Origin of the sequence: Hymenobacter edaphi, assembly GCF_003258365.1 — a bacterium.
GTDB lineage: Bacteria > Bacteroidota > Bacteroidia > Cytophagales > Hymenobacteraceae > Solirubrum > Solirubrum edaphi.
In genome coordinates, this window is record NZ_QHKM01000002.1 from 627,733 (window position 1) to 685,403 (window position 57,671).

At 65.5% G+C, this 57,671-nt stretch carries 45 protein-coding genes and 1 riboswitch (2 of these 46 only partly in view); of the genes, 17 read left to right on the forward strand and 28 right to left on the reverse strand.

What is annotated here, in order from left to right; translation table 11 throughout:
• The 4 genes from DLM85_RS10100 to DLM85_RS10115 all read right to left on the reverse strand — a co-directional run.
• A protein-coding gene (locus DLM85_RS10100) for a LysM peptidoglycan-binding domain-containing protein (protein ID WP_111477976.1) crosses the window boundary here: on the reverse strand, positions 1–1,886 show its 5' portion. It extends 205 nt beyond the left edge of the window; 1,886 of the gene's 2,091 nt are visible here — the first part of the coding sequence; its start codon is at positions 1,884–1,886; its stop codon lies off the left edge, out of view.
• Positions 1,887–1,901: 15 nt separating this feature from the next.
• The gene (gene gatA, locus DLM85_RS10105) at positions 1,902–3,350 is read right to left on the reverse strand and encodes an Asp-tRNA(Asn)/Glu-tRNA(Gln) amidotransferase subunit GatA (protein ID WP_111477977.1); all 1,449 of its coding nucleotides are present in this window, start codon (positions 3,348–3,350) and stop codon (positions 1,902–1,904) included.
• Positions 3,351–3,455: 105 nt separating this feature from the next.
• Positions 3,456–3,857, reverse strand: coding sequence for a twin-arginine translocase TatA/TatE family subunit (locus tag DLM85_RS26290; protein WP_111477978.1), 402 nt, complete (start codon positions 3,855–3,857; stop codon positions 3,456–3,458).
• A gap of 12 nt (positions 3,858–3,869) precedes the next feature.
• On the reverse strand, positions 3,870–4,088 hold the full coding sequence (locus tag DLM85_RS10115; RefSeq protein WP_111477979.1) for a Sec-independent protein translocase subunit TatA/TatB: 219 nt from the start codon (positions 4,086–4,088) through the stop codon (positions 3,870–3,872).
• A 290-nt stretch (positions 4,089–4,378) separates the two neighbouring features.
• On the opposite strand from DLM85_RS10115, the gene DLM85_RS10120 reads away from it, so the two are divergent.
• Positions 4,379–5,311 (forward strand): LytTR family transcriptional regulator DNA-binding domain-containing protein, encoded by a 933-nt coding sequence (locus DLM85_RS10120; RefSeq protein ID WP_111477980.1) that lies wholly within the window; start codon positions 4,379–4,381, stop codon positions 5,309–5,311.
• 276 nt (positions 5,312–5,587) lie between these two features.
• Here the strand turns inward: DLM85_RS10120 and DLM85_RS26200 are convergent, their stop codons facing one another.
• The 7 genes from DLM85_RS26200 to DLM85_RS10155 all read right to left on the reverse strand — a co-directional run bounded on the left by DLM85_RS26200 (position 5,588) and on the right by DLM85_RS10155 (position 13,898).
• Positions 5,588–6,973: a murein hydrolase activator EnvC family protein gene (locus DLM85_RS26200; RefSeq protein ID WP_279387745.1), complete on the reverse strand. Its 1,386-nt coding sequence runs from the start codon at positions 6,971–6,973 to the stop codon at positions 5,588–5,590.
• A 49-nt stretch (positions 6,974–7,022) separates the two neighbouring features.
• On the reverse strand, positions 7,023–7,793 hold the full coding sequence (lolB1, locus tag DLM85_RS10130; protein ID WP_165822091.1) for a lipoprotein insertase outer membrane protein LolB1: 771 nt from the start codon (positions 7,791–7,793) through the stop codon (positions 7,023–7,025).
• Positions 7,786–9,603 carry a tetratricopeptide repeat protein gene (locus tag DLM85_RS10135; RefSeq protein WP_243635916.1) on the reverse strand — a complete coding sequence of 606 codons (1,818 nt, stop codon included), beginning with the start codon at positions 9,601–9,603 and terminating at the stop codon, positions 7,786–7,788. Before DLM85_RS10135 ends, lolB1 begins: the two co-directional genes overlap by 8 nt.
• A 93-nt stretch (positions 9,604–9,696) precedes the next feature.
• Positions 9,697–10,707, reverse strand: coding sequence for a sugar phosphate nucleotidyltransferase (locus DLM85_RS10140; protein ID WP_111477984.1), 1,011 nt, complete (start codon positions 10,705–10,707; stop codon positions 9,697–9,699).
• A 230-nt stretch (positions 10,708–10,937) separates the two neighbouring features.
• Positions 10,938–11,372, reverse strand: coding sequence for a dUTP diphosphatase (gene dut / locus DLM85_RS10145; RefSeq protein ID WP_111477985.1), 435 nt, complete (start codon positions 11,370–11,372; stop codon positions 10,938–10,940).
• 25 nt (positions 11,373–11,397) lie between these two features.
• On the reverse strand, positions 11,398–12,915 hold the full coding sequence (locus DLM85_RS10150; RefSeq protein ID WP_111477986.1) for a lipopolysaccharide biosynthesis protein: 1,518 nt from the start codon (positions 12,913–12,915) through the stop codon (positions 11,398–11,400).
• Between the two features lie 194 nt (positions 12,916–13,109).
• A complete protein-coding gene (locus DLM85_RS10155) occupies positions 13,110–13,898 on the reverse strand; it encodes an enoyl-CoA hydratase/isomerase family protein (protein ID WP_111477987.1) in 789 nt (262 codons plus the stop codon).
• Between the two features lie 269 nt (positions 13,899–14,167).
• Between DLM85_RS10155 and mscL the strand changes: the two genes are divergently transcribed.
• Together mscL and DLM85_RS10165 are read left to right on the forward strand one after the other, a co-directional pair.
• Entirely contained in the window at positions 14,168–14,593 is a 426-nt protein-coding gene (gene mscL, locus DLM85_RS10160; protein ID WP_111477988.1) for a large conductance mechanosensitive channel protein MscL, read from the forward strand.
• A 287-nt stretch (positions 14,594–14,880) separates the two neighbouring features.
• A complete protein-coding gene (locus DLM85_RS10165) occupies positions 14,881–15,336 on the forward strand; it encodes a hypothetical protein (RefSeq protein WP_111477989.1) in 456 nt (151 codons plus the stop codon).
• A 248-nt stretch (positions 15,337–15,584) separates the two neighbouring features.
• On the opposite strand, the gene DLM85_RS10170 is transcribed toward DLM85_RS10165, so the two are convergent.
• The 10 genes from DLM85_RS10170 to DLM85_RS10220 form a co-directional block, all read right to left on the reverse strand.
• Positions 15,585–16,112 (reverse strand): OmpA family protein, encoded by a 528-nt coding sequence (locus tag DLM85_RS10170; RefSeq protein ID WP_111477990.1) that lies wholly within the window; start codon positions 16,110–16,112, stop codon positions 15,585–15,587.
• A gap of 30 nt (positions 16,113–16,142) precedes the next feature.
• Entirely contained in the window at positions 16,143–16,733 is a 591-nt protein-coding gene (locus tag DLM85_RS10175) for a hypothetical protein (RefSeq protein ID WP_111477991.1), read from the reverse strand.
• Positions 16,734–16,780: 47 nt separating this feature from the next.
• The gene (locus DLM85_RS25450) at positions 16,781–17,545 is read right to left on the reverse strand and encodes a hypothetical protein (protein ID WP_165822092.1); all 765 of its coding nucleotides are present in this window, start codon (positions 17,543–17,545) and stop codon (positions 16,781–16,783) included.
• A 257-nt stretch (positions 17,546–17,802) separates the two neighbouring features.
• Positions 17,803–18,210: a hypothetical protein gene (locus DLM85_RS10190; protein WP_133257002.1), complete on the reverse strand. Its 408-nt coding sequence runs from the start codon at positions 18,208–18,210 to the stop codon at positions 17,803–17,805.
• A 341-nt stretch (positions 18,211–18,551) separates the two neighbouring features.
• Positions 18,552–21,566 carry a 7TM diverse intracellular signaling domain-containing protein gene (locus DLM85_RS10195; protein ID WP_165822093.1) on the reverse strand — a complete coding sequence of 1,005 codons (3,015 nt, stop codon included), beginning with the start codon at positions 21,564–21,566 and terminating at the stop codon, positions 18,552–18,554.
• 148 nt (positions 21,567–21,714) lie between these two features.
• Positions 21,715–24,900: a translation initiation factor IF-2 gene (infB, locus tag DLM85_RS10200; RefSeq protein ID WP_111477995.1), complete on the reverse strand. Its 3,186-nt coding sequence runs from the start codon at positions 24,898–24,900 to the stop codon at positions 21,715–21,717.
• A gap of 147 nt (positions 24,901–25,047) precedes the next feature.
• Positions 25,048–26,352 (reverse strand): transcription termination factor NusA, encoded by a 1,305-nt coding sequence (gene nusA, locus DLM85_RS10205; RefSeq protein WP_111477996.1) that lies wholly within the window; start codon positions 26,350–26,352, stop codon positions 25,048–25,050.
• A gap of 113 nt (positions 26,353–26,465) precedes the next feature.
• Complete coding sequence (locus tag DLM85_RS10210; RefSeq protein WP_243635917.1) at positions 26,466–26,939, reverse strand: ribosome maturation factor RimP; 474 nt, start codon at positions 26,937–26,939, stop codon at positions 26,466–26,468.
• Positions 26,940–27,051: 112 nt separating this feature from the next.
• Complete coding sequence (locus tag DLM85_RS10215; RefSeq protein ID WP_133257003.1) at positions 27,052–30,537, reverse strand: DUF7948 domain-containing protein; 3,486 nt, start codon at positions 30,535–30,537, stop codon at positions 27,052–27,054.
• A gap of 70 nt (positions 30,538–30,607) precedes the next feature.
• Positions 30,608–34,129 carry a DUF7948 domain-containing protein gene (locus DLM85_RS10220; RefSeq protein WP_165822094.1) on the reverse strand — a complete coding sequence of 1,174 codons (3,522 nt, stop codon included), beginning with the start codon at positions 34,127–34,129 and terminating at the stop codon, positions 30,608–30,610.
• A 128-nt stretch (positions 34,130–34,257) separates the two neighbouring features.
• Here DLM85_RS10220 and DLM85_RS10225 point away from each other — a divergent pair, with 128 nt between their 5' ends.
• The 5 genes from DLM85_RS10225 to DLM85_RS10245 all read left to right on the forward strand — a co-directional run bounded on the left by DLM85_RS10225 (position 34,258) and on the right by DLM85_RS10245 (position 41,193).
• A complete protein-coding gene (locus DLM85_RS10225) occupies positions 34,258–35,355 on the forward strand; it encodes an endonuclease/exonuclease/phosphatase family protein (protein ID WP_133257005.1) in 1,098 nt (365 codons plus the stop codon).
• Between the two features lie 115 nt (positions 35,356–35,470).
• Positions 35,471–36,973 carry a cysteine--tRNA ligase gene (gene cysS, locus DLM85_RS10230; protein WP_111478000.1) on the forward strand — a complete coding sequence of 501 codons (1,503 nt, stop codon included), beginning with the start codon at positions 35,471–35,473 and terminating at the stop codon, positions 36,971–36,973.
• 119 nt (positions 36,974–37,092) lie between these two features.
• Entirely contained in the window at positions 37,093–38,136 is a 1,044-nt protein-coding gene (locus DLM85_RS10235; RefSeq protein ID WP_165822095.1) for a M28 family peptidase, read from the forward strand.
• 95 nt (positions 38,137–38,231) lie between these two features.
• Positions 38,232–39,602 carry an alpha/beta fold hydrolase gene (locus DLM85_RS10240; protein WP_111478001.1) on the forward strand — a complete coding sequence of 457 codons (1,371 nt, stop codon included), beginning with the start codon at positions 38,232–38,234 and terminating at the stop codon, positions 39,600–39,602.
• Positions 39,603–39,690: 88 nt separating this feature from the next.
• Positions 39,691–41,193 carry an alpha/beta hydrolase fold domain-containing protein gene (locus DLM85_RS10245; RefSeq protein WP_111478002.1) on the forward strand — a complete coding sequence of 501 codons (1,503 nt, stop codon included), beginning with the start codon at positions 39,691–39,693 and terminating at the stop codon, positions 41,191–41,193.
• A gap of 35 nt (positions 41,194–41,228) precedes the next feature.
• Here DLM85_RS10245 and DLM85_RS10250 read toward each other — a convergent pair whose 3' ends face one another.
• Positions 41,229–42,131, reverse strand: coding sequence for a S66 peptidase family protein (locus DLM85_RS10250; RefSeq protein ID WP_111478003.1), 903 nt, complete (start codon positions 42,129–42,131; stop codon positions 41,229–41,231).
• 104 nt (positions 42,132–42,235) lie between these two features.
• Between DLM85_RS10250 and DLM85_RS10255 the strand changes: the two genes are divergently transcribed.
• Together DLM85_RS10255 and DLM85_RS10260 are read left to right on the forward strand one after the other, a co-directional pair.
• The gene (locus tag DLM85_RS10255) at positions 42,236–42,913 is read left to right on the forward strand and encodes a hypothetical protein (protein ID WP_111478004.1); all 678 of its coding nucleotides are present in this window, start codon (positions 42,236–42,238) and stop codon (positions 42,911–42,913) included.
• A 298-nt stretch (positions 42,914–43,211) separates the two neighbouring features.
• Entirely contained in the window at positions 43,212–44,438 is a 1,227-nt protein-coding gene (locus tag DLM85_RS10260; RefSeq protein WP_111478005.1) for an alpha/beta hydrolase fold domain-containing protein, read from the forward strand.
• 38 nt (positions 44,439–44,476) lie between these two features.
• Here DLM85_RS10260 and DLM85_RS10265 read toward each other — a convergent pair whose 3' ends face one another.
• From DLM85_RS10265 to DLM85_RS10280, 4 genes are all read right to left on the reverse strand, one after another.
• Positions 44,477–45,748, reverse strand: coding sequence for a homoserine dehydrogenase (locus tag DLM85_RS10265; RefSeq protein WP_111478006.1), 1,272 nt, complete (start codon positions 45,746–45,748; stop codon positions 44,477–44,479).
• On the reverse strand, positions 45,726–46,760 hold the full coding sequence (locus DLM85_RS10270) for a homoserine O-acetyltransferase family protein (protein WP_111478007.1): 1,035 nt from the start codon (positions 46,758–46,760) through the stop codon (positions 45,726–45,728). Before DLM85_RS10270 ends, DLM85_RS10265 begins: the two co-directional genes overlap by 23 nt.
• A 181-nt stretch (positions 46,761–46,941) precedes the next feature.
• Entirely contained in the window at positions 46,942–48,330 is a 1,389-nt protein-coding gene (locus DLM85_RS10275) for an O-acetylhomoserine aminocarboxypropyltransferase/cysteine synthase family protein (protein WP_111478008.1), read from the reverse strand.
• A gap of 375 nt (positions 48,331–48,705) precedes the next feature.
• A riboswitch (SAM riboswitch) is annotated at positions 48,706–48,827 on the reverse strand.
• Positions 48,828–49,200: 373 nt separating this feature from the next.
• Positions 49,201–49,512, reverse strand: coding sequence for a LysM peptidoglycan-binding domain-containing protein (locus DLM85_RS10280; RefSeq protein WP_111478009.1), 312 nt, complete (start codon positions 49,510–49,512; stop codon positions 49,201–49,203).
• 204 nt (positions 49,513–49,716) lie between these two features.
• Here DLM85_RS10280 and DLM85_RS10285 point away from each other — a divergent pair, with 204 nt between their 5' ends.
• Positions 49,717–50,136 carry a lipocalin family protein gene (locus DLM85_RS10285; protein WP_111478010.1) on the forward strand — a complete coding sequence of 140 codons (420 nt, stop codon included), beginning with the start codon at positions 49,717–49,719 and terminating at the stop codon, positions 50,134–50,136.
• A gap of 163 nt (positions 50,137–50,299) precedes the next feature.
• Here the strand turns inward: DLM85_RS10285 and DLM85_RS10290 are convergent, their stop codons facing one another.
• Positions 50,300–51,376: a lysylphosphatidylglycerol synthase transmembrane domain-containing protein gene (locus tag DLM85_RS10290; protein ID WP_111478011.1), complete on the reverse strand. Its 1,077-nt coding sequence runs from the start codon at positions 51,374–51,376 to the stop codon at positions 50,300–50,302.
• A gap of 285 nt (positions 51,377–51,661) precedes the next feature.
• Here DLM85_RS10290 and dxs point away from each other — a divergent pair, with 285 nt between their 5' ends.
• On the forward strand, positions 51,662–53,605 hold the full coding sequence (gene dxs, locus DLM85_RS10295) for a 1-deoxy-D-xylulose-5-phosphate synthase (RefSeq protein ID WP_111478012.1): 1,944 nt from the start codon (positions 51,662–51,664) through the stop codon (positions 53,603–53,605).
• Between the two features lie 276 nt (positions 53,606–53,881).
• Positions 53,882–54,595 carry an SGNH/GDSL hydrolase family protein gene (locus DLM85_RS10300; RefSeq protein WP_111478013.1) on the forward strand — a complete coding sequence of 238 codons (714 nt, stop codon included), beginning with the start codon at positions 53,882–53,884 and terminating at the stop codon, positions 54,593–54,595.
• 15 nt (positions 54,596–54,610) lie between these two features.
• Here DLM85_RS10300 and DLM85_RS10305 read toward each other — a convergent pair whose 3' ends face one another.
• Entirely contained in the window at positions 54,611–54,979 is a 369-nt protein-coding gene (locus tag DLM85_RS10305; protein ID WP_111478014.1) for a winged helix-turn-helix transcriptional regulator, read from the reverse strand.
• A gap of 175 nt (positions 54,980–55,154) precedes the next feature.
• Here DLM85_RS10305 and DLM85_RS10310 point away from each other — a divergent pair, with 175 nt between their 5' ends.
• From DLM85_RS10310 to DLM85_RS10325, 4 genes are all read left to right on the forward strand, one after another.
• A complete protein-coding gene (locus DLM85_RS10310) occupies positions 55,155–55,703 on the forward strand; it encodes a YceI family protein (protein WP_111478015.1) in 549 nt (182 codons plus the stop codon).
• Positions 55,704–55,909: 206 nt separating this feature from the next.
• Entirely contained in the window at positions 55,910–56,857 is a 948-nt protein-coding gene (locus DLM85_RS10315; protein ID WP_165822096.1) for a GNAT family N-acetyltransferase, read from the forward strand.
• Entirely contained in the window at positions 56,833–57,510 is a 678-nt protein-coding gene (gene upp, locus DLM85_RS10320; protein WP_111478016.1) for a uracil phosphoribosyltransferase, read from the forward strand. Before DLM85_RS10315 ends, upp begins: the two co-directional genes overlap by 25 nt.
• A gap of 81 nt (positions 57,511–57,591) precedes the next feature.
• Positions 57,592–57,671, forward strand: partial view of a hypothetical protein gene (locus tag DLM85_RS10325; protein ID WP_243635918.1) — the 5' portion only. It continues 397 nt past the right edge of the window; the window shows 80 of its 477 coding nt (coding positions 1–80); the start codon lies at positions 57,592–57,594; the stop codon falls past the right edge of the window.

The following is a 57,671-nucleotide window of genomic DNA, read 5'->3' on the forward strand; positions in this document are numbered from 1 at the left end:
GTCACGGCGGCCGGTTTCTCGGCTTCGTTGTCGGCCGCCTCCGCGCCGGTGGGCGGCGCCAGGCGCAGCTTCTGCCCCGGCGTCACCACCTGCGACTTCAGGTTGTTCCAGGCCACCAGCTGCTCCACCGACAGGCCCCGCTCCCGCGCGAGCTTGGTGAGGTAGTCGCCCTTGCGAATCACGTATTCCGTGGCCGCGTCCTGCTGGGCCGGCACGGCGGCCAGGGGTGCCGCTGGCTCGGGCGTAGCGGCGGTTTCAGCCTCGGCGCTGCTTTCCTTCGCGGGCGCCGCGGCCACCGGGCGCGGCGGGCGAACCTGTTTGCGCGGTTCGGCGGCCGGACGCTCCACAGGCGTCGCCGCAGCCACGGCCGTTTCTTCCGGTTCCGGCGCTTCCGCTTTGGGAGCGGGCTTAACCGGGAGCTTGCTCACTTTCACGCCCATTTCGGCGGGGGTGCGCGGGGCAGCGGCCACGGCCGGCGCGGCTGCCGGGCGGGCGGCTACATTCTGCACTGATGACGCGCTGCCACTCTTCGCCGGCAAAAACACCACGAGCTGCTGCTTGGGCTTCAGCGCCCGGCCCTTCGTCAGGTTGTTCCAGCGCCGCAGCTGCGTCTGCGACACGCCGTACCACTCGGCCAGCTCGGCCAGTGTCTGCCCGCGCTTCACGGTATGCACCTTGCGCTGGGTACGCGGGGTTTCGGGGGCCGGGGCTTCGGCTACTTCGGCGGCGGGCTTGCGGCGGCTGCCAGCGGCCAGCTGCCGGGCCGAGGGAAACGGCTCGACGCCATTCAGCCGGGGCGGCAGCGGCTCCATCGGCACGGGCAGGGCGGCCTGCGGGCGGCAGTAGCCAAACAGCACCGAGCGGTCCACTTCCTGCAACATCGGACGGCGGTCGGCCGGAAACCGCACGGTGTAAGTGCGGTAGCCGTCGGGCAGGTAGGGGCGGCGCAGCTCGGGGTTGAAGCGCAGAATGGCCGTCGAATCCAGCCCCACGGCTTGGCTCAGGCGCATCATGTCGAAGGCCTGCCCGTTGAGCTGCAGCGTGTCCATGGGCTGCGCGTACTGGTACTTCAGCTCGGCCGAGTGCAGGTGGTGCTGCTCGGCGTACTTCATGGCGTACATGATGGCCGTGAAGCTGGGCACGTAGTTGCGCGTTTCCTTGGGCATGTAAGGGTACATTTCCCAGAAGTTGCGCTTGCCCGATTTGCGCATCACCCGTTGAATGTTGCCCGCGCCCCAGTTGTAGGCGGCCAGCACCAGCTCCCAGTCGTGAAACACGCCGTAGAGGTAGCGCAGGTGCTTGCAGGCGGCTTCGGTGGCCTTTTCCGGGTCCATTCGCTCGTCCACCCACTCGTCGCGGCGCAGGCGCAGGTCGTTGGCCGTGGGGCCCATAAACTGCCACAGGCCCGTAGCGCCTACCCGCGACTTGGCCGTCGGAATCAGCGCGGACTCTACCACCGCCAGGTACTTCAGGTCGGGCGGCAGGTTGTACTTGGTCAGGTACTTCTCAAACAGCGGGAAGTACAGGTTTTCGCGCTCCAGCACCCGCTGCATGTAGTTGCGGTTGCGCAGCGTGAAGAAGTTGATGTGCGCCAGTACCGTCGAGTTGAAGGCGTGCGGCACGTCGGTATCAAAGCACGCTACCCGGTCGCAGATCAGGTCGCGCACTTCGGGCGGGGCCTGCAGCCAGGCCAAACGCACCGAATCGAGCGGTACGGGCTCGGCCACCAGCGAATCGGGCTGCAGCTCCAGCCGCACCCGCGTGGTGTCGTCGCTCGCGCCGGCCTCCGGCATCGTTACGGGTGGAAGCTGCGTTTGGGCCGCCACGGGGCGGACGAAAGCGGCGGCCAGCAGAAACAAGGCGGAGGCTCGGAGCGACTTTTTCATCGGTTCAACTGCACGTTAGGGAGCTACTACGGAGGCCCCCACGGTTTCGGTCAGGTGCTTGGCAAAGGCCAGCATGTCGGCTTCGCGGAACGCGCCGCTGAGCACCTGCAAGCCGATGGGCAAGCCCTGGCCGTCGTGGCCGACGGGCACCGAAATGGCCGGTACGCCCGCCAACGAGGCCTGAACGGTAAAGATATCAGCAAGATACATGGCCAGCGGATCTTTCATGTTCTCGCCGATGCGGAATGCCGTAGTCGGCGCCGTAGGCAGGATCAGGAAGTCGTACTGGCGCAGCAGCTCGTCGGTCTGCTCCTTGATGAGGCGCCGCACGCGCTGGGCCTTGGTGTAGTAGGCGTCGTAGTAGTCGGCCGACAGCACGAAAGTGCCTAGGATAATGCGCCGCTGCACCTCCGGCCCGAAGCCCTGGCTGCGCGACTTTTTGTAGAGCGACTCCAGATCCGTCGCGTCGGGGGCGCGGTAGCCGTACTTCACCCCATCGTAGCGGCCCAGGTTGGAGCTGGCCTCCGCCGTGGTCAGGATGTAGTAGCTGGGCACGATGAAATCGAGGTAGGGAAACTCCACCGCGTCGACCACGTGGCCCTGCCCGCGCAGCAGCTCAATGGTCGATTCCAGGGCCTGCTTGATGTCGGGCGCGAGGCCGGGGTGCTCCACCGTGTCGCGGATGTAGCCCACGCGGTAGTGCGCCTTGGGCTCCAGCAGCTGCGAGTAGGCGGGCACCGGCTCCTGGCTCACCGTCGAGTCAAACTCGTCGGGGCCGGCCATAACTTCCAGCAGCAGCGCGGCATCTTCCACCGAGCGGGTAATCGGCCCCACCTGGTCGAACGACGAAGCGTAAGCAATCAGTCCGTAGCGCGACACCCGCGAGTAAGTCGGCTTCAGCCCGACAACGCCGCAGAAGGCCGCCGGCTGGCGCACCGAGCCGCCCGTATCGGAACCAATCGAAGCCAGGCACATATCGGCTTGCACGGCCACCGCCGAGCCGCCCGAGGAACCACCGGGCACGCGGTCCGGGTCGATTTCGTTGCGGGCCGGGCCGAAATAGGACGTCTCGTTCGAGGCGCCCATGGCAAACTCGTCGCAGTTCTGCCGCCCGATCAGGATGGCGTCCTCGTCGAGCAGGCGCTGCACGGCCGTACCGGTAAACAGCGACTTGAACCCGTCGAGAATGTGCGAGCTGGACTGCAGCGCGTGGTCCTTGTAGGCCAGCACGTCCTTCAACCCGATGACCATACCGGCCAGCTTGCCAGCCGTGCCCGCCGCCAGTTTCGCGTCGACGGCCTCGGCCTGCTGCCGGGCCTCGTCGGGCCACACCTCCAGGAAGGCGTTGAGCTGGCCGTTCTTTTTCTCGATGTTATCCAGGTAATACTCAACGAGCTGACGGCAGGTAAGGGTACCGGCGGTCAGCTCGTGGCGAACTTCCGTGAGGGAGTTGAAGCGTTTCATGCGAAGGGGCCAAACGGTCCGCGGGGGCGGCAGGATTGGGGTGAAAAGGCTAGGCCGCCGCGGGGTGCGCGGCGGCCGTCAAAAGCAGGTTGCGAAAGTTCGGAATTAAATCGACTTCGCCGAAGTATTCGATTCGTGGGGCAGGCCGGCGGGCGTCACCGTGGGTTGCTCCGGCGCCGAAACCGGCGCCTGATAGTCAGCCGTGGGCTGATCGAGGCCGGTGGGCTGATAGGCTATCGGGGCCGGGGGCACTTGCTGGTAGGGCTGCTGCGGCGCGGCGGGCTGCTGGTAGCCGTTGTTGCTGGGCTGAAAGCCCGGCTGGCCGGCATTTTCAATCTCGCTGCGAATCTCGCGGGAGGCATCCTTGAACTCGCGGATGCCTTTGCCGAGGCCACGGGCCAGCTCTGGAATCTTGTTGGCGCCGAAAAACACCAGGATGAAGAGCACGATAACGGCCAACTCGCCGCTACCAATGCCTTCCAGGAAAAGCAGAAAAGGCGTGTGCATGACGGGCGAAGCTTAGCGGGTGGGCGGCTGCGGGTCGCGGTAGTTCGGGTTCTGGTCGCGGTATTCGGGCTTGTCTTCTTTCGACGCGTCCTTGAACTCGCGCATGCCCTGGCCCAGACCCTTAAATAGCTCCGGAATGCGCTTGGCACCAAACAGCAGAATGACGATGAAGACGATCAGCAGAATTTCGGTCGTACCAAAATTGCCGAACAGGAAAAGCGAGTTGAGCATGAGAGTCCGCGGTGGGTGTTAATCTACAGCAGGAGATACGGGCCCGCCCGCCGTAGGGATGGTAAAGGTACCCGATAATTTTCAAACAGAACCGGGCGGCAGAGGTTCCCGCGGGCCCCGATTCATTATTCGGCGACGATTCAGCCGCGTTGGTCGGGTTCTGCGTAGTGTTGACCGGCCCGAACTTATTCGATAAGTTTTAGCCTCCGTACTTTGGAGCACGGCTCGGTATACCGGTACCGGCGCGCATTATTTAGCTCCAATTGTTTTTTGAGACCAACCCTGCGGCAATGACTCTACGTGCGATGTACCCCCCGCCCCAGCCTGCGGCGGCAACGCCGGCCAAGGCTGAAGAAGAGCGGCTGGAACACCTGCGGGCGTATCAGATCCTGGATACGCCCACGGAGGAAGCCTTCGACGGCCTGGCGCGCCTGGGCGCCTTTATCTGCAACACCCCGATTTCCATGGTCAACCTGATCGATGCCGAGCGGGTGTTTACCAAGGCGCAGGTGGGCGTGCCGGGCGTGCAGAACCTGCCGCGCGAGGATGTGTTCTGCCACCACGCGCTGTTCAACCGGGACATTCTGGAAGTAGAGGACGCAACGCTGGACCCGCTGTTCAGCCACACGCCGCTGGTGGCCAACGCCCCCAACATCCGCTACTACGTGGGCGCCCCGCTGATGTCGCCTGAGGGCTACCCGCTGGGCACCATGTGCGCCCTCGACACCAAGCCCCACCGCCTCAACGAAGCCCAGCGCGATGCGCTGCGCACCCTGGCCCGCGAAGTGGTGTCGCACCTGGAGCTGCGCCGCGCCCGCCTGCAGCTGGAGCAGGAGAAGGCCAAGCTGGAAGGCCTGCTGCGCATGGCCAACAGCGCCGCCGACTCGCTGTACTCGGCCGGGCGCAGTGAAATCTTCGTCAAGCAGGACCACAAGCTGATCCGCCTCGACACGGCCGAAATTTCCTACCTCGAAGCCCTCGGCGACTACGTCAACATTCACACGGCCGGTGAGCGGTACACGGTGTACACCACCATGAAGGACATGCTCACCCGCCTGCCCGCCCGCGACTTCGTGCGCGTGCACCGCAAGTACATCGTGCGCATCAGCAGCATCGTGGCCATTGATGGCGACTCGCTGATCGTGGACGGCGGCCGGGCTTCCTCGGTGCCCATCGGCAATTCCTACAAGGCCGACCTGATGAGCCGGCTGAATCTGGTGTAGTTCGCCCACCACCGGGCTGCGCTCAGATAGCAAATGGCGGCTTTGGTCGACAAAATCCCGGATTTGGACGAAAACCGTACGACCAAAAACCAATTGACTTCGTATCTTTCGCTTGTTATCGGGGGATTAATCCATTGGCGCCCGGGCTTAGGCCCTGCCAAGGAGGGATTAACTGATAGCTAAGTTTGTTTTCATAGCTCAGAAAGGCACCGTACGCTGTACGGTGTTTTTTTATTTCCGAGCAGACCGAAATTGGCAGTTCCCGTGTAGCAACAGCTATTTGCGGCCCAGCCACTGCTCCGGGTTGAGGTTGGTGCTGTTGCGCCACACCTGAAACTGCAGCTCCGTGGTGCCCTCCGGGTTGGTATACACCGTGCCGATGGGCTGGCGCATCTTCACCGTCTGTCCCTCGCTCACGCTCACGGTGCGCAGCTTGGCGTACACCGTGAAATACTCGCCGTGCTGCACCATCACCACGTTGTTCATGCCGGCAATGTTGGCCACGGTGAGCACCTTGCCGTCGAAAATGGCGCGGGCCGGCTCCCCGGCCGTAGTCTGAATGTCGACGCCGCGGTTGTCCACCGTCACGTGCTTGAGCACGGGGTGGGGATGGCGGCCGAAGCGCTGGCTGACGAAGCCCCGGGCTACCGGCCACAGCAGCCGCCCGCGGTTTTCGGCGAAGGACGACGACAGCTCCGCCGTTTCGGGCGTCAGCGCCACCCGGTCGACGTGGGTGCTGGCTTCTTCGGCCGCTACGGCTACTTCCGCTGCTTCGGCCGTTTCGGTGGCTTCGCGTTTGGCAGTGGCCTGTTCGGCGGCCGTGGCGTTGTTGCGCTCGGCGCGCTCAGCCCGTTCGGCGGCGGCTTTGGCAGCGGCTTTGGCGGCGGCAGCTTTGGCAGCGGCTTTGGCGGCGGCCACCCGGGCGGCGCGGGCAATTTCCTCGCGCACGCGCTGGGCAATCAGGTTGTCGAGCTGACGCACGGCCTGCTGGCGTTCGGCCAGCTCCTTCTGCAATTGCTGCTCCTGCTGGCTGAGCTGCTGCACCACCTGGTCCTGCTGGGTGCGCATGGTCACCAGGTTGCGGCTCTCGCTGACCTGGGTGGTGAGCAGGCTGCTTTTCTCCTGCTTCTGCTCCGTGAGCGTGCTAAGCTGCTGGTGCAGCTGCTCCTGGGTACGCAAAATGCTGCTGACCTGCTGACGGCGCACTTCGGAGTACTGCCGCACGTAGCGCAGGCGCAGCATAAACTCGTTGAACGACTCGGCCGCGAAAAGGAACATCACCCGGTTGTAGGCGTTGGTCGACTTCGAGGCGGCGTAAATCAGGCGGGCGTACTCGGCCTTCAGGCGCGCCAGCTCGGCCTGGGTGAGCTGCACGTCGGTGGCGGTTTTCTTAACGCCGGTTTCGATGTAGCGCAGCTGCGAGGAGGTCGACTTGATGACCTGCTGCTGCACCGTAATCTTTTCCTTCAGGGCGTTGAGCTGGCCCAGGGAGCTTTGCTTTTTCTGCTGGGTCTGCTCCAGGATTTTGCTGGCTTCCTTGATGCGGCGCAGGTTGTTGCGCCGCTCCCGCTCCAGCTGAGCTTTGGTTTTGGGCGTTTCCTTGGCCGGCTTGGCGCTGCTGCGCCGCCGCTGCTGGGCGGGCGCAGAGGTCAGGGCCAGCAACAGCGCGGCTGCCAGCAGCCAAGTCGGCCAGGAAGGGGGTGTGGTGAATCTACTTGCGTTTGTTACGCCCATACTCGGCCGGCACGGAGAAGGGGAACGAGAGCTGTTCCTTGTCCAAATCTACGTTGCGGTAATTGATAGTCACCGTAGCGGGCTGCCGGCCCGGCTGCTGCGCCTGCACCAGGATGCCGTGGGCAAACTGCTGCTCGCCCGGCTGAATGGGCTGAAAGTCGGCGTAAGTCACCGTCAGCGTGCTTTGCGACGCGGGGTCCGATACGTTGAGCTTCTGCAGGCGGGCCCGGCTCAATTCGATGAGCTGCTCTACCAGAATGCCCGTCTGCCGGTACTGCACGCGCTGCATGGGGCCGTCGGCCGTCACCGTCAGGGCCGTATCGGCCATGGCCGGCACGTAGTCGCCGATGAGCATGGATTGCAGCTGCACGAAGGAAACCGGCACGTTGAACTGCCGCCGTAGGTAGTCGAAGTTGCCGGCGTAGTAGGTTTTTTCCAGCATGTTGACCACCTGCACCGAATCGGGCGTGATGCGGGCGCGCACCCCCAGCCCCAGCACCGAAGCCTGCAGCCAGATGATGCTGTCCTTGCGCATGCGCACGTTCAGGTTGACCGAGTACTTCTCCCCGTTGGCGTCGATCTGGGCCTTGCCTTTGGCCGCGAGGTAGCGGAAATCAAGGTTGCGGGCGCGCACTTCCGGCGCCGGCGGGCGCGTCGGTGTGGTCGTTTTCGTCGGAACAGCTCGGCGGGTACAGGCGCCCAGGCTCAGGCTGCCGATCAACACCAGCAGCGGCCAGCGTCTATTCATAGAGTTTTCGGTCTTTGATTTTGCGGTCGATAAGCGCGGAGGTGCCGCCGGCCTTTTTGGCCTGCTGCCAGTGCTCCACGGCCGCGGCCGCATCGCCCAATTGGTACAATACGTCGCCGTAGTGCTCCAGCACGGTGCCATCCCGAGAGGTACGTACGGCTTTTTCGAGGTATTGGCGGGCGTTGGCGTAATCTTTTAGTTGGTAGAGCACCCAGCCGTAGGTATCGAGGTAGGTGCCGTTTTCCGGAAACAGCTTGATGAGCTTGGCGGCCATGTCCCGGGCCTTGGGCAGATTCTTGCCGCGTAACGACAGGTAGTAGCTGTAATTGTTCAGCGCCTGCGCATTATTCGCGTCGAAGGTCAGGGCCGCGTCGTAGGCCGCATCCGACTTGTCGTACTCCTTCAGCTCGTTGTAGGCGTCGCCCAGTTGAGTGTCGAACTGCGCGGCCAGCTCGGGGTTGTCGGTGGCCAGCTTCTTGCCCTGCTCGAAGGCGCGCACGGCCTTGGCCGGCTGCTTGGCGAAGGTGTGGCCCACGCCGTTGTAGAACCAGAATACGGCCTGATTCGGGAACAGCTCCAAAGCCTGGTTGGTGTGCTTCAGCAGCGAGTCCGATTGGGCCAGCTCCGCGTCGATGAGCACCACCTGCTGCCAGATCTTGTAGTGCGAGTTGTCGAGGCGCAGGGCCTGCAGGTAGCTCGTGCGGGCCTTGGGCTTCTGCTCGGCCAAGAGCTGCACGTCGCCGGCCACCGAAAAGGCCTTGGCCTCGCGCGGGTGTACTTTGGTGGTAATGTCGGCCAGCTCCAGCGCGGTTTGCTGAATGGCGGGGTTGGGCAGCTGCTTGAGGTAGTCCACCAAAATGCGCACCTTCTGATCGATGCTCAGCTCGGGGCTCTCGAAGGCCTGCTTGATCTGCTTTTCCGACTCCGTGGCGTTGCCCTGCTGCCGGTAGGCGTCGGCCAGGATCATGTGGGCCTGCGGGTTTTCGGGCTCCTTGCGCAGGGCCTGCTGCGCCACGCGGATGGCGTCGGGCAGGCGGTTGTTGGCCGCGTACATTTCGGCCTGGGCCAGCACGTAGCGCACCTCATCGGGGTTGGCCGTAATCAAGGCTTCACCTTCCTGCAGGGCCTTGTCGAGGTTGTTCTGCTTGAGGTAAATCTGCTGCTTCTTGAACGACACCTCGTCCATAGGGCCGAACTCCTTTTCGGCCTGCTCAAAGGCGGTCAGCGCGTCGGTGAGCTTGCCCTGGGCCAGGTACAGCTCGGCCAGGTTGAAGAGGTAGGACTTGGAATCCGGGACGTCCTGAATCAGCTTGGTATACACCTGCGCGGCCTCGGTAAACTGCTTCTGCGAAGCGTAAATCTGGGCCAGAATCAGGTAGTAGTAGGCGTTTTTGCCGTCGAGGCGCACGGCGGCCTGGGCGAAGTTGCCCGCGTCCTTGAGGTTGCCGATGAGCAGGTTGGCCTCAGCAATCTTGTAGTTGATGGCCGCGTTGTTCGGGTCGAGCTGGTAGGCCTTGAGCAGCCGCTCCAGGGCTTTGGGGTAGTCCTCCAGCAGCATGAACTTCACGCCGTCGACGAAGTAGGCGGCACTCAGCTCCCGGTCTTTCTCGGTTATCTGGCTTTGCTGCTGAGCCTTGGCGGCTTCCAGGGCGGCCTGGCGCTGCATTTCCTTTCGCTCCTTGCGCGTCAGCTTGCGCGGCTTGTCAGCCGCGGCGGGTTTGCCGGGCGCGGCGGGCTGTTGCTGGGCACACACGGGCCCGGCCACCAGCAGGCCCAACGCGAGCAAGAGGGTAGAAGCGGAACGAATCATACGGACAGGACGCAGCAGCAAAGCAAAGGGTGGCATCAGGGCGCCGCATCGTGAGAAAAGATACGGCATAACCCTGAAACCACCCCTTGCGCCTTACAGTTTCAGGGCGTTGTAATCACCCACGCTCAGGTCGGAGGGCGTGCCGGTGAAGCTGGCGTGGCTGCCGATCATGGAGTTGGTGACGTTGGCGTTGGTTACCGTGGCCGATTTCTGGATGATGGAGTTGGCCACCACCGAGTGCTTCACCACCGAGCCGTCGCCCACCGACACGTGCGGGCCGACGATGCTGTTTTCGAGCACCACGTTTTCGCCGATGTACACCGGCGGCACGATGATGCTGTTGGTCAGCTTGGCCGATTTCGACACGGTATCCTCGCCGGCTTCCTGCAGGTATTCCAGGTAGCGCTGGTTGGTGTACACGGTGGCGTCCTTGTTGCCGCAGTCCAGCCACTCGGTCACGCGGCCGGGAATGAACTTGGCGCCCTGGTTTTTCATGTTCTCCAGGGCGTTGGTGAGCTGGTACTCGCCCTTGTCCTTCACGTCGTTGTCGAGCAGGTACTGCAGCTCGCGCTTCAGGTAATCCCCGTCGCGGAAGTAATAGATGCCGATGATGGCCAGGTCCGACACGAACTCCTGGGGCTTTTCGATCAGCTCGGTAATCTGGCCCTCGTCGCCCAGCTTCACCACGCCGAAGGGGCGCGGGTCGTCGACGCGCTGCACCCAGATGGTGCCGTCGGCGGAGGTGTCGAGGGTGAAATCGGCTTTGAAGAGGGTATCGGCGAAGGCTACGACTACCGGGCCGGTCAGCGCGCTTTGGGCGCAGAGGATGGCGTGGGCGGTGCCCAGCGGCTCGTCCTGGTAATGAATGGTGCCCTGGGCCCCGACGGATTCGGCAATCTTGATCAGGTTCTGCTCGACTTCCGAGCCGAAACGGCCAACGATAAAGGCGACTTCCGATACCGGCTCGCCGACGACCTTGGCAATGTCTTCGACCAGGCGCTGCACGATGGGCTTGCCGGCAATCGGAATCAGCGGCTTGGGAACGGTGAGCGTGTGCGGGCGCATGCGCTTGCCCATGCCGGCCATCGGGACGATGATTTTCATAGAAGGGTGAATTGGGAAAGGAGTTTCAGGGGGCGTTTACGTAAGCTCAGCTACTAGGGCCGCGCAAAGTTGAAGCGCAGAGTTAACCGTTTTTACTGATTTCACAGATTTTTTTGCACGAGAGCCGGAAGGCGGGAAAGATGCGGTTGGGTTCTGCCCGGACAGAGTTACGATGAAACCCGGTGGTCAACTTCCTGCACTCACCTGCTCAGCGGGCTCATGTGCTGGCCCTACCGCGTGCCGGTGCTGCCGTAGCCACCGGCGCCGCGGGTGGTTTCGCCCAGTTCGGCCACTTCCTGCCACTGAATCGTTTCATGCCGGGCAAAGACGAGCTGGGCAATCCGCTCCCCGTCCTGCACCACGAAGGGCTCGTTGGAGAGGTTCACCAGCAGCACTTTCACCTCGCCGCGGTAGTCGGCGTCGATGGTGCCGGGGCTGTTGACCAGGCCGATGCCGTGCTTGTAGGCCAGGCCGCTGCGGGGGCGCACTTGGGCCTCGTAGCCGGCCGGAATTTCCAGAAACAGGCCCGTCGGAATCAGAGCGCGCTCCAGCGGGCTGAGGGTGACGGGCTCTGCCAGGTTGGCGCGCACATCGAGGCCGGCGGCGTGCTCGGTCTGGTAGGCGGGCAGCGGGTGGTGGGAGCGGTTGATGACGGCGACTTGCATGGTCGAAGAAACGAAGGGAAACAGCTTAGGCCGCTTTGGGCTGGCGGCGGAAGGCCCGCTCGGGGCGCTCCACCAGCCACACCGCCGCCACGAAAGCCAGGGTGATAAGAATGTGTACCGCGTGGGCCACCCAGCCGCCCAGCGGGGGCAGGGCCCAACTGCCAGCTACCACGGCTGCGGCCGCGGCTATCCAGAGCAGCAAGCGGCCCACGGGGTAGGGCACCGGGAAGTGGTGGTTGCCCAGGGCCCAGCACACGGCGGCCATGGTGGCGTAGCAGGCCAAGGTGGCAATGGCCGAGCCCATGTAGCCCAGCAGCGGAATCAGCAGGAAGTTCAGCGCCACCGTCAGTATTGCGCCGCCGAAGCTGATGTAGGTGCCGAAGTAGGTTTTGTCGGTGAGCTTAAACCACACCGAGAGGTTGTAGTAGACGCCCAGAAACAGGTTGGCCAGCAGGAGCACCGGCACCACCGGCAGGCCCTCCAGGTACTCGGGCTTGCGCAAAAACAGCGGCGCTATCAAATCCACGTTCACGCTTACAGCCACGAAGAGCAGGGCGCAGCAAATGGTAAACCACTTCAGCACCAGGGCAAAGGTGCGGGGCGAGTTTTTGTCCTCGCTCTGGGCGAAGAAAAACGGCTCGGCCGCGTAGCGGAAGGCCTGAATGACCAGGCTCATCAGGATGCTGAGCTTGTAGCAGGCCCCGTAAATGCCCACCGCCGCCAGACTGTCGCGGCCGGGGTAGAAGCCCTCGGGCAGCCAGCGCGGCAGCAGAATGCGGTCCAAAGTCTCGTTGACCATGCCGGCCAGGCCCATCAGCATGATCGGGTAGGCGTAGCGCCACAACGGACTGAGGTAGCTGGCATCGAGGCGCGGGCGGAAGTCCAGCAGCTCGCGGCCCAGCAGCAACAGCGTAAAGGCGCTGGCCGCCAGGTTGGAGAGGAATACGTAGCCCACGCCGATGCTCGGGTCGTACACCCGCTCCACCAGCGGCTGCAGGCCCGTGAGGTACTTGCCAGCCAGCACGTCGGAGCAGAAGACGATGAAAAACAGGTTTAGCCCGACGGTCAGCAAGATGTTGGCCATGCGGATGGCGGCAAACTTCACCGCCTTGTTTTCCAGCCGCAGCCGCGCAAACGGAATGGCCGCCACGGCGTCGAGGCCTAGAATCAGGGCAATCCAGACCGCGTACCGCTCGTGGCCGGGCGGAATGCTGAGCAGGCTCATGAGCGTGGGCGCCAGCAGGGCCAGCAGGGCCGTCAGCCCCACGCTGCTGATGATGAGCAACGTGAGCACGCGGTTGTAGAGGGCCTGCCGGTCGGTGCCGGGCCGGTTGGCAAAGCGCAGGTAGGCCGTTTCCATGCCGTAGGTAAACAGCACGTTCAGAAACGACACGTAGGCGTACAGCCCGGTGATGATGCCGAAGGCGGCGGCCTCGAAGCGCCCAGTATAGAGCGGCGTCAGTAGGAAATTGAGCACCCGCCCCACGATGCTGCTCACGCCGTACACGACGGTCTGGGAAGCCAGACGTTTGGCAATGCTCATTCGATCAAGTCAGGTGGAAAAGGAGCGTAAGGTAGGCCGTCATGTCGAGCGAAGTCGAGACATCTTGCGTACCGATGTCCGATAGCAATTCAATCGTTCAACGAGAGAATTACTTGCAGCAGTCAGCACGCGAGATTGGCTACGCCTTCCTTCGGTTCCTCGACTTCGCTCGGAATGACGTTCTAGATCGAAAATTACTTGCCCGTAAACGCGGCCGGGCGCTTCTCCAGGAAGGCCTGCGTGCCCTCGCGGAAGTCGTCGGAGGCGAAGCAGCGGGCAAAGGCGTTGGCCTCGGTCTGGTAGCCGTGGCGCTCCTTGTCGAAGTAGGCATTGACGCTGTCAATAACCAGGCCCACGGCCAGCGGCGCCTTGGTCAGGATGCGGCCCAGCAGCTGCTGGCAGAAGCCGAGCAGCTCGGCCTGCGGCACCACGTGGTTGACGAGGCCCAGGCGCAATGCTTCGTCGGCTTTGATGATGTCGGCGGTCATCATCAGCTCCAGGGCCTTGCCCTTGCCGATGAGCTGGGTCAGGCGTTGGGTGCCGCCGTAGCCCGGAATCAGGCCCAGGTTCACCTCGGGCTGGCCGAAGCGGGCGTTGTCGGAGGCCACGCGGAAGTGGCAGGCCATGGCCAGCTCGCAGCCACCGCCCAGGGCAAAGCCGTTGACGGCCGCAATAACCGGCTTGGTGCTTTCCTCGATCATGCAGAACACCTCCTGCCCGCGCTCGGCGGCGCGGCGGGCCTGCAGCTCATCGAGGGCGGCCAGCTCGGCAATGTCGGCACCGGCCACGAAGGCTTTGTCGCCCGCGCCGGTCAGAATCAGGCCCCGCACCTGCGGGTTGTCCAGCGCCGTCTGCACGGCCCGGCCGATTTCGTCGATGGTGGCCGCGTTCAGGGCGTTGAGCTTGCTGGGGCGGTTCAGGGTGATGACCAGAATGCCGTTGTCGGTCAGGTCGAGGGCCAGATTTTCCAGTACGGGAAGCATGGGCAGGGTTAGCTCGGAGGTTGCGGAGGGGGCAAAGATAGCCACAATGCGCTGCCGAGGTTTGGGGCCTTTTGGCGAGGCAGCGGGCCATTCCGCCGGGCGCGGAGCCGCGTTGGGCGAAGTCCGATGGCCGTGAATATAGCGTACGGCATATTTGTATCCGTCAAGGCCAGGTAGGCCGCTGGAAGTCTGGATGCTTGCTTCTGATGTAAGACTTCCTATATTCCACCCGAAACCTCCTTTTTTCACCTCCAACCACACCGTCTACTATGGGCTTTGTTTCCGAATTCAAGGAGTTCATCTCCAAAGGCAATGTGCTCGACCTGGCCGTCGGCGTTATCATCGGTGCCTCGTTCGGCAAAATCGTCGCTTCGCTGACGGATGATATCATCATGCCGATTCTGAGTTTGTTCACCCGCGGCATCGACTTCAAGGAAAAGTTCTTTGCCCTGGATGGCAACCGCTACGAGACGCTTAAAGCGGCGCAGGATGCGAAGGCGGCCACGCTGAACTACGGCAACTTCATCAATGCCATCATTTACTTCCTGGTTATTGCCTTCGTGATTTTCTGGGTGGTGAAGCTGGCCAACCGCTTCAAGAAACCCGCGCCGGTAGCCGTCGTGTCCGAGCCGACTCCGTCCAAGGAGCAGATGCTGCTGATGGAAATCCGCGACGCGCTGCGCAGCCGCGCCTAACTGCCGGCGCCGCATTTTCGACGTCACCGACTGCAACAACGACTGCGGCCGGTCCGGTTTGCCTCTCGGGGCAGCGCCGGGCCGGTCGTAATGTTGGGGTAACACTTTAATATGATGTCGAGAAGTTATTGTAGGTCTGTGCATTGTAGAAATAAATTATTTTCAGTAACCTTGGGACGAGCCGCGCAGTAAACGGCGGCAGCTTGAACTAACTTTTCCCTCCATCCGTTGCGTCGGCGTAGCTACCACCCAACCTGGCTGCCGACGTTTCCCTTATTTCCATGCGCATGAAGAACTACGTTGCCGCCGCGGCCCTGTTGGTCGGCGGGCTGCTGACGACTGCTGCGGCTCAGGCTCAGACCCAAACGGGCCCCGCAACACCCTTCACCGGTGGCGAAAAGCCGCGCCGCGAAGCCACGACCAAGAAACGCAAGCAGCCCTCGGCCGAAGAGCTGGCCCGGATGCAGCAACGCATGAGCATGAACCCCGACGAGGTGAAGCGCGACCAGCAGATGGAAGTGCTCGACGCCCGCGCCGGCCTGAGCACCAGCCTCGGCAGCAGCGGCGGCACGGCCCGGCAGTACGACCGCTCGTCGGGCGGCTTCACGGTGCGCAAGTTCCGCGGCGACGCCCGCAACACGGCTATGCAGAAGCGCGGCGAATCGCGCCCCGCGCCCGGCATCGACCCGCCCGGCAAACCCCTGAAGCACAAGAAGCCCAAGCGGCACTTCCTGGGCCTGTAAAGCTCAGCCAATCAGACAAAGAAAAAGCCCCGACGCAAAGCTTCGGGGCTTTTTGCTTCTTCAGATGTCGGGTCAGAGCCACCGTTCGCCTCTGAGCACTGAAGAAAGACCGGGGAGAGAAATCAGGCGCAACTGTTTCGGAGGGGCGGGCGGGTTCAGCCGAGGCTGAGTGCCCAGCCCAGCAGCGCCGCCAGCAACAGGCCGGCGCCGCGCCGCAGGAACAGGTAAGGCATAGCAGCGCGGGCTGCTTAGAGCTTGACGAACTCCAGGCGCTGGTTGAGCGGTGCGTACTCGTCGTCGGGCTCGGAGTAAAGCGGCTGGGTGCTGCCCAGGCCCTTGGCCGAGAGCCGGGTGCCGTCGATGCCGAGGCCGATGAGGGCGGCGCGCACCGCGTCGGCGCGGCGCTGCGAAAGGCGCTGGTTGGCCGGCGCTTCGCCGGCCAGCAACGTATGGGCCTCAATGCGCAGGCGTACGTCGGGGTTGCGGCGCAGCATGTCGGCCATGCCCTTTACGAAGGGCTGCGAATCGGCCAGCAGCGTGGCAGAGCCTTCCTCGAAGGCAATGCTGTGCGACACCACGCGGCCGTTGTCCATGAGCTGGGCGTAGTACTCACCGGTTTTCTCGGTGAGCTTGCGCTCCACGGCTTTGTTGACTTCGCGCTCGGCGGCGCGGCTTACGGCCCGGTCGACGGCGCCGGTGAGGAGGCCAAACTGGGCCTGGGTGGTCAGCGGGAGCAGGCTCAGCAGCAGGCCACCGACGAGAAGGAGAAGTTTCATAGCCAGAACGGGGAAGGGGGATAAAAGGGCTTACAGCGCAGCCAGTTCGCGCAGATTCAGGGTGCGGGCCACGGCCTTGACCAGGCGCGTGTCTTCCTGCCCGGTCGATTCGACGGAGACGAAAAACCGGTCGCCCACGCCCAGGGCCACGGCGGCGCGGCGCTCCAGCTTCTGCACGGTTTCGTAGCCGCGCACGCCGGGCAGGCCCAGGTCGCAGCCGCGCATGAGCTGCTCGTCGCTTTCCTGCCAGATGTTGGCGCTCATCAGTGCCGTAGCGCCGGCGTAGAGGGCCTGCGCGCCGTTGTAGTCGACGAGCTGCACCTTGAGCCGCTGGCTGCCCTTGCGGTAGTGCTGCTCGCAGGTGGAATAGCTGATGCCCCCTAGCTGTACCGACTCGCCCTGCGGGCGGCCCTCGCGTACGAAACCCGCCACGTGCTCCGGTAGAAACCGCTGCAGCACCTCGTAGTGCAGCGAAATGGTATCGGGCGGCAGCTGGAGTCCCGTCGGAACGGCGCCGGCGCGGAGCACGGGTACGGGCGGCTCGCTGACGTTTTGCGTGTGGCTACAGGCTCCCAGCAGGAGCGGCAGCAGGCAGCAGGCGAGCAGGCGCGGAGCATTCATGACAGGGTGGGCGCGGGGAGGCGAGGAGAAGGGGCGTAAGCGCGGGCTTAGAACCTGGCCGTCAGACCGAGTTTGAGGTAGGACATATCGTAGCCCAGTTCCCCGAAGGCGCCCAGGTTGTCCGTCAGCATGTAACGTCCGCCGAGGAAGACGCCCGACATCAGGGCCACGCCGCCGTAGTTGTTGTTGTAGATGTCGTAGTTGGTCGAGTACGATTCGACGCGTACCCCGAGGCTCAGGCCGGCGTAGGTATCCAGCTTGGGATTTTCCAGAATGTTGTAGTGGTAGGTGCCGCGGGCCGCCACGATGAAGTTTTTCCAGGAAGCCTTGTAGCCGCCCGAGTTCCAGCTGTAGCTCTTGTAGCCCACCAGCCCACCGATGCCGATAACGCCCGGGCCCACGTTGTCGAGGATGCCGCGCTCCACCGATACGCTCAGGGCCGGCGTGGCGCGCACGCCGCTGAACAGGCCGTAGCCGTAGCCCAGGCCGAAGCCGACACCGAGGTTGGCGGCGGTGCTGCCCACGCCGAAGTCGTGGTTACCCGCCGCCGATTTGGCCACCGGTTTGGCTGCCGTGGTTTTGGCCGGAGCGGGCGCCGTTTCCTCCGCTGCCGGGGCCGGCGCCGGGGTCGGTTTCGCGGCGGGTTTGGCCGCGGTGGTGGCGGGCTTGGCGGCCGTGGTCTTGCCTGCGGCGCTGGCGGGCTTGGTTGTCGGGCGGGCTGCCGTCGAGGCCGTCGAGCGGGTTTGGGCCGAGGCCGAAACAGTCGTGAGGACCGACAGGGCGAGGAGGATTGAGAGGCGGAATGTTTTCATGGTGTTAGGGGAACGGTGTGAAAAGAACAGAGGCAGCGAGCGGCAGCAGGGCCAATCGTCTGGGACAAAGCTACCGGTTACCATCCCCTGGCGTCAATCGCATGATGATGTGACGAAATGATATATTGCTGATAGTGAAGTATTTGTCCATAAATAAGCCGCCCCGCGCCGCAGGCTGAAAGCACTGCGGCGCGGGGCGCCAGAGGAAAGCAAGAAGAGCCGGCAGGGTACGCTCTGCTGACGCGGGACGGGGCCGCTTACTGGTCGGCAAACAGGCGCTGGGCCAGACCGCCGATCAGCGGCAGCGGCTCGTAGAGGCCGCTCATGGCCGCCATTACGCCCATCATGCGCAGCAGCAGCAGCAGGCCCAGCCCGACGCCCGCCACCACCAGGCTGCTCCAACCGAGGAAGGGCAGCATCAGCAGCTGCAGCACCACCACCACGGCCGATATCACCGTTACCAGCGTCATCTGCCGCAGGTGAAAGGCCGTGAGCGGGCCGCGCTGCTCCCGGGGGCAGCGGTAAGCCGTCAGCCAGCCCGACACCGAGAGGTAGCACATGATGGCCACCTTCCGGTCGAGCTGTGCCGAGTCGGCGCCGTAGGTGTCGCGGGAAGCGGCGGGGGAGATGCCGACTTCTTCGAAGTCACCCAACCAATTGCCCAATCGGCTGCTGAATTGCCAGACGAAGTCAGTCGCTAAGATTCTGTTCAAGGCAAGCATAATTGTGCGGGGTATGAGTCTGCGTGGGGCCGGTGCCCGGGCGGGCAACTGGGGTCGACAAACCAATGTGCGGGCCGGGGCGGCGAAGGTTGGCTGGCTTTCGACTCTCCAAAGGTGACGGCCCGGCGCCCCGGTACGCTAACACGCATGTTGCAAATCCTGACACGTATGTATCATTGCTTGTAAAGTGCTGATATGCAGTGTTTTTATTTTGAATTAAGACCGTAAAAAATAGCCCGAATCAGCGTTTTGACTCGGGCTATACCGGGAATAAGTAGTACGATTTATTGCTCGACCACCGCGTTGGCAGCAAATTCGGAAGGCGTTTGCCGGTATTGTTCCCGGAAGCATTTGCTGAAATAGGAGAGGTTGCCGAAGCCAACCTGCTCGGCTATTTCGGCCACGTTGCCGGCCTGGGCCAGCAGCAGCGCCGCCGCCCGCCGCAGCCGCACGGTGCGCACAAACTCCGAGGTCGACTGGTCGGTGAGGGCTTTGAGCTTGCGGTGCAGCTGCACCCGGCTCAGGGCCATGGCGTCGGCAAACTGCTCCACGCTGAAGTCGGCATCGGCCAGGCGCTCTTCCACCACGCCCAGCGCCCGGTTGAGGAAAACTTCGTCGGCCGAGGTGATGCTGATGTCGCGGGGCTGCAGGGTGACGGCCCGGCCGAAGCGCTGGCGCAGCAGCTCGCGCTGGCGGATCAGGTTATGCATGCGCACCCGCAGCTCCTCGGGGCGGAAGGGCTTGGTCAGGTACTCGTCGGCGCCGAGGCCGAAGCTGGTCAGGCGGGCTTCGTCGCCGGCCCGGGCCGTGAGCAGGATGACGGGCACGTGGCTGGTACGCTCGTCCTCGCGCAGGCGGCGGCACAGCTCCAGCCCATCCATGCGGGGCATCATCAGGTCCGACACGATAAGGTCGGGCACCGTGGCAATGGCCTGCTCCAGCCCTTGTTCCCCGTCATCGGCCGTCAGCACCCGGAACTCGGCCGTCAGGCAGCTCTGAATGTAGGCGCGCATTTCGGGGTTGTCTTCCACCACCAGCACCAGCGGCCGGGCGTCATCGGCGTCGGCGTCGGCCGCCGCCGGGGCGGCTGGCGGCCGGTCCAGCTCGGCGGGCAGCAGGTGCGCCCCCGGGCGCGCCGCCACCACCGCATCGGCGACGGTCTGCAACTCGTCGGGCTGCAGGTGCGCCGTGCCCAGCGGCAGCTCCACCACAAACGTGGTGCCCTGCCCCGGCACGCTCGATACCCGGATGTAGCCGTGGTGCAGGGCCACCAGCTCCTTCACCAACGCCAGCCCGATGCCCGAGCCTTCGTGGCGGCGCGTGCGCGAGTCGTCAACCTGGTGAAACCGGTCGAAAATCAGCGGCAGGTGCTCGGCCGGAATACCGGGACCGGTGTCGCGCACCCGCAGCACCGCCCGCTCGGCCTGCCGCTCGACGCTGACCACCACCTGCCCGCCGGCCGGGGTGAACTTCAGCGCGTTGCCGAGCAGATTGTAGAGAATCTTGTCGAGCTGCTCGGCGTCGAAATACACCTCCAGCGCCTCGAGCGGGCTTTCGAAGCGCAGCTCCACCTCGTTGCCGACGGCCAGGGACTCAAACGACAGCACGTTGGTGCGCACCGCCCGCACCAGGTCGTCGGGCGCGGCGGCCAGACGGGTTTGCCCGGCTTCGAGGCGGGCAATGTCGAGCAGCTGGTTGATGAGGCGCAGCAGCCGCCGGGCGTTGCGCAGCATCAGGGCGTACTCGGGCGGGGCGGCTTGCTGCGGCCGTTGCCGCGCCTCGCTCAGCAGCTGCTCCAGCGGACTGATGATGAGGGTGAGCGGGGTGCGCAGCTCGTGCGAAATGTTGGTGAAGAACTTGGTTTTCAGCTCGTCCAGCTCCTGCAGCTGGTGCGAGGTGCGGATGCTGGCCTGCAGCTCCTGGTAGGCCTGCTGCAGCTCGGCCGCCCGCGCCGCCAGCTCCTGGTTGGAGCGCTGCTGCAGTTCTTCCTTCTCGCGCGACACTTCCAGGGCCCGGGTCTGGGCCACCTGCTTTTCCTGCATGGCCGCCAGGGTCTCGCGTTGGGCAGCTTGCTGGGCCTGCGCGGCCCGTAGCGCCGCTTCCTGCGCCAGCTGCCGGTCCTTCTTAGCCAGGTTGATGCGGTCGGCCAGGCCCAGGGACAGCAGAATCATTTCCAGCGCCGACGCCACGTGCACGCCGTGCGTCGACCAGAAGCCGAAGTGCGGAATCAGCTCCACCTGGCTCAGGTAGTAATTGACCACGGCCACCAGCAGCAGCGTCCAGCCCACCATGTAGTAGCGCGCCGGGCGGTAGCCGGCCCGCAATGCTAGCGTACCGGCGGTCAGCAGCACCACGCTCGTCCACAGAGCCGTGCCGGCCTGCCACCACGCGGCCGCCTGCGAATCGGGAGTGAGGAAGCTGAGCACCGGCAGCCAAGCCAGCAGCAGCGTCAGGCGCAGCAGCCGGTCGAAGCGGGGCAGCAGGCGCGGCGTTTCGAGGAAAGCCCGGGCCGTGAGGGTGCCGAAAAAGATGGTGCAGGCCAGGATGAAGTTCTGCCGCAGGTCCAGCCCCGCCCCGCTCAGGCTGCTGGGCCAGAGCTGCCGCCAGTAGCCCGTCATGTCGAGCTGCGCGGCCGCAAACGCGGCCACGTACAGCGAATAGTACAGGTAGCTTTTGTCGCGGACGGAGAAGTACAGCAGCAGATTATAGGCCAGCAGCGCCAGCAGAATCCCGAAGTACGGGCCCATTGTCAAGTCACCTTCCCGCGCCGTTTGCAGCACGTGCGCCTGCTCGACGACGGCAAGGTGTGCCCGCTGCTGCGCCGGCAACCGGGCGTACACCAGCAGCGGCTCGTCGGGCCGCAGGTCGAGCTGCAGGTTGAACTGCCGCAACTGCAGCGCGTGGGTTTGCGCGTAGGGCGCGGTCGAGGTCAGCACGTGCCGCCGGGCCGGGCCGCCGGGGCGTTGCAGGTACACTTCCAGCCCGTCGAGGTAGTCCGTCGACACCAGCAGCAACCAGCGCGTACCGGCGTTGGTGCCCGACTGCACGGCGCAGCGGATCCACTGGTCCTGAGCCGTAGCGGGCAGGTCGGCTTTAGGTAGCGGCCGAAATTGCTCCGCCCAGCGGGCTGATTGTACCTCGGCCAGCGTCAGGCTGGCGGGGGCAGGCAGCACCTGAGCGTTTTCGTACAGCCAGTTCCAGGCCGCCGTGTCGCGCACCACCGTCACCGGCCCTGGCGCGGCCACGGCCCCCACAACCAGCAGCCAGCAGCTCCCCAGTAGGAGTAACAGGTGTTTCATGCGGAACGGTGGTTGGTGAAAGAGCGCATTAGGAAGATACAACACATTGCCCATATAGAGCCCAAAACGGGGAAACCCGTTGGCCACGGCCCAAAAAAAGCCCCGGCCGTTTCCGGTCGGGGCTTGTTTCGTGCTGCGCAGCCTGGGCTTACAGCGTCCGTTTTACTTCCTTCTCGTCGAAGCCCTCGATGATGTCGCCTTCGCGCAGATCATCAAAGCCTTTCAGCGAGATACCGCATTCGTAGCCTTGGCGTACTTCCGAGACGTCGTCCTTGAAGCGTTTCAGGGCCAGGATGTTGCCGGTGTGCTGCACGATACCGTCGCGCACCAGACGCACCTTGGTGTTGCGGGTGATGGTGCCGTCCGTCACCATACAGCCGGCAATGGTGCCGACTTTGGTGATGTTGAACACCTGGCGTACCTCGATGGTAGCCACCGTAACTTCCTGCACCGTCGGGGCGAGCATGCCTTCCATGGCGTCCTTCACCTCGTTGATGGCGTTGTAGATGATCGAGTAAAGGCGGATGTCAATCTGCTCCTGCTCGGCCAGCTTCCGCGCGCTGAGCGACGGACGCACCTGGAAGCCAATGATGATGGCGTCGGAGGCCGAAGCCAGCAGCACGTCCGATTCGGAAATGGCGCCCACCCCTTTGGAAAGGATGTTCACGGCCACTTCGCCGGTCGAGAGCTTGAGCAGCGAGTCCGACAGGGCTTCCACCGAGCCGTCCACGTCGCCTTTCACGATGATGTTCAGTTCTTTGAACGAACCGATAGCCAGACGACGACCAATCTCGTCGAGCGTGATGTGCTTCTTGGTGCGCATCGACTGCTTGCGCTGCAGCTGCAGACGCTGGGTGGCAATTTCGCGGGCTTCGCGCTCCGTTTCCATAACCACGATTTTGTCGCCGGCCTGCGGGGCCCCCTGCAAACCGAGCAGCTGCACCGGGGTCGAGGGCCCGGCCGTCTTCATCTTCTTGCCGCGGTGGTCCGTCATGGCCTTTACGCGGCCGTAGTGCGGACCGGCCAGCACAATGTCGCCGACTTCCAGCGTACCCGTCTGCACCAGGATGGTCGTCACGTAGCCGCGGCCCTTGTCGAGCGAGGCTTCGATAACGGCACCCACGGCTTTGCGGTCGGGGTTGGCTTTCAGCTCCAGCAGTTCGGCTTCGAGGAGCACTTTTTCCAGCAGATCATCGATGCCGGCACCGGTTTTGGCCGATACTTCCTGCGACTGGTACTTACCGCCCCATTCTTCCACCAGGATGTTGATAGCCGACAGTTCCTCGCGGACTTTGTCGGGGTTGGCACCCGGCTTATCGATTTTGTTGAGGGCAATAACAATCGGCACACCAGCAGCTTGCGCGTGGTTGATGGCTTCCTTGGTCTGCGGCATCACCGAGTCGTCGGCCGCCACCACGATGATGGCAATGTCGGTAATCTTGGCACCGCGGGCACGCATGGCGGTAAACGCTTCGTGACCCGGGGTATCGAGGAAGGTGACTTTGCGGCCCGAAGCCGTTTTCACCTCGTAAGCCCCGATGTGCTGGGTGATACCGCCGGCTTCGCCCTTGGCTACCTGCGCGTTGCGGATGTAGTCCAGCAGCGAGGTCTTGCCGTGGTCGACGTGACCCATGATGGTCACAATCGGGGCGCGGTCCTGCAGGGCTTCCGGGTCATCTTCTTCCACCACGGCCACGTCCTGCTCGTCTTCTGCCGAGAGGAATTCCACGTCGTAGCCAAACTCGTCGGCAATGACGGTAATGGCTTCGGCGTCGAGGCGCTGGTTGATGGACACGAACATGCCCATGTTCAGGCAGACCTTGATAACCTCGTTCACCGACACGTTCATCAGCGAAGCCAAGTCGTTGGCCGAGATGAACTCGGTCAGCTTCAGGGTCTTCGAGGCCAGCTCGCTTTGCTGACGGGCCAGCTCGGTAGCCTCGGCAATACCAGCGCGCTTGTCGCGACGGTATTTGGCGCGGTTCTGCTGGTTGCCGCCGCGGCCGCCGCTCAGGCGGGCCAGCGTAGCCTTGATCTGGTCCTGGATCTGCTTATCGTTCTGCTCGGGCGAAGCGGGCTGACCGGTACCCTGGCCGGGACGCTGACCACCGCCGGGGCGGTTGCCACCGGGCCCACCGGGACGGTTGCCCTGACCGGGGCCGCCGGGACGGTTGCCACCCGGACCACCGCCGGGGCGGTTGCCCATGTAGCCAGTTCCGGTAGGACGGTTGTCGGGTTGCCCCTGGCCTTGCCCACCACCTTGCTGGCCCTGACCGGGCACGGCAATGCGGGCGCGCTTTTTCTTGTCGCCAATGCCGGCCTTGCGTACGTCCGAAGACGCCACCGGGCGGGCACCGCGGCCACCGCCACGACGCGAAGCATCCACCGGCAGCTCGATCTTGCCGAGTACCGTCAGACCCTTCAGCTGCTCGCCGCGGGCTACGATGGTGCCCTGGTCGCCTTCGCCACCGGCAGCCGGGGCTTCCGGGGCCGCAGGAGCGGCCGGGGCAGCGGGCGTAGCGGGTGCCGTAGCTACCGGAGCAGCCGGCTTGGCTTCAGCCGCGGGGGCGGCCTGCGGCGCCGGGGTCGGCGCCGGAGCGGGGGCTGCGGGCGCCGCCGGACGAGCCTCGGCTACGGGAGCCGGAGTCGGGGCGGGAGCGTGGGCCGGGGTAGGCGCCGGAGCGGGCGCGGGTTGCGCGGGCTTTTCGGCTACCGGGGCCGGAGCAGCCACCGGAGCGGGAGCTGGCGTCGGTGCAGGCGCGGGGGCCGGGGCAGCGGGCTTGGCTTCCGCGACGGGAGCTGGCGCGGGAGCCGGAGTAGCCACCGGAGCCGGCGTCGGCGCGGGGGCCGGCTGGGCCGGGCGCGGCGGCACCGGACGCCCCTTGGCGTCCAGCTCGATCTTGCCTAATACTTTCAGGCCCGGTACCGGGCGGCCGTTGTCGGCCGGCGGGGTGGGGGCTTGGGGCGCGGCCGGCTGAGCCGGGGCCTGCGCTACGGGAGCCGGGGCCGGCTGCGGGGCAGCAGGCTTGGCGGGCTCCACGGGTTTGGGAGCGGGGGCCGGGGCGGCGGCTTTCGCCGCGGCTTCTTTGGCCTGAGCGGCTTGCTCTAGCTCGGTGTGGCGTAAGGTCTGGCCGCGCCGGGCGGCTTCGGCCTTGTCCTGGGCCGACGAAGCAAACTCCTTGTTCAGCAACGCAACCTGATCGGCCGAGAGCTTCGTGGTGGGTTTATTTTCAACAGAAATTCCCTTCGCCGCGAGAAAATCCACAATTGTGTGGGTCCCGACGTTCAGGTCCGTGGCCGCTTGTTTCAGTCGTTTGCTTGCTGCTTCCGCCATTCTTGGGTTGCGCTCGATACTCGTAGTTGGGTGCAAAAGTACGATTTAATTATTGCCAAACGGCGGAAAACCCACCTATTCAGGCAGGTCTTCCGCCGGACTGTGCCCGAGCGGCTCCGGCCCTTACGTACAGGGCCGGGCCGCGGGTTACTCTTTCTCCTCGGTCGATTCGTCCGTTGCGGGCTCTGCAGCGGGCGTTTCGGCCTCGTCTTCGCCGTCGAATTCGGCCTGGATGACGCGGAAAACTTCCTCCACGTTTTCTTCTTCCAGCTCGGTGCGGCGCACGATGTCGGCTTTATTGACAGCCAAAACCGCACGGCCCGTATCGAGGCCGATTTTCTTCAGCTCGTCGATGATCCACTGCTCGATTTCGTCGCTGAATTCTTCCAGCGTGATATCCTCTTCGTAGGAATCGGCTTCGCGGAAGACGTCGATTTCCATGCCTACGAGGCGGGAGGCCAGTTTGATGTTGGCGCCGCCCCGGCCGATGGCCAGTGAAACCTGGTCCGGCTTTAAGAACACCGAAACCCGCCCGGTTTGTTCATTTATTTTCATCGTGCTGATGCGGGCCGGCGACAACGCACGCTGAATGTACAGCTCCAGGTTGTCGGTGTAGTTGATGATATCGATGTTCTCGTTCTCCAACTCGCGCACGACGGCGTGGATGCGGCTGCCCTTCATGCCCACGCAGGCACCCACCGGGTCGATACGGTCGTCGTAGCTTTCCACGGCCACTTTGGCCCGCTCGCCCGGCTCGCGCACGATGTTTTTGATGGTGATAAGGCCGTCGGCAATTTCCGGGACTTCCTGCTCCATCAGGCGCTCCAGGAAAGCCGGGGCGGCGCGGGACAGGATGATCTTGGGGGCACCGTTCAGCACGTCGACGCGGTGCACGACGGCGCGGATGGTGTCGCCCTTGCGGTAACGGTCTTTGGGAATCTGCTCGGGCTTGGGCAGGCTCAGCTCGTTTTCTTCCTGGTCGAGCACGAGGGTTTCGCGGCCCCACACCTGGTAGACTTCGCCGGCAATAATTTCGCCGACCATGTCTTTGTATTTCTGGTACAGGTTGTCGCGCTCCAGGTCCTTCACGCGCTGAATCAGCGTCTGGCGGGCCATGAGCACGGCGCGGCGGCCGAAATCCTCCAGCTTCACCTGCTCCGATACTTCCTCGCCCACCTCGAAGTCCGGCTCGATCTTCTGGGCGTCGGACAGCGGAATTTTGTCGTGGTCCCAGATATCCTCTGACTCGTCGTCCACGATTTCGCGGTTGCGCCAGATTTCCAGGTCACCGTTATCGGGGTTGATGATGACGTCGAAGTTGGAGTCGTCGTCGAACTTCTTCCGGATCATGGTGCGGAACACCTCCTCCAGGATGCTCATCATCGTGGGGCGGTCGATGTTCTTGAACTTGGCAAACTCCGAGAATGACTCGATGAGGTTGAGGGTGTTCATTGAATGAGATGGTTAAATTGCTAAACTGTTAAATTGTTGATTGTTAAATGGTTGTTCTGTGTTTTCTGGGCGAAAAGCCAGCCATTTAGCAATTTGACAATTCAACAATCACCTTATTTAAACGAAATGACCACGCGGGCTTCGCTGATGTCGGCGAAGGGGAACAGGGCGGTGGGCAAGGTTTTCTTCTTGTTTTTCTCTTTCACCACTTCCGTGAGCATAAGGCCCTCGGGCGTGGTTTCTTCCAGCGTGCCTTCCAGTTCGCGGCCGTCGGCCAGCTTCAGGGCTAGGGTGCGGCCGGCGTGGCGGGCATATTGGCGCGGGTCGGTCAGGGGCTGGTCGGCACCGGGAGTGGTGACTTCCAGGTTGTAGGCCGCTTCTTCGCCGTAAGCTTCGTCGATCTGCCGGATCAGGCGGCGGGTGGTGCTGCTCAGCTCGTCGATACCGATGCCGTCTTCGCCATCGATGGTGGCGGTGATTTTGGGCCGGGCGGCGGTGTTGCTCACCGTCAGGCTCACCACGAAGTACTCGGGGCCCGGCAGGCTGGCGTCCAGCATCTGCTGAATGCGGTTGCGGTCGAAACTCATGGGCAAGGCAGGTGGGTGGGAAAAGAAAGAGGGGACTGACGTCCCCTCTCGTGATACTGAAGTAAGTGCGGCAAAGATACAACATTGCCCGGCCCAGTGCAAGCCCCGACCTTTAGCGCACGATTTCCAGCCAGCCCTTCGCGGTGCGGCCATCGGCAAACTGCAGCCGGTAGTAGTAGACGCCGGCAGGCAGGGTGCCGCCGCCCCAGTCGTTGGCGTAGGCGGCCGATTCGTACACCGAGTTGCCCCAGCGCGAGAAGACCTGCAGGCGCGGCGGGCACCCGCGCGTGACGTCAAACACGTCGTTGAGCTGGTCGTTGTTGGGCGTGATGATGTTGGGCACGGGCCGGGGCGCCAGCACCTCTACGGACGGCACCGACTGCATGACGGCGCAGCGCCCGCCGTTGTAGCGCACCGTGACGGTGGGCTGAAACTGCCGGGCGTGGTGGTACACGTGCTCCGGCGCGAGGCCGGTGGCGGAGGTACTGTCGCCGAAGTCCCAACGAACGTCGGCGGCGGCCAGCGCGGGGCTGCTGCTCAGGCTGAAGCGTACGCGCAGCGGGGCTTCGCGGTCCTGGGGGCACTGCACGCGCGCCCAGGCAGCAGTGACGACGGGTGCCGCCGCCGGGCTCACGCGCCGCGTGGCCGAGGCGGTGCAGGCGCCCACCGTAACCGTGTAGGTCAGGGTGACGGCGGCACTGAAGCCCGGCGGGGGCGTAAACAGCCCGCCGGACGTGATGCCAGGGCCGCTCCAGGTGCCGCCGGCCGGGGTGCCCCGCAGCTGCACGGCCTGAGTGCTGCCCGCGCAGAGCAGCGTATCGGGGTCGGGGCGCACGTTGGGGGGCGTCGAGATGCTGACCTGCCGGGTGGCCAGCACGGTGCAGCCGTGCTGGCTGTAGCTGTAGGTGAGCGTGTGCGTGCCCACGCCGGCCAGGCCCACCGAAAACGTGGAATCCCGTACGCCGGGGCCGCTGAACACGCCACCCGCCGGGGTGCCGTGCAGCGCGAAAACCGGCGGGGGCGTGGCATTCAGGCAAAACGCGCTCTGGGGCAGCGCCGCCAACGTGACCGTGGGCGGGGGCGTGACGGTCATCAGCAAGTCGTCCTGGCTGGAGCACTGGCTCTGGCCGGGGGCGAGGTAGGCGTAGGTGAGCCGCTGCGCCCCCAGCAGCGCCAGGCTGGGCGTGAAGAAAAAGCCCGTGGCCACCGAGCCGCTGACGCCCGGCCCCGACCACACCCCGCCGAAGGGCGTGCCGCCGAGGCGCAGCGGCGCGGCCGTGGCGCAGAGGGTCTGGTCGAGGCCGGCCGCGGCGGTGCTGATTTCAAAGCTGAACTTCAGCGCCGCGTTGTTGCAATAGGTATTGGCTCCCAGGGTGGGGCTGTAGCTGCCCGCGCCCGGCGGGACCGGCCAGCGCCCGTTGCCGCAGGAGCACACGGCCTGGTAAATCACGCCGCGCGGGTCGAAGCGCGAGGTGCCGCCGTCGACGTGGTCACCCACGAACGGGTCGTAGGAGCCGTAGTAAGTGGCGTATTCGAGGACCTGCGCGAGGGGTGAGAGGGCCAGCAGGTAAAAGTCGCCGCCGTCGGTGGTGCGCTGCGCGGCATTGGCCGATACGGGCAGGCCGAAGGTGGTGCCGTTGGTGCCGAGCGGCGGGAAATGGTTGTTCAGCTCGCCGCCCCAGCCGCTGACGTAAATCCGGTCGCACTGGTCCACCAGAAAGGCGGTGGGCGAAATGTCGATGGTGCTGCGGCCCGAGCCGAACACGGTGGAGAAGCCGGTGGTCTGCAGGTTGGCGTCGAGCTGGTGGATGAACTGGTGGCTGCCGGGGTTGACGTAGCGGCCCGCCGTGACGGGGTAGCTGCCCAGGCTCTGGCCCAGCAGGTACACGTCGCCGTCGGTGTCGAGCTGCACGAAGTAGGCCTGGTCGTAGCTGTTGGTGCCCACGTAGCTGCCGCGCTCCAGGGCGCCGCCCGCCCCGATGCGCACCACGAAGCCATCGGCCGAGCCGCCGCGGGCGGTGGCGTGCAGGGGCGTGCCGGGCGTGGGAAAATCGAGGCTGGTGGTGCCGCCGCACACAAACAAGGCGCCGGTGGGCCCGAGCTGCAGCGAATACGCCGCATCGGCGCCCGCGCCGCCCAGAAAGCTGCTCCAGAGCAGGCTGGTCAGGCCGGGGTTGAGTTTGCACACCACCGCGTCAGAGTTGTTGCGGTAGGTGGTCTGGAAGCCGCCCGGCACCGGAAAGTTGCCCGAGGAGGTGTTGGAAGCCAGATACACGTTGTCGGCCGCGTCCACGATGATGTCGCCGCGAAACGGGTCGCCGTAGTTGTGCACCAGCGGGCTGGCCGTGCTCTGCGGGTCCAGAATGCCGTCGTTGCCGCTGCCGCCGAGGTAAGTCGAGCCCAGCAGGGCCGAGCCGCTGGCGTTGAAGCGCGTCACCACGATATCAGTGCCCGCCGGAATCAGGTAGCCCTGGCCGTAGGAATACGGGTCGACGGCGGTGCCGAGGTTGAAGCTGCGGTCGTAGGCACCCGCGGTGGTGGGGTAGTCCAGCGACGACGAGGTGCCGAGCACCAGCAGCTCGCCCTGGTTGTTGACCACCATGCTCTCGGGGTAATCGGCCCGGGAGCCGCCGAGGTAAGTGGCCCATACGCGGGCGGCCGGGCCGGTGGCGGCGGTGTTGTACTTGATGATGGCAATATCGAGTGAGTCGGCGGGGCGCACGCGGAAGGCGCCGGGCGAAGCCGGGTAGCCCACCCCGAAAATGATGCCGCCGGAGTACAGGTTGCCCTGCTGGTCGTAGGTGGCCGTGAAGCCCCAGTTGTCCTTGCGCGAGCCGGTGTAGGTGGAAAACACCACGGTCGGGTCGATGGTTAGCGGGCGCCGCTGGTCGTAGCGGCCGAGGCGGAAATGGACGTCCCGGCCCTGCAGCACGTAGCGGCAGGCCACGGCTTGGCGCTGGCCGCGGGCGTCGAGCTGCCAGGCCTGCGGAGCCAGCTCGGTGATGGTGCCCACGCCGGTCTGAATCAGCAGGGAGCCATCGGGGCGCAGGTGCAGCTGGTCGGCCCCGGCGTAGTGCAGGCCGATCAGGGCGGCGTCGGCCCCGGCGGCCAGCTCGAAGTCGTATTCCAGCTGCTCCTGGGCGTTTTCGTAAAGGCGCGCGTCGATGCCGGGCCAGAGCCGGCGGTAGCGCAGCTGGCGGTAGCCGGGTACCTGGCTGGCCCAGCGGCGCGGGTTGTTGCCGCGGAAGTAGTTGCGCACCTCGCCGGTGGGCGCGGCGGGCTCCAGTGCCGCCGGGGCCGCCCCGATAAACTGCAGCTGTACGGCGTGCCCGCGCAGCTGGGCGGGCAGCGGCGGCCGCTCGGTGGCGCCGCCAGCCGGGTGCCGGTGCGGCTCCAGGGGCTCGGTCAGCACGTACGTCAGGCCCCGGGCTTCGGCGTAGAGCTGCCCGCCGGGCACGGCGGCCGAGTAGCGCACCGCCGCGGCCCACTGCCCGCGGTTTTCGATGAATTCCAGGTGGGTGGGCGGCCCTTCGACGGCGCGCGCCGGGGCGTGAAAGACCGATAAGCCAAGCAGCAGGAGCAGTAACCGACGCAACACAAACGGTAGAAAATGACAGACCACCGAATGTAGCACATTCGGTGGTCTGTCGGGCAGGGGCGGCGCCTGGTTAGCGGCGGATTTCCAGCCAGCCCTTGGCCGTGCGGCCTTCCGCGTCGGCCAGGTGGTAATAATAGATGCCGTCGGGCAGCTTGTCGCCGCCGTTGCCCCTCACCCCGCCGGCCCAGTCGTTTTGGTAGTTCTGGGTTTCGTACACCAGGTTGCCCCAGCGCGAGAAGACCTTGATGGCGACCGGCAGGCAGCTCAGGCGCTGCTCAAACGTGTCGTTCTGTCCGTCGCCGTTCGGGGTGATGATGTTCGGAATAAACGGGCTGCCGACGTACACCGGGGCGAAGCGCGTGGTCGAGGAGCAGGAGGAGTTGTAGCGGGCCGTGAACCGGACCTGGTATTTCCCCGGCTTGGCGTACACGTGCGTCGGAAACTGCTCGGTGCTCTGCACCACGTCGTCCCGCTCCGCGTCGCCGAAATTCCACTCGTAGCTGCTGGCGTAGAGCAGGTCGTGGTTGAAGGTGTGCGTAAACGGCGCCAGGCCGGTGTAAGAGGGCAGGTCTTCGCCGGGGCGGGGCTTCAGCGGGCAGGTGGGCAGGTCGAACACCTGGTTGGTGCGGTCTTCGGGCACCAGCATCACGCGCAGCTGGGCCGCGTTCAGGCAGCCGGTGGTGGCGCGGTAGGTGTAAGTGAGCATCACCGGGCCGCTGCTGCCGGGCACCGGGGTATACTGGCCGTCGGGCGTGCAGCCGGGGCCGCTCCAGGTGCCGCCCAGGGGGGAGCCCTGCAGGCGGTAGCCGCCGCGCTGGAAGGAGCACAGGGCCGTGTCGCGGCCGGCCACCACCACGGGCAGGTTGTTGACCAGGATGCGCTGCGTGGCCGAGCCGCACTGCAGCGCGGGCAGGTCGTAGCGCACGGTATGGGTGCCCGGGCCCGCCGCCCGCGGGCTGAACTGGTCGCCGGTGACGCCCGGGCCGCTCCAGGTGCCCCCGCTCACGGTGGCCGTCAGGCGAATGGGGGCTTCGTCGAGGCAGATCTGCGGGGGCAGGGCAAACGTGACCGGCGTAATGGGCAGCACCGTCATGTTCAGGGTGCTGGTGGTGACGCAGGTGCCGGTGCTGGCGACGGTGTACGTCAGCGGGTGCACGCCCACGGCGGCCGGGCCGGGCGCGAAGGTGTAGCCCGCCGCCGCCGAGCCCGTCACGCCGGTGCCCGCCCAGGTGCCGCCCGCTGGCGAGCCGCCCAGGCGCAGCGGAGCCGCGTCCACGCAGATGCTCTGGTTGGGGCCGGCCACCGCCACGTTCATGCCGAAGTCAATCTTGAAGGCGGCGTTGTTGCAGTTCGAGGCCCCGTTGCTGGCGGAGTAGGCGCCGGCCCCGGGCGGAATCGGGAAGCTCGACGAGCCGCCGCAGCCCCCGCACACGGCCTGGTACACGAAGCCGCGGCGGTCGAAGCGCGAGGTGCCGCCGTCGACGTGCTCCTCGTTGCTGCCGCCGAAGTAAGTAGCGTATTCCAGCGAGGCGGCGTAGGGCGCCAGCTGCATCAGGTAGAAGTCGTTGCCGTCGGTGGTGCGCTGAATGGCGTTGCTGGTCACGGGCAGGCCGCGGGTGTCCTCGTTGCCGTAGCTGCCGCCGTTGATGTCGCCGCCCCAGCCGCAGATGTAAATCCGCTCGCACTGATCCACCAGGAAGGCCGTGGGCGAAATGTCGGGGTTGCTGCGGCCGGTGCCGAAGGCCGTGCTCAGCACCGCGCTGCTCAGGTCGGGCGCCAGCTTGTTGATAAACTGCCGGCCGTTGGCGTTGGCGTACACGTTGCCCACGATGGGCCACTGGCCGCGCGTCTGGCCCAGGGCGTACACCCCGCCCTGCCCGTCGAGCTGCAGAAAATACACCTCGTCGTGCTGGCCGGTGCCCAGGTAGCTCACGCGCCGGGCCTGGTAGCCGCTGCCCGCGCTGGGCGAGAGCCGGGCAATGTAGCCGTCGACGCCGCCGAACAGGCTGGCCTGGTAGGCGCCGGTGGTGGGGCCCAGGTCGGTGCTGGTGGTGCCGCCGCCGATGTAAATGTCGCGGGCCGCGTTGATCTGAATGGAGTAGGCCGCATCGGCACCCGCGCCGCCGAAGTAGCTGGAAAAGGTGAGGGCGCTGAGCGTGGGCGAGAGGCGGGCCACCACCGCGTCGTAGAGGCCGCCGCGGTGGCTGGTCTGCACCGCCCCCACCAGCGGAAAGTTGGTCGACGCGGTGCTGCTGGCAATGTACACGTTGTCGTCGCTGTCCACGGTGATGTCGCCGCGGAACTGGTCGCCGTAGTTGTGCACCAGCTGGTTAAACGAGCCGGTGGTCGTCAGCAGGCCGTCGTTGCCGGTGCCGCCCAGGAAGGTCGAGCCCACCAGGCCCGCGCCGTTGCCGCTCAGGCGCGTCACCACGATGTCGGAGCCGGCGGTGTAGCTGATGCCGCTCAGCGGCACGAAGCCCGGCCCGCCCTCGAAGTGCTGGTCGAAGCCGTTGCCCGTCACGGGGTAAGTGGGGGAGGAGGTCGTGCCCAGAATCAGCAGGTCGCCCTGGCTGTTCACCACCAGGCTGTGGGGCACATCGGCGCCGGCGCCGCCGATATAGGTGGCCCACAGGCGCGAGGCGCTGCCGCTGACGGCGGTGTTGTACTTGATGATGGCCATGTCGACCACGCCGCCAAAGGAGGTGTCGAAGGCGCCCGGGCTGGTGGGGTAGCCGGTGGCGAAGGTGATGCCGCCGGAGTACATGTTGCCTTGCTGGTCGTAGGTGGCCGTGAAGCCCCAGTTATCGGCCGTCGAGCCCGTAAACGAGGAAAAAACCACGGTCGGGTCGATGGTCAGCGGACGCAGGTGGTCGTAGCGGCCCAGCTCGAAGCGCACCTCGCGGCCCTGCAGCACGTAGCGGCAGCTCACCGGCTGCTGCCGGCCATTGGCGTCGAGCTGCCAAGCCTGCGGGGCCAGCTCCGTGACGGTGCCCACCGAGGTGCCTACCTCCAGCACGCCGTCGGGGCGCAGGCGCAGCTGGTCGGCCCCGTCGTAGCGCAGGCGGATGCGGCCGGCGTCGGCCCGGGCGGCCAGCTCAAAGTCGTATTCCAGCTGGCCCTGGCGGTTTTCGTAGAGGTGCGCGTCGATGCCGGCCCACAGGCCCTGGTAGCGCAGCTCGCGGTAGCCGCCCACGCCCGAAGTCCAGCGCTTGGCGTCGTTGCCGAGCAGGTAGTTGCGCACCTCGCCGGTGGGCAGGGTGGGCTGCAGGACGGCGCCGCTGCGGGCCCCCACGAAGCGCATGCTGTAGGCGTGGCCGTGCAGCTTGTCGGCGGCGGCGGCGCCTTCCTTGCCGTGGCGGTGGTGGGCCGCCAGCTGCTGCGGGTCGACGAAGGAATAGGTCAGGCCCGCGGCTTCCACGAACAGGCGGCCGGCGGGCAGCGGGGCGGCGTAGCGGACGCGGCTGTCCCACTGGCCTTTGTTCTCGATGAACTCCAGGCTGCGGGTGGGCGGCTCGCTGCGGGCCTGCGCCAGGGTGGGGAGGGTCAACAGGCTGAGCAGCACCGCCGCCCGGCCAAGGATAGAGAGAAACATGGGACGGTAATCGTGTATCACCCCGAAGGTACAACGAAACCAGCGCGTTCGTGCCCGGCTCACCCGATCGTGTGATTGGCGTCGAAATGCGTCGTAGGTTTGCGGCTTCACGGTTTGGTTGGTATCCGGTGCGTCGTTCATTTGCATTCAAGCTCACGCTGCTCACGCTGGCCTGGCTCGTTCTGGCCATAGGGTGCATGCAAGTGCCGACAAGGTTGCTTTGGCCCGCCGCTTTTGGGGCCCTCACGCTGCCCGCGGCCCTGGCCGCGAATGGTGGGTGGCTGATTTACTGGCTGATGCGCCGCTGGCCGGTGGCCCTGCTGCCGCTGGCCGCGCTGCTGCTCGGCTGGCCGCACCTGCAGCGCGGGCTGGCCCTGCACCTGCCCGCGGCCCCGCCGCCCGCCGATTCGGTGTCGGTGCGCGTGATTAGCGCCAACGTGCGGATTTTCAACGTGTACCCCCAGCTGCGCGACCCGGACCTGGCCTCCACCAAGACCATGATTCGCTACCTGGCCGACAGCCCGGCCGACGTGCTCTGCCTGCAGGAGTTCTACACCGAGCCCCGGCCCACGCAGGACGGCACCGTGTTCAACACGGAGCGGCAGCTCGGCAAAATGAGTGAGCGGCGGGCGTTTGTGTCGACCACGCTCACCAACCGCGTCGGCGCCAAGTTCGGGCTGGCCATCTTTTCGCGCTTTCCCATCGTGCGCCGCGGCGTCATTCAGTTCGGGCGCCTCACCCAGAACCACGCCATGTGGGCCGACCTGCGCCTGCCCCAGGGCGACACGGTGCGCGTGTTCAACGCCCACCTGCAGAGCATGAGCATGGCCGAGCAGGACATCGTGGACAGCTACAGCAGCAAGGCGGGCTTCAAGGCCAAGAGCATTGGGCTGCTGCGGCGCTTCAAGCGCGGCATGGTGCAGCGCAGCGTGCAGGTCGATACGCTGGTCGGGCGCATCGAGCGCAGCCCCTATCCGGTGCTGCTCTGCGCCGACCTGAACGATTTGCCCTACAGCTACAGCTACGACCAGCTGGCCGACCACCTGCAGAACGCCTGGGCTACGGTGGGCCTGGGCGTGGGCGCCACCTACAACGGCAAGCTGCCCCTGCTGCGCATCGACCAGCAGTTTGCCGGCCCGCAGTTCCGGGTGCTGGGCTGCCGCGTGCGCCGCGACATGCCGTATTCCGACCACTTTCCGGTGGAAGCGGAGTATCGATTGAGATGAGTAAAAGCGCACATGCGTAGAGCGTAGAGTAGAAAGGTTGCCCGCGAGCAAACATCCTGCCTATCTACCCGCTTACTGGTCTTCATCTACTCCCCCGACTCACTACCTTTGCCCCATGCAACACCCACTGTCGCTCCACAACACGCTTACGCGCAAGAAAGAACCGTTTGTCCCCGTGCACGCCCCCTTCGTGGGCGTGTACCTCTGCGGCCCGACGGTGTACAGCGAAGCGCACGTGGGCAACGCCCGCGGCCCGGTGGTGTTCGACGTGCTGACGCGCTACCTGCGCCAGTTGGGCTACTCGGTGCGCTACGTGCGCAACATCACCGATGTGGGCCACCTCGTGGGTGATGCCGACGAGGGCGAAGACAAAATCAGCAAGATGGCCCGGGCCCAGAAGCTGGAGCCCATGCAGGTGGCCCAGGACTACGCCAACCGCTACCGCCGCCACATGGAGGCCCTGGGCTGCCTGCCGCCCGACATCGAGCCGCTGGCCACCGGCCACATCATCGAGCAGATTCAGATGATCGAGGAAATCATCCAGAACGGCTTCGCCTACGAGGTCAACGGCTCGGTGTACTTCGACGTGCCCCGCTACAACGAGGCCGGCAACGGCTACGGCAAGCTCTCGGGCCGGGTGCCGGAGGAACTGCTCAGCGGCTCCCGCGACAACCTCGCCGGCCAGGACGAAAAGCGCAGCCCCCTGGACTTCGCGCTCTGGAAAAAGGCCGATGAGCGGCACCTGATGCGCTGGCCCTCGCCCTGGGGCGAAGGATTTCCCGGCTGGCACCTGGAATGCTCGGCCATGAGCCGCAAGTACCTCGGGCAGGTGTCCGACATCCACGGCGGTGGGCTGGATTTGATGTTTCCGCACCACGAGTGCGAAATAGCCCAGAGCCAGGCCAGCCACTCGCACACCGACGAGGCGCGGGTGTGGCTGCACAACAACATGATTACGGTGAACGGGCAGAAGATGAGCAAGTCGTTCGGCAACTTCATCACCATGTCGGAGCTGTTCGAAGGCCGCCACGCCTCCCTCTCGCAGGCCTACTCGCCCATGGTGGTGCGCTTTTTCCTGCTCCAGGCCCACTACCGCAGCACCGTCGACTTCAGCGACGAGGGCCTGAAGGCCGCCAGCAAGGGCTACCGCAAGCTGATGAACGGCCTGCGGCAGATCGAGCGGCTGCAGCTGCCCGAGGGCACCGAGCGCGCCGCCGATACCGCCGCGGCCGACGCGGAGCTGCGCAAGCTGGTGCAGGATTGCTACGCGGGCCTCAACGACGACCTGAACACGGCCCGCGCCGTGGCGGCGCTGTTCAACCTGCTGCGCAAGTTCAACGGCTACTACAACCAGCCCGCCACGCTGGCCCAGGCAAGCGAAGCCGCCCTGCAGGAAGCCACCGCCGCCTACCGCACGCTGGTGGTCGACATTCTGGGCCTGCGCGACGAGCCCCGGGCCAACGCCGAGGAACTGCTGGGCCTCACGCTGCAGTTCTACGCCGAAGCCAAGTCGGCCAAGGACTACGCCAAAGTGGACACCATCCGGGCCGCGCTCAAGGAGCAGGGCATCCTGGTGAAAGACACCAAGGCCGGCGTCGACTGGGCCTACGAAGAATAGTTAGTAGCGCGAACGTTCAGTTCGCGTATCGTTGCCGGCGTCCGCCTCAAACCTGCGGCCGTCGGCAACAACCATCGTTCAACGATACGCGAACTGAACATTCGCGCTACATTCCCCCAATGACCCGCAACTCCCTGCGCCTGCTGTGGCGCCCCGCCGCTTTGCTTGCCGCCACGGTGCTGCTCACGGCCTGCCCCGATAAGAAAACCACCACCGAAACCGCCGATGCCCCGGCCTCGACGGAAGATGCCCTGCGCAAGGCCCCGGCCTTCAACGCCGATTCGGCCTACCAGTTTACGGCCAAGCAGGTGAGCTTCGGGCCGCGGGTGCCCAACTCGGCCGCCCACGTGCAGTGCGGTGACTGGCTGGTGGCCCGCTTCAAGGCCCTGGGCCTGCAGGTGCAGGAGCAGCCCTTCACGGCCATGGCCTTCGACGGCAAGCAGCTGCGCGGGCGCAACATCATTGCCCGCTTTGCCCCGCAGGCGGCCCGCCGGGTGGCCCTGTTCGCGCACTGGGATACCCGCCCCTTCGCCGATAAGGACAAAGCCAAGCCCAACGCCCCGCTCGACGGGGCCAACGACGGCGCCTCGGGCGTGGCCGTGGCCCTGGAAATTGCCCGGCAGCTGGCCGCCCAGCCCGATTCGCTCACGCCCGCCGTCGGCGTCGACATCATCCTGTTCGACGCCGAAGACTACGGCTACGACTCCTCGACGCAGGCCAACCTGGAAAACAAGCTGGCCGGCGCGGGCGTGGAAAGCTGGTGCCTGGGCTCCCAGCACTGGGCCAAAAACCTGGTGCCTGCCGGCTACAAGGCCGAATACGGCATCCTGTTCGACATGGTGGGGGCCAAGGGCGCCCGGTTTTCGCGTGAGGAGCTGAGCCGGCAGCAGGCCAACGACGTGGTGGGCAAGCTCTGGTACAACGCCGGCCGCCTGGGCTACTCCGACTACTTCATTGCCCAGGATATGCCCGGCATCACCGACGACCACGTGTTCACCAACCAGGCCGGCGTGCGCACCGTCGACCTGATTGACCACGTGCCCTACGGCGACGAATTTTTCCCGGCCTACCACCACACCACCCAGGACAACATGAGCATCATCGACCGCAACACCCTGAAAGCGGTGGGCCAGACGGTGCTGCAGACCTTGTACCAGGAGTAGCACGCGACAGACCGCAAAGCCCCGGCTGCGCCCGCAGCCGGGGCTTTTTGCGTTATTGCGGCCTTATTCATGGTTCAGGTCACTCGTTGTATTCTATGTCGCTTCGTTGCCTCTGGCTGCTGCCCGCGCTAGTTCTATTCGCTACGGCCCGGCCCCTGCGGGCGCAGCCCACCAAGTTTTTGTCGCCGGTGGTGGGTGCTTCGGCCATGTTTCAGCAAAAGGTCAGCCTGCGGGCCTACGCGGGCAAGCCCTGCCGGCTGTCGGCGCGCATGCGGGTGGATACCGCGCAGGTGGACGGGGGCAATGCCCGCATCGGGCTGCTGATGTTCGATGCGAAAAAGCGCATCTTGGGCGGGCTGAACATGGGCAACAAGCCCGTGCGCAGCGCGGCCTGGCAAACCTATACCGTGCAGGGGCAGCTGGCCAAGCAGGTGGATACGGTGGCGGTGGTGGGCATCCAGTACCTCAACGGCACGTTCGAGTACGACGACTTCGTGCTGGAAGTGGAAGCGCAGCCGGGCCAGTGGCAGCGCGTGGAGCTGCGCAACGCCGGCTTCGAGCAAAGCGCCCCCGGCCCCGCTGCCGGCCTGCCCACAATCGGCTGGAAGCCGATAACGCGCATGGTGGGCTTCGGCTACGAAGTGGCGGAAACGGCGCCCGGCCAGCGAATTCTGCAGGTGACGGGCCGCGGCATCGTGCGCTACGGCCGCAATGCCCGCGCCGGCCACTACGCCACCGTCAACGGCGTGAAGCTCTACTACGAAACCTACGGGCAGGGCGAGCCGCTGCTGCTGCTGCACGGCAACGGCGAATCCATTCAGTCCTTTGCCAACCAGATCGGGGCTCTGGCCGAGCATTACCGCGTTATTGCCGTCGACACGCGCGGGCACGGGCAATCGGGCAACGAAAAGCGGGCCTACACCTACGACCTGTTTGCCGACGACATGCGCGCCCTGCTCGACACGCTCCGGCTGCCCGCGGCCCACGTGGTCGGCTGGAGCGACGGGGGCAATACCGGCCTGAGCCTGGCCACGCGCTACCCCACGCGGGTGCTGAGCCTGGTGACGATGGGCGCCAACCTGTACTGCGACAAAACCGCCGTGGAGGCCAAAACCCTGCGCGAAGTGCGGCTGATTCACGCCGCGGGCCTGGTGCTCGGCCCGTTTAAGCCCAACTTCCGGCGGGCGCGGCGGCTGAGCACCCTGCTGCTGAAGTACCCGCAGATGCGGCCGGCGCAGCTCAGCGCCGTGCAGGCGCCCGCGCTGGTGCTGGCCGGCGAAAAGGACGTCATCTTGGAGCCCCACTCGCGGCTGATTGCCAGCAACATCAAGGGCAGCCAGCTGCATATCTTCCCCGGCCTCACGCACTACGCCCCGCAGGAAGACCGCACGCGGTTCAACGAAGTGGTGCTGGCCTTTCTGCAGCAGCTGCCGCCGGCCGGTGGCAAGGCGCGCCGCGCCGAATAGCAGGAGCGGCTAGTAGGAGCGGGCGCGGCATAACCAGTACCCCGGCCAAACGCGTACCTTAAGCCCGCAACCGACCTGCTGCCTGCCAATGAAGCATCTATTCCTGCTCCTGAGCCTGCTGGCCGGGCTGATTCGCCCCACGGCGGCGCAGATCGATACCACCGGCGGGCAGTTCCACCAGCCGCTTTACCCGGTGCCCAGCGTCACCGCGGGCGTGGCCTACGGCAGCGCGCCCAACTCCGGCGGCACCACGCTGCCGCTGCTGATGGACATCTACCAGCCCGTCGGGGCCCCGGCCGCGCCGCGGCCGCTCATCATCCTGGTCCACGGCGGCGCCTTCCTGGGCGGCAGCCGCACCGATTACGACGTGCAGGAGCTGTGCCGGCGCTTCGCCCGCCTGGGCTACGTCACGGCCAGCATCGACTACCGCCTGGAGTCGTTTTTCACCTTCAGCGGCTCGCGGGCCGTGGTCAACGCCGTGCACGACCTGCGGGCGGCGGTGCGGTTTTTCCGGCAGGACGCGGCCACTGCCAACCAGTACAACATCAACCCGCTCTACATCTTCGCGGGTGGCTCGTCGGCCGGCGCCATTACGGCCGTGCACGCGGCCTACCTGGACAAAGACGCCGAGCTGGCCGCGCTGAACGCGCCGGGCGTGGCCCCGGGGCTGGAAGGCAGCAGCGGCAACCCCGGCTACAGCAGCGCCATCGGGGCGGGCATCAACCTCTGCGGCGCCATCGGCAACCTGAGCTGGCTGGAAGCCGGCGACGAGCCGCTGGTGAGCGTGCACGGCACCACCGACGGCATCGTGCCCTACGGCACCGGCCCGACGTTTACCGGCGACGTGGTCAATGGCAGCGGCGCCATCCAGCCCCGGGCCGCCGCGGTGGGCGTGCCCAACACGCTGCGCACCTTCCGCGGCGCTGGTCACGTGCCCTACAACGGTACCAGCGCCGCCCAGCTGGCCTACATGGATACCACCTTCCGGACCGTGCGCGACTTTCTGCGGCCCCTGCTGGTGGCTGCGGCGCCCTTGCCGGTGCGCCTGACCAGCTTTACCGCCGAGCGGCAGGATGCCGGGGTGCTGTTGCGCTGGCAAACGGCCCAGGAGGAAAACAGCGCCGGCTACGCGGTGGAAGTCTCAGCCGACGGCCGCAGCTTCCGCCACCTGGGTTTCGTGGCCAGCCGGGCGCCCTATTCCACCACTCCCACCAGCTACCGGTTCGTGGACCGGGAAGCGGGCGGGCCGGGGCTGCGCTACTACCGCCTGCGCCAGCTCGATCTGGACGGCAAAGAAGCCTTTTACGGTCCGCAGGTGCTGCGCTTCGGCGCCGAGGCGCCGCTGGCCGTGTATCCCAATCCCGTCAGCGGCCCGACGGCTACCGCGCTGGTGGCATCCACCGGAGGGGGCGTGCTGGAGCTGCGCGACGCGCTGGGGCGGCTCGTCAGCCGGCAGACGCTACCAGCCGCGGCCGGCCCGTCGCAGCGCGTTGCTTTGCCGGAGCTGGCCAGCCGTCCGCCGGGCGTGTATCACCTGCTGCTGCGCGATGCGGCCGGCGCGGTGCAGCAGGTGCGGCTGCTGAAGCAGTAAGCCGTGGCCGCTGACCCCGATCAAGCACGCAGGCGCTACTCGTACGCCAGCGCCGTGCCGGCCGCGTCGACCACCAGCCGGGCCCGGCGCCCGCAGATCAGGGCCAGGTTGGCCGGCTCGTGCCCGACGGGGAAGCCGTAGGCCACCGGGAACTGGTACTTGCGGGCGTACGTGTCGATGATTTCGTAGCAGCTCAGGCCGAAGGGAATGGCGTTGTCCTGCGGGTTGGTGAAGTGGCCCACGATAAGCCCGGCCAGGTCGCGCAGCTTGCCGGCGCGGTCCAGGTGCACCATCATCCGGTCGACGCTGTAGAGGTATTCCTCGATGTCTTCCAGGAACAGGATGCGGCCGGCGGTGCTCACGTCGGAGGGCGTGCCGCTGAGCGTCTGCAGCAGGCTGAGGTTGCCGCCCACCAGTTCGCCCGCGGCCGCGCCGGGGCGGTTGAGCGGGTGCGCCGGCACCGCGTAGCTGATGGCTTCGCCGAACAGAGCCCGGCGCAGGCTCTCCACCGCGTCGGCGCCGCCGGGCTGGGCAAAGATGAAGGGCATCACGCCGTGAATGCTCTCGTGGCCGAGGCGCAGCAGGTGGCAGTTCAGGGTGGTGATATCCGAGAAGCCGGCCACCCACTTCGGGTCTTGAGCGAAGCGCGAAAAGTCAACCAGATCGATGATGCGCGGGGTGCCGTAGCCGCCGCGCGCCACCAGGATGGCGCGAATGGCCGGGTCGTCGAGCTGGCGCTGCAAGTCGCGGGCCCGCAGCGCGTCGTCGCCGCCGAACTGGTGGTGCGCGGCCGCCACCGATTCGCCCAGCACCACGCGCAGGCCCCAGCTTTCCAGGATTTCAACGGCGGGCAGCAGCTCCTCGCGCGATACTTTGCGGGCGGTGCAAATGATGGCAACCTGGTCGCCGGGGCGCAGGGAAGGGGGCGTAGTGGGCATGAGCGGGCAGAATGTGGGTGCAAACCTACACCGAAGCCGGCAGTCAGCGGCGCCTTGGTCGGGCCCGCCGTGTGGAATGCGGGCGCGGCGCGCATCTTCCGGGCATGCGCTTTCCCACTCGATTCCTGCTCGGCCTGTGCGGCCTGGGCAGTTGTGCTGCTCCCCGGGCCCTGCCGCCGGGCTCTTACCTGGAAACGCGGCCCAACACCGTGCTTTTCACGAGCCGGGAGCTGGTGGTATACCCCGACGGCCGCATCCGGTATTTCCTGCACACCGACGACGTGAGCATGGGACGGGAGGGCAGCGGCACCTACCGCCTGCGCCCCCGTCGGCTGGAGCTGCGCCTAAGCGGGCCACCCGATACCACCCAGGGCCGCGCTACCAGCACGCCGCTGCCGCCCACCGACCGGCGCCTGCAGTTCTACGTGAGCACCCAACCGACCTCCGGCCAGCCCGAGCCGTTGCAGGGACTTACCGTACTGGCGCGCAACGCGGCCGGCGCCGTCGTGGCCGCCGTTCCCACCGATGCCGGGGGCTACGCGGAACTGCCGCTGGGGCCAGCCGCTGCGCCCCGGACCATCGAAATTGCGGGCCAGGGCTGGCGCCGCTGGCGGCAGCCCTGGCCCGCCGGGCCAACGCTCTTTCGCGTGCAGCTGGTGCCCCAGCCTTACCAAGCCTACGCGCCGGGCACGCGCAAAACCTTCGCGTTGCTGGCAATGTCGCCCCTACGGCTGGTGTTGCGCCAGGGCCCCGACACGCTTACGCTGGTGCGCCGGCCCTGAGCGCGCCGCGCCGCCGGCGAGAGCGTGTCGGGGAGGCGCCCAGGCCGCACGACAAGGGGGCCGGCGAAGCCCGGCAGCGGGCCTCGGAATCGGTGCGCTGCGTGGCGGTCTTTGGAAAGCAGCGCCCGGCCCGACTGCACTGCGTCCCGGCGTCACCAACGCACACAGCCCTGCGCAAGCGGCCGCCATCAGCGGAGAGCAACGCCTCCGGCGCCGTTTCCTTGGTCAGACCACGGGGTTGCGGTGACCCGCCCGCGCAAATTTGCGTAAGCCGACATGCACCCTACGCCGACTCCTGATGAAACGAAAACGTCTACTGTTCACCGTGTTTGGTTTGCTGCTGCTGTTAAGCTCGGCTTCAGCGCAGATTGATACTACCGGCGGCCGTTACCGCCGCCCAATTTTTCCGCAGGTCACCGTGACGCGGGCCGTTTCTTACGGCACCGCCACCACCGTTGCCGGCACCACCCAGAACCTGCTGCTCGACCTCTACGAGCCCGCCGGCGACACCGTGCGCCGCCGGCCCCTGGTCATCATGGCCCACGAGGGCGCCTTCGCCACCGGCAACCGCGACGACCAGTTCATGACGGCCATCTGCACCCGCCTGGCGCAGCTGGGCTACGTCACGGCCAGCATCGATTACCGGCTCGGCTTTTTTCCCTTCGACAGCGCCAACATCGGCCGGGCTTCCATCCGGGCTTCGCAGGACATGCGCGCCGCCGTGCGCTTTTTCCGCCGCGACGCGGCCACCACGCGGCAGTACCGTATTCACCCCGCCTACATCTTCGCGGGCGGCTCGTCGGCCGGCGCCTTCATGGCCCTGCAGCTCGGCTACCTCGACAAGCCCGCCGAGGTACCCGCCTACGTCGACCTGGCGCAGCTGGGCACGCTGGAGGGCAACGGCAACCCCGGCTACAGCAGCCAGATTGCGGGCGTCATCAACCTGTGCGGAGCCGTGGGCAGCCCGGCCTGGCTGGAGCCCGGCAACGTGCCCCTGTGCAGCGTGCACGGTACCGCCGATGCCGTAGTGCCCTACAACATAGGCCGGGCCTTCGGGCAGTCGTTTTCGCCCCGCATCTACGGCAGCGGCGTGCTCAAGCCCCGCGCCGACGTGGTGGGCATTGCTAACGTATTGCGGACCTTGCGTGGCGCCCCGCACGTACCCTACAACGGCACCAGTACTGCCGCCGTGGCCTACACCGACACCACTTTCCAGACCGTGCGCGACTTTCTGCGTCCGTTGCTGCGCCAGCCCGGCACGGTGCTGAGCGCCGCTGCCCGCCAGCAGACGGAGGCGCCGCAGGTATACCCGGTGCCCGCTAGCGGGGAGGTTTTCTACCTGGAAGCCGGTCACACGGCGCCATTCCGCCCGCAGCAGGCCGAGCTGCTCGACGCCACCGGCCGGGTGGTGCGGCGTTTCCGTTGGGAGCAGCCGCGCATGGCCGTGCCACGCGGCGCGCTGCCCGCCGGCAGCTACTACCTCCGCACCGCCGAGCTACCCGCCCGGCGCGTGGTACTGCAGTAAAGCAAAACGGACGGCCCCAGCGGCCGTCCGTTTTGCCGTTAGCTAGCCGCTAAAGCCGTTTCCAGCTGCGGCGCGGGCTGCGCCACCACCGGCCGCACGCGCCCGGTGCGCGCCACGAAAGTGCCGCCGGCCCGCAGCGCGTCGCGGTAGCGGTGCAGCTGGCCGAGGCGCACATAGCCCACGGCGTAGTCGTAGGTGAAGCCCGGGGCGCTGAGCTGCTCCGACACGTCCGTCAGACCCAGCGCCCGGCGCAGCTCGGCCGGGGCGGAGCGCAGGTACACTTCCAGCTCCAGGTCGGGAGCTTCGGCGGCCTGGGGTGCTTCGAGGGGCAGCTTTGCATAAGCGTAGCGGAAGCCGTGGCGCAGGGCTACCAGATCGGCCAGCACGGCCGAACCGGTAGGGTGGCCGCCCGCGCCGCGGCCCCGCCAGAAGTGCTGCCCGGCAAATTCGGCCTCCACCACCACGCCGTTGAATTCGCGCTCCACCGCGTACAGCGGCGAGTCGGCGTCGACCAGCTGGGGCGTGACGTACACCGTGGCGCCGCCCCCGGGCAGGGGCTGCAGGCTGGCTACCACCTTGAGCTTCTGGCCCCGTTCCGCGGCGTAGCGGATATCGGCCGCCGACACGTTTTCGATGCCCAGGTTGAGCACGTCATCGGGGTCGAGCAGCAGGCCGCAGGCGTGGGCGGCGAGGATGACGGCCTTGGAGCGCGGGTCGAAGGCGGCCATGTCCAGCGTAGGGTCGGTTTCAGCAAAGCCTTGCGCCTGCGCTTCGGCCAGGGCCTCGGCGTAGTCGGAGTGGTCCTCGCGCATGCGCGTCAGCACGTAGTTGGAGGAGCCGTTGAAGATGCCGCTGACCTGAACCAACGGCTCCTGGGCAAAGTACGAGTCGATGGTGCGGATAACCGGAATGCTGCCGCACACGGCCGCTTCGTAGAGCAGCACGCCGCCGAATGCGCGCTGCAGCGCAATCAACTCGGGCAGATGGCGGGCTACCATAGCTTTGTTGGCCGTCACCACCCGCCGGCCCTGGCGCAAGGCTTGGCTCACGAGTCGGAACGCCTCGTCGGCGTCGTCGATAACTTCCACCAGCAAATCCAGCGTGGGGTCGTTGAGCAGGTCGTCGGCGTGAAACTCAAACCGCTCGGCGGGCAAGGGGCGCAGCTTGGTGGGGTTTTTCACCGCAATGCGCGCCACCGTGAAGCCCGCCTCGGGGTGGCGCTGCAGAATATCGTACAGGCCCTGCCCCACGCAGCCGAAGCCAATCAGGCCGACGCGCGTCGGGGCGTTAGTGGGCGAAGGTTTGGACATAAAATCGTTCGAGGAAATGCGCTATCTGCGCGGTTTCGATCAGGAAGCCGTCGTGCCCGTAGCCCGACTCCATTTCGGCGTACATGGCGCCCGGAATGTGCCGCGCCAGGAGCTGCTGCTCGGCGGGCGGAAACAGCACGTCGGAGGTGATGCCGAGCACCAGCGTGCGGGCCTGCACCCGCCCCAGGGCCGCCGCCACGCCGCCGCGCCCGCGCCCCACGTGGTGCGCGTCCATGATGTGCGAGAGCGTGACGTAGCTGTAGGCGTTGAAGCGGGCCGTGAGCTTGTCGCCCTGGTACTGCTGGTAGCTGCTGGCCCGGTGAAAAGTGGGTAGCTCGTCGTCGGCCTCGGCCTGGCTGCGGCCGTAGGCTTCGTAACTGCGGTAGCTGAGCAGGGCAATGGCCCGGGCGGCGCGCAGGCCGAGCTGCCCGCCCTCGGGCCCGCCGCCGGCGTAGGTGCAATCGGCCTGAATGGCCAGGCGCTGGGCCTCATTGAAGGCAATGCCCCAGGGCGAGTGTTGGGCGTTGGTGGCCAGCAGCACAAGGTGCTCAAACACCGCCGGCTGCGCTATGGCCCACTCCACTGCCTGCTGCCCGCCCAAGGAGCCGCCGATGACGGTGTGAATCTTGGTCAGGCCCAGGTGCTGGCGCAGCTGCTCGTGGGCCGCCACCAAGTCGCGCACCGTCAGGCGCGGGAAGGCGGCGTAGAGCGGCTTGTGGCGCGGGGCCACCGGCGTCAGCGGGCCGGTGCTGCCGTAGCAGGAGCCGAGCACGTTGGCGCACACGATAAACCAGTCGGCCGGGTCGAAATAGTCGCCCGCGCCGAACAGGCCCGGCCACCAGCTCAGCACGTCGGCATTGGCCGTCAGCGCGTGACACGCCCAGATGACGTTGTCGCGGGCTTCGTTGAGCGTGCCGTAGGTGTGGTAGGCAATCTGCACGCCGTCGAGCTGCCCGCCGCATTCCAGCGGCAGCGGCTCGGCCAGGGGTAGCACTTGGGGGTTGCTGCTCATAGGATTTGAAAACTTATTCTTTGCTCCCGGCCCCTTCCGCCGATGGGAAGGGGCCGGAAAGCAAAGAGGCCGAAGCGTGGGACGCGGCGCTTTCTCCCGAAACACCGCGCCCGCGCCCCGCAAGCTGGATGGGAAGCCGGTTCCATGGCAGCGGGCCGGCTTCCGCAAGGTTCCCTCCCTGTTAAACTTCCAGCGTTGCGGGGTGCCCGGCTTGTTGCTCCACGAGGATGGGCGTTTCGTCCTCCGTGGTGTCGCGGTCGGCCGATTCCTGCACCGCGTCGAAGGCGCGCTGCAGGTCGGCTTTGATGTCGTCGATGTGCTCTAGGCCCACCGAAATGCGCAGCAGCGTGGGCGTCACACCGGCGGCGCGCTGCTCCTCCTCTGAGAGTTGCTGGTGCGTGGTGGCCGAGGGCTGAATGATGAGCGTCTTGGCGTCGCCCACATTGGCCAGGTGGCTGATCAGCTGCAGGTTGTCGATAAACTGCGTGGCCGTATCCTTCGAGCCCTTGATGGCGAAGGTCAGCACGCCGCCGAAGCCGCGCTTCAGGTACTTGGTGGCCAGCTGGTGGTAGGGACTGCTCTTCAGGCCGGGGTAATTCACGGCCTCCACCTGCGGGTGCGCCTCCAGCCATTCGGCAATTTTCTGGGCGTTCTGCACGGTGCGGTCCACGCGCAGGCTCAGCGTTTCCAGGCCCTGCAGCAGCAGGAAGCTGTTGAACGGGCTCTGCGAAGGGCCGAAGTCGCGCAACCCTTCCACCCGGGCGCGGATGGCAAAGGCAATGTTGCCGAACGGGCCGTTCTTGCCGAATACGTCGTTGAATACCAGCCCGTGGTAGCCCTCCGAAGGCTCGGTAAACTGCGGGTACTTGCCGTTGCCGAAGTCGTATTTGCCCCCGTCCACAATCACGCCGCCGATGCTGGTGCCGTGCCCGCCGATCCACTTGGTCGCCGAGGCCACCACGATGTGGGCGCCGTGCTCCAGGGGCCGAAACAGGTAGCCGCCCGCCCCGAAGGTGTTGTCGACCACCAACGGCAGATCGTACTTGTTGGCCAAGGCAGCAATGGCCTCGAAATCAGGGATGTTGAAGCCCGGATTGCCGATGGTTTCCAGGTACAGCGCCTTGGTATTCTCGTCGATCAGGCTTTCAAAGCTCGCCGGGTTGTCACCGTCGGCGAAGCGCACTTCAATGCCCAAGCGTTTGAACGCAACCTTGAATTGATTGTACGTACCACCGTAGAGGAACGAGGTCGACACGAAATTGTCGCCGGCCTGCAGGATGTTGTTCAGGGCAATGAACTGTGCCGCCTGCCCCGAGGCCGTAGCCAGGGCCGCCACGCCGCCTTCCAGCGCCGCAATGCGCTGCTCAAACACGTCGGTGGTCGGGTTCATCAGGCGGGTGTAGATGTTGCCGAACTCCTTCAGGGCAAACAGGTTGGCGCCGTGCTCAGCGTTCTTAAATACGTAGGAAGTCGTCTGGAAAATCGGCACGGCGCGGGCCCCGGTGGTGGGATCGGGCTGCTGGCCGGCGTGGAGTTGCAGGGTGTCGAAGTGCAGGTTCTGCGTGGACATGATGAGGCTGAGAAAGAGGGTTGTGGACGTCGAAAACGATGCAGGGAGGCCGCACGCCGGCCGAAAACGCCGCGTGCGCCGAAGGGGGCCGCGTAGCACCCGGCGCAATGCCAAACGGGTGCGGCTAAGCCACGCGCCACCCGGTGAGCGGGCAGCAAACAGGAAAACGGGGAAGGGTGGGGGCGGGCATCAGTGGCCCGCCGGGCGCACTACCAACAACAGCAACAACACATCATAGCGCCGCGCATCGGCTGCGGGCGCATTCGGGCGCTACCAGCGGCGGGGGCGGCTACGGACAAACCGGTAGCGGGCGCCGCTGCGGGAAGCGGTGACAAATGATGGTCGGACGTGAGGGGGTAGTGGCTCATGGCACGCGGTTTATTTTTCCCCTTCCTGAAGTGGTCAGTGGGGCAGGATTTGGCACCTGCCGGCTTGTGCGTTGCCGGTGGTTGCCAGAGGGTCACGGAGCCTAGTCTCTCGCCTCTTCGGAATAAATGCGTCAAAAAATCCTGCGCCGGTAGCAGCAGGTGGCACAAAGGTAGCGCCGGTTATGTAAAACGCAAATCCGGCCAAAAGTTTTTTTACGGCTGCGGAAAGTGCGTCGGAAACCGCCCTGCGGGCTGGTCGGCGCGGAAAATAATATTCCCGGGTGCGCTATTCGGGTTGTCGTCCTGGCATTTTTCACCGCTCACCCGGCGTGTCTGCAAGGGCTTTGTCACCCCCGAACGATAAGCGGAACGGCGACTCATGGTACCCTCGAGGTGGGGCGCCAGATGCAGGCGGATGCGCTTTTACCCCAGGCTCGAATACAAAAAAACGCCCCGGGGGGCGGACCCAGGGCGTTTTGGTACTCGGAGGCGAACGGGTAGCTTACAGCTTGGGCAGCTGCAGCACCTGGCCCACCTCGATGTGGTCGGGGTTGGAGCCGATGGTGGACTTGTTGGCGTCGTAAATCTGGTGCCACTTGGCGGCGTCGCCGTAGTGGCGCTTGGCAATCTTCGACAGCGAGTCGCCGCTTACTACGGTATACGACTCGCCCTGGGTGGCGGCAGGAGCGGCGGGTTGGCCGGCGGCCGGCTGGGTTTTGTTGCCGAAGAAATCGGAGGCGCTGCCGGTTTGCGGTTGCGTGGGCTGGACGGGCTTTTTTTCGCCCTTATCGCTCAGGAAATCAAAGAGTCCCATGGTCGTGTCTTGGTTGAGGTGTGGGGGAAGGAGGCAAAAACCAGCTGGTTAATGAATCAGCCCTGCTCTACGCGGATGCCCCGGCGAATGTTGCAGCTTAACCCTTTGTCCACCTGCCCGTAAGAAACGCCGCAGCGGTTGCCTGCTCAACGGTAGCCGCCAGCATACGTCCTTGTTTCATCCCCCTAATTCCAGACACGCTCCATGAAACGTCCATTCAACACCCCGCTGCATTACCTGGCCAGCCTGTTGCTGCTGCTCTCGCTCTTTACCTACGCCTGCGGCAGCAAGGAAGGCAAGGTAGAAGGCGCCAACATGCTCTACGGCACCGACAGCAAAGTATGGAAAACCCACAAAGAGGAAGACGCCACCGGCGACAAGGTCAAACAGACCTCCGAGCAGAAACAGGAGGAAATCCGCTTCTTCGCCAACGGCCAGTACGTCATGTCCTCGCCCACCGAGTCGATTAACGGCAAGTACACCTTCGACCAGGCCGGCAAGAAGATTACCATGACCCCCGACAACGGCAACATGGCCAACACCTTCGACGTGGCTACGCTCACCGATGACCGCCTGACGCTGCGCAGCCCCGAAGGCGCCGAACTGCAGCTCGAAGCCGACTAAGCAACTCGCTTATCTGCACAAAAAGCCCCGGTAGCACATCTATCGGGGCTTTTTGCTGTGCGGGGCTAGCCGTCAAATCAGCCCGCGAGATTCTACGTCGCCCTGCGGTTCGCTGCGCTTGGTCGGAATGACGGGCTGGATTGGATTGCTGCCAGCAGGCAGTTTATGAGGTCATCACCTCCTTGACGGCCTGCTTGCCGAACACCCGGCCCACCCAGCGGGGCAGGAAGATGGTGCCAAGCACGAGGTAGAGGTAGTAGGTGACGATGCGGTAAAGCAGCAGGATGAAGTTGGTGACGGTAGCCGAGCCGGCGAAAGAGCGGAAAAACATCGGGAAGGCGCCCTCGGCAAAGCCCGCGCCGCCGGGCGTAATGGCAATCAGCAGCACGACTTTGTAGACCAAGTTGCGGGCGAATATGGTGCCGAACGAGCCCCACGACACGTCGATAAAAGCCGCAATCAGGCAGCCGATGACCAGGTAGCGGGCCGTCCAGACGAAGGCGGTGCTCAGGGCGGCTTCGGCCCAGTAGCGGAAGCTATTGCCGCGCAGCTCGGCCGAGGCGTGCACCATTTCCAGCCCGTGGTGGTAGGCCCGGCGGCGCCAGCGGTGCAGCCCCTTCAGCGAGAACAGGCGCACCAGAAAGCGCTTTACCGAGTGCGGGTTGATGAACAGCGCGTAGGCCATCAGCCCGGAGTAGGCCATGGTGAACACGTAGCTGACCCAGAAAGCCACCTTCAGCGTGGTGACCAGGCTGCCCGAGCCCAGCGTTTCGTGGGGGAAAATATAGTCGCCGGCCAGCAGCCACACCAGCGGCCCGGCCACCACGAAGTAGAGGTTGTCGAGCATGGCCGTGACCATGATGTAGGCGAGGGACTTGCCCAGCGGAATGCCTTCCTTGTTGAGCAGCAGCGAGGCAATGGCCGTGCCGCCCACCGCCGAGGGCAGCAGGCAGGAGGCAAACTCCCAGATCATAATCACGTCGACGCTCTGCTTCCACGACAGCTGCTTTTCCGCAATGTGGCGGATGCGGTACATGTAGCCCACGTCGCGAACCAGCAGCACCAGCAGGGTGATGAGCAGCCACCCGGGCTTGGCGTTGCCGAGCGCGGCCAGGTCGCCGGGCTGGTAGCTGCGCCAGAACATAAACCCGACCACCCCGAGCCCAATGACCACTGGCAGCAGCATGCGCGAAGGCGAGAGTTTATCGAGCAGCTGGCGGTCCTGCTGGGTGGTGCTCATGCGGTGGGAGGCGTTGGTGACAGGCAAAAGTACGGACTTGGTTCGCCGTGGATGGTGATGAAACGGTTTTCGCGGGAAAGTAGCCGGCTCGGTTCGGGGCTCCGGTTTTCAGGGGGCAACCCGGGCGCTGAGCCAATGGAATGACAACCTTCTACTTTGAACCGTCGGCCTGAAAATATCGTACCTTTGCCCGCTAGCCTGCGCTTCATTGCTGAGCTCCCGCAACAATCTGGCTGTTAAGCCGGTTAGCCGACTACTCCCACTCGCCGTCGTAATTAAACCCCGATGATTGTCGAACCTGGACCCCTGCTGGCGGCGATAAACTCGCCCGCCGATCTGAAAGAGTTGCGCGAAGACCAGCTGGTTCAGGTCAGCCAGGAACTGCGGCAATACATTATCGATACGGTATCCATCTACGGCGGGCACTTCGGCGCCTCGCTGGGCGTGGTGGAGCTGACGGTGGCCCTGCACTACGTGTTCAACACGCCCTACGACCAGCTGGTGTGGGACGTGGGCCACCAGGCCTACGGCCACAAAATCCTGACCGGCCGCCGCGCGCAGTTTCACACCAACCGCAAGTACCAGGGCCTCTCGGGTTTCCCCAAACGCTCCGAAAGCGAGTACGATGCCTTCGGGGTGGGCCACAGCAGCACCAGCATCGGGGCGGCGCTGGGCATGGCCGTAGCTTCCGATTACAAAGGCGAGTTTGACCGGCAGCACATTGCCGTTATCGGCGACGGGGCCATGACGGCCGGCATGGCCTTTGAGGCCCTGAACCACGCCGGAGTGGAGAAATCCAACCTGCTGGTTATCCTCAACGACAACTGCATGAGCATCGACCCCAACGTGGGCGCGCTCAAGGAATACCTCACCGACATCACCACCTCCCGCACCTACAACCGGGTGCGCGACGAGCTGTGGAACGTGCTCGGCAAGCTCAGCAAGTTCGGGCCCAACCCGCAGGCCATTGCCAGCAAGGTTGAGTCGGCCATGAAGGCGACGCTGATGAAGCAGAGCAACCTGTTCGAGTCGCTGAAGTTCCGCTACTTCGGCCCCGTCGACGGGCACGACGTGCAGCACCTGGCCGCTATTCTGAAGGACCTGAAGTCGATTCCGGGGCCCAAGCTGCTGCACTGCGTCACGACCAAGGGCAAGGGCTACGCGCTGGCCGAAAAGGACCAGACGCTGTGGCACGCGCCGGGGCTGTTCGACAAAATCACCGGCGAGATTTACAAGAAAACGCCCGACAAGCCCCAGCCGCCCAAGTACCAGGACGTGTTCGGGCACACGATGGTGGAGCTGGCCGAGCAAAACCCCAAAATCATGGGTGTGACGCCGGCTATGCCCTCAGGCTGTTCGCTGAACATCATGATGGCGGCCATGCCCGACCGCGCCTTCGACGTGGGCATTGCCGAGCAGCACGCCGTCACCTTCTCCGCGGGCCTCGCCACGCAGGGGCTGGTGCCGTTCTGCAACATCTACTCGTCTTTTATGCAGCGGGCCTACGACCAGGTCATCCACGACGTGGCCCTGCAGAACCTGCACGTGGTGTTCTGCCTCGACCGCGCCGGTTTCGCCGGGGCCGACGGCGCCACCCACCACGGCGCCTACGACCTGGCCTACATGCGCTGCGTGCCCAACATGGTCGTTGCCTCGCCCATGAACGAGGAAGAGCTGCGCAACCTGATGTACACCGCCACGCTGCCCGAAAACGCCGGTCCCTTCACCATCCGCTACCCCCGCGGCGAAGGCGTGATGCCGGAGTGGCGCAAGCCCCTGCAGCGCGTGGCCGTGGGCACCGGCCGCACCGTCCGCGAAGGCCAGGGCGACGTAGCTATCCTCACGCTGGGCCACATCGGCAACTACGCCGTGCGCGCCACCCAGCAGCTGCTCACCGAAGGCCTCGACACCGGCCATTACGACCTGCGCTTCTGCAAGCCCCTCGACGAGGAGCTGCTGCACCAGGTATTCAGCCGCTACAAGGCCGTGGTGACGGTGGAAGACGGCTGCCTGCCCGGCGGCTTCGGCGCGGCGGTGCTGGAGTTTATGGCCGACCACGGCTACTCGCTGCCCGTCAAGCGCCTCGGCATCCCCGACCGCGTGGTGGAGCACGGCTCCCAGGATGAGCTGTACAAGGAATGCGGCTACGACGCCGCTGGCATTGCCCAGGCCGTGCGCGACATGCAGGCCAAGGTGACGGACGCCCGCACGAGCAAGCTGCTACGGTAGCCGCTCCAAGCTGCAACTGAAACCGCCCCGCTGGATTCGTCCGGCGGGGCGGTTTTGCGTTAGGCACGAAGCTAAAAGGACGTCAATCCGAGCGCAGCGAACCGCAGGTCGACGTAGTCAAGAACCTCGCGTGCTGGCGTCATGCGTCTGCGCCGAGTCCGGCAGGCACAAAAACCTGCCATCCGCTTATCGGGGTCCGTAATGAGAGTAGTCAGTCAATCAATCTATCCTGATTCGTTACCGCGTACGTAGATTCTCCACCTATCCGCCCCACCGATGCGCCTGCTGTTCCTGCTGCCCCTGTTGCTGTCCTCCCTGCTCAACTGCAGCTGCACCCAATCTTCGCCCGCGCCGGCCGGTGCCGATATGCCGGTTACGCCCGCGCCCAGCGGCGGCGCGGTGCGCTACCTCGCCCTCGGCGACTCCTACACCATTGGGCAGGGCGTGCCCGCGGCCGAGCGGTGGCCGGTGCAGCTGGCGGGCCTGAGTGGGGCGGCGGGCATTCAGAGCCCCGACATCATTGCCCAGACCGGCTGGACCACCAGCGAGTTGCAGCAGGCCATTGCGGCCTCCGGCAACCAGAAAACCTACGACCTGGTGTCCTTGCTGATTGGGGTAAACAACCAGTTTCGGGGGCAGCCGCTGGCCACCTACCGCACCGAGTTTCGCCAGTTGATGAACACGGCCATTCGCTTCGCCGGCGACCGGCCCGGCCGGGTGGTGGTGCTGTCGATTCCCGACTGGGGCCAGTCGCCGATGGGGCGCACGTACGACCGCGCCCGCATCAGCCAGGAAATTGACCAGTTCAACGCCGCCGCCCGGCAGGAGTGCGCGGCCGCCGGCGTGGCCTTCGTCGATATTACCGACCTGACGCGCGCCGCCAAGGACGACCCCGCGCAGTTTGCTGCCGACGGGCTGCACTACTCCGGCCCGCACATGCGCCAGTGGGCCACCCGCACGCTGCCGGTGGCGCAGGGGCTGTTGCGGTAAGGGCAGCAGTCGGCGTCAGTGTTGGTGAGCAGCCGCGGGCAGCGGCTCGGCGCGCTCCAGAATCCGCTCCCGGTGATGCACCCCCCACTCGCGGATTTCGCCAATGACGCGCTCCAGGGTGCGGCCGTAGTCGGTGAGGGCGTATTCCACCGAAATGGGCACCGTGTCGTACACCGTGCGGCGCACCAGCTCGTGGCTTTCCAGGTCTTTCAGCTCGGCCGATAGTACCTTGGCCGTTACCCCGATTTCGCGCTGGATTTCCTTGAAGCGCCGCTCCTTGATGGATAGCAGCATGATGATGGGAATTTTCCACTTGCCGCCGAGTACGTCCATGGCGTCGCGCAGGGGGCGGAGGTAAGCGTTGCAGGCTTGGGGAGTTGACATGGCAGTTGAGCGTAAGCCGTGGCGGTATCGGCGAAGTAACCGGTAACTCGCAGGTTAGTTGTAACAAATGTACGTACATAGATTCATACCTTTGTCATGTTGCCTGCGTAATCAGGCCGCTTCACCTTCGACATCAACCCGCCGGCCGGGCCGGCACAACCACCAGCCTACTACTATGGCCACTACCAAATGGGTCCTCGACCCCACCCACAGCGAAGTGCAGTTCAAAATCAAGCACCTCGTGATTTCGACCGTCACCGGCTCGTTCAAGAAGTTTGAGGGCACGGTGGAAACCGACGGCGACTCCTTCGACAACGCCCAGGTGCATTTCGCGGCCGATATCGACAGCATCGACACCAACCAGGAGCAGCGCGACCAGCACCTGAAGTCGGCCGATTTCTTCCACGCCGAGCAGCACCCCAAGCTGGTGTTCGAGTCGACCAGCCTGCGCAAAGTGGGCGAGGGTGAATACAAGCTGGAAGGCAACATGACCATCCGCGAGGTGACGCGCCCCGTGACCCTGGACGTGGAGTACGGCGGCACCGCCACCGACTTCTACGGCAACGAAAAGGCTGGCTTCGAAGTGAGCGGCAAAATCAGCCGCAAGGACTTCGGCCTGACCTGGAACGGCATCACCGAAGCCGGCGCCATCGTGGTGAGCGACGACGTGAAGCTGCTGGCCAGCGTGCAGTTCGCCAAAGTGAAAGAGGAAGTAGCCGCCTAACTCGGCTGCTTTCCCCCTCCTCGGCAATGCGAATGGGGGAGTTCGGGCGAAGCGGGGCGTCATTGCAGGCCCTGCCCGTCCGGGAGAAAAGTTCGCGTTGCCACCCCTTGCCGCGGCCCGGATCTGCCCCGCGCCGCGCCAGAAAGCCACCCGCCCCGGGTGGCTTTTTTTGTGCCCGCCCGAGGCGCCCTGCTACCTTTGCCGCCGTGCCGCTCCGCTACCTCACCCACTCGTTTATCGACCGTGACGCCTGGGATGACTGCGTGGCGGCGGCCGAGCAGGTAGTGCCCTACGCCCAGGCCGCGTGGCTGCACGCGCTGAACGACGGGCGCTGGGACGCCGTGGTCGAGCCCGACCCGAGCAACGGGGGCTACCTGAGCCTGCTGCCCGTGCCCACGCAGCGCCGGTTGTGGGGCCGCGAGGCCCTTCAGCCGCCGTTTACCCAGCAGCTGGGCCTGCTGACGACGGCCAGCAGCCAGCACCGGGAAGCAGGGGAGTACCTGGCCTTGCTCGCGGGGGAATTTGCCCGCCTGCACCTGCAGCTCAACGACGGCGACCCGCGACCCGCCCGGCTGCCCACCGGCTGGCAGGCAGCCGAGCGCCTGACCTACCATCTGCCGCTCGACCTGGCCTACGAAAACCTATACCTCGGCTACTGCGCCGATTACCGCCGCCGGCTGCGGCAGCGCGAAAAAGCCAATCTGACGCTGGCTGAGTCGGTCGACCTGGCTCCACTGGTCCACCTGTTTCAGCGGGAAAAAGGCGCCGGAGTCGGCGGAATGAAGCCGGAATACTACCAGCGGCTGCTGCGGCTGTACGACGCCCTGCGGCCGCTGGGGCAGACTTTGCTGCTGAGCGCCCAGGCCGCCGACACGGGTGAATTGCTGGCCGGAGCCCTCTTCATTCGTTACCGCAGCCGGCTCGTATACCTCTTTGCCGCTGCCACTCCGGCGGGCAAGAAAGCCGCTGCGCCGTTGCTGCTGCTCGACGAGGCCATCCGCCGCCACGCCGGTACGCCCGGGCTGGTGCTGGACTTCGAGGGTGGCATGATTCCGAGTATTGCGCGGTTTTTCGCCAATTTCGGGGCGCGGCCCGTGCCGTACTATACCCTCACCCAAACCACCCGCCCGTGGTACCTGACCTGGATGCGCTGACCCAAAGCGGCCGCGTGCACATTGTGTGCGCCGAGCCCAGCATTGCCAACCATTTCCTCGCCGAGCTGCGCGACGTGACCGTGCAGCGCGACTCGCTGCGCTTCCGCCGCAACCTGCAGCGCCTGGGCGAAATCATTGCTTACCGCATCAGCTCCCAGCTCGACTACAGCCACAAAACCGTGCAGACGCCGCTGGCCGAGTCGACGGGCGAGCTGCTGGAGGACTTCCCGGTGCTGGCCACCGTGCTGCGCGCCGGCCTGCCCTTCCACCAAGGCTTTCTGAACTACTTCGACCAGTCGCCCTCGGCTTTCGTGGCCGCCTACCGCATCGAGGCTACTTCGCGCGTCGAAGTGCAGGTCGATTACCTCTCGGCGCCGGACCTGAACGGCCGCGTGCTCATCCTGGCCGACCCAATGCTGGCCACCGGCAAGTCCTTGGCGCTGACGTACCGCGCTATGCTGCGCTTTGGCCAGCCGCGGCAGGTGCACATTGCCGCCGTCATTGCCTCGCCCGAGGGCGTGCAGCACGTGATGCAGGAAGTGCCCGAAGCCCAGCTCTGGCTGGCCGCCCTCGACGACCACCTCAACGAACACGCGTATATTGTGCCCGGCCTGGGCGACGCGGGGGATTTGGCCTACGGCAGCAAGCTGTAATCAGCCGCACTGCTCACGATTTAGGGAACCTGCCGCCGCGCCGCCGGGTATACCGGTTATGTCCCGTTTGCTTTGACCGCAATGCCCAGTACTTTCCTGCTCATGATGCCGCACGTGGTGAAATACGCGTCCGTCTTCCTGCTCAGCATGGTTAAGTTTTT

Coding starts and splice junctions, on each gene's coding strand:
- DLM85_RS10210 (WP_243635917.1), bottom strand. CDS start 26,939: ATGAGTTTCGACCGCAACCGCATTCAGCAGATGCTGGACGCCAGCCTG.
- DLM85_RS10135 (WP_243635916.1), bottom strand. CDS start 9,603: ATGATTCGTTCCGCTTCTACCCTCTTGCTCGCGTTGGGCCTGCTGGTG.
- DLM85_RS10250 (WP_111478003.1), bottom strand. CDS start 42,131: ATGCCCACTACGCCCCCTTCCCTGCGCCCCGGCGACCAGGTTGCCATC.
- DLM85_RS10155 (WP_111477987.1), bottom strand. CDS start 13,898: ATGCTTCCCGTACTGGAAAATCTGGCCCTCGACCTGACCGACAACGGC.
- gatA (WP_111477977.1), bottom strand. CDS start 3,350: ATGAAACGCTTCAACTCCCTCACGGAAGTTCGCCACGAGCTGACCGCC.
- DLM85_RS10280 (WP_111478009.1), bottom strand. CDS start 49,512: ATGGGACTCTTTGATTTCCTGAGCGATAAGGGCGAAAAAAAGCCCGTC.
- DLM85_RS25450 (WP_165822092.1), bottom strand. CDS start 17,545: ATGAAAACATTCCGCCTCTCAATCCTCCTCGCCCTGTCGGTCCTCACG.
- DLM85_RS10170 (WP_111477990.1), bottom strand. CDS start 16,112: ATGAAACTTCTCCTTCTCGTCGGTGGCCTGCTGCTGAGCCTGCTCCCG.
- DLM85_RS10300 (WP_111478013.1), top strand. CDS start 53,882: ATGCGCCTGCTGTTCCTGCTGCCCCTGTTGCTGTCCTCCCTGCTCAAC.
- dut (WP_111477985.1), bottom strand. CDS start 11,372: ATGCAAGTCGCCGTCATCAACCGCTCCCACCACCCGCTGCCCGCCTAC.
- DLM85_RS10175 (WP_111477991.1), bottom strand. CDS start 16,733: ATGAATGCTCCGCGCCTGCTCGCCTGCTGCCTGCTGCCGCTCCTGCTG.
- DLM85_RS10140 (WP_111477984.1), bottom strand. CDS start 10,707: ATGAAAATCATCGTCCCGATGGCCGGCATGGGCAAGCGCATGCGCCCG.
- DLM85_RS10285 (WP_111478010.1), top strand. CDS start 49,717: ATGAAACGTCCATTCAACACCCCGCTGCATTACCTGGCCAGCCTGTTG.
- dxs (WP_111478012.1), top strand. CDS start 51,662: ATGATTGTCGAACCTGGACCCCTGCTGGCGGCGATAAACTCGCCCGCC.
- DLM85_RS10235 (WP_165822095.1), top strand. CDS start 37,093: ATGACCCGCAACTCCCTGCGCCTGCTGTGGCGCCCCGCCGCTTTGCTT.
- DLM85_RS10265 (WP_111478006.1), bottom strand. CDS start 45,748: ATGTCCAAACCTTCGCCCACTAACGCCCCGACGCGCGTCGGCCTGATT.
- DLM85_RS10275 (WP_111478008.1), bottom strand. CDS start 48,330: ATGTCCACGCAGAACCTGCACTTCGACACCCTGCAACTCCACGCCGGC.
- DLM85_RS10240 (WP_111478001.1), top strand. CDS start 38,232: ATGTCGCTTCGTTGCCTCTGGCTGCTGCCCGCGCTAGTTCTATTCGCT.
- DLM85_RS10305 (WP_111478014.1), bottom strand. CDS start 54,979: ATGTCAACTCCCCAAGCCTGCAACGCTTACCTCCGCCCCCTGCGCGAC.
- DLM85_RS10290 (WP_111478011.1), bottom strand. CDS start 51,376: ATGAGCACCACCCAGCAGGACCGCCAGCTGCTCGATAAACTCTCGCCT.
- mscL (WP_111477988.1), top strand. CDS start 14,168: ATGGGCTTTGTTTCCGAATTCAAGGAGTTCATCTCCAAAGGCAATGTG.
- DLM85_RS10270 (WP_111478007.1), bottom strand. CDS start 46,760: ATGAGCAGCAACCCCCAAGTGCTACCCCTGGCCGAGCCGCTGCCGCTG.
- DLM85_RS10195 (WP_165822093.1), bottom strand. CDS start 21,566: ATGAAACACCTGTTACTCCTACTGGGGAGCTGCTGGCTGCTGGTTGTG.
- DLM85_RS10120 (WP_111477980.1), top strand. CDS start 4,379: ATGACTCTACGTGCGATGTACCCCCCGCCCCAGCCTGCGGCGGCAACG.
- infB (WP_111477995.1), bottom strand. CDS start 24,900: ATGGCGGAAGCAGCAAGCAAACGACTGAAACAAGCGGCCACGGACCTG.
- nusA (WP_111477996.1), bottom strand. CDS start 26,352: ATGAACACCCTCAACCTCATCGAGTCATTCTCGGAGTTTGCCAAGTTC.
- DLM85_RS10115 (WP_111477979.1), bottom strand. CDS start 4,088: ATGCTCAACTCGCTTTTCCTGTTCGGCAATTTTGGTACGACCGAAATT.
- DLM85_RS10310 (WP_111478015.1), top strand. CDS start 55,155: ATGGCCACTACCAAATGGGTCCTCGACCCCACCCACAGCGAAGTGCAG.
- DLM85_RS10150 (WP_111477986.1), bottom strand. CDS start 12,915: ATGAGCATTGCCAAACGTCTGGCTTCCCAGACCGTCGTGTACGGCGTG.
- DLM85_RS10245 (WP_111478002.1), top strand. CDS start 39,691: ATGAAGCATCTATTCCTGCTCCTGAGCCTGCTGGCCGGGCTGATTCGC.
- cysS (WP_111478000.1), top strand. CDS start 35,471: ATGCAACACCCACTGTCGCTCCACAACACGCTTACGCGCAAGAAAGAA.
- DLM85_RS10255 (WP_111478004.1), top strand. CDS start 42,236: ATGCGCTTTCCCACTCGATTCCTGCTCGGCCTGTGCGGCCTGGGCAGT.
- DLM85_RS10260 (WP_111478005.1), top strand. CDS start 43,212: ATGAAACGAAAACGTCTACTGTTCACCGTGTTTGGTTTGCTGCTGCTG.
- lolB1 (WP_165822091.1), bottom strand. CDS start 7,793: ATGAATAGACGCTGGCCGCTGCTGGTGTTGATCGGCAGCCTGAGCCTG.
- DLM85_RS10165 (WP_111477989.1), top strand. CDS start 14,881: ATGAAGAACTACGTTGCCGCCGCGGCCCTGTTGGTCGGCGGGCTGCTG.
- DLM85_RS10220 (WP_165822094.1), bottom strand. CDS start 34,129: ATGTTTCTCTCTATCCTTGGCCGGGCGGCGGTGCTGCTCAGCCTGTTG.
- DLM85_RS26290 (WP_111477978.1), bottom strand. CDS start 3,857: ATGCACACGCCTTTTCTGCTTTTCCTGGAAGGCATTGGTAGCGGCGAG.